Genomic DNA, 57046 nt, shown 5'->3' on the forward strand with positions numbered 1-57046 from the left:
GATGCGAATATATTAAATCATTTATCTCTATACAATAGACTCAACAAGGAAGTAATAGATTTTGTTTTAATATTCGATCATTTACTTTATTGGTTAATAAGAGATCTTCCATCGTTTCCTTTTTTTCTTACAAATTTTTGTGTTCTAAACCAAAAAATTAATGAACTAGAAAAATGCTTACTCCAAATTTTTAACTTCATTAATACTGCTAGTAGTCGAGGAATATTTTTTAACGAGATTTATGAAAATCTACTTTGTTTATGGAATAAAATTCTTATTATTAAAAGCAAATCGATTGCGAGTGAAAAAGATCGGGAAGGTCGTGAAATTATCGATTTATGGAATAATTTGTTTAACGAGCGTAAAAATGAAGGTTTTTTGAATTTATTAAAAAATACTATAGGCAGCCACAGAGACATTCCTCACCACTGGTTACTTGATGACAAACAGAAAGAAGATTTAAGCAGATATTATGAAGCAAATAAGTTATTAGTTGATTGTCTTATTATCGCTGTAAGATTTAACAGTATTAGTAAAGAAATAGGAGATACAATCAAAGAAAGTTTATTGCTCCCGATCGCCGAAATCGAAAAACGCAAACGTGAAAAAGCCGAGTAGGGCGATTCTACTCAAGATATGGAGTGATGGGATATTTTTATCGCTCAAACCATCTATATTCGACACTTCCAAAAACCAATTTTTCAACTAGCCGTTCAACGGAATAGAATTAACTTATTAGTTTACGAACCAAAGCAGGAGGCTATTGTTCAATGGATCGCTCACTAAATTATGCAGATATCCTGAAACAAACGCTACAAGAAGCAACACGATCGCAACCTCGCTTACAATCGATTCAGCTTTATCCTGTCTGCGATACCGATTCAGGCCATTTCCTGATTCTCGCTACAGGCTGGGACAAGCAACGCTGGATGGACACGATTTTGTTTCATGCTCGCTTGGTCGATCGCCATGTCATCATAGAAGAAGATAACTTTGAGGAAGGGTTAACCGCTGCACTGATTGTCGCAGGTATCCAACCAGAGCATATTATGACTGGTCTTGATTATCAAAATAGTGCTAGCCCAGTCGTGTTTCAGGCGGTGTAGCGATCGCCATAACTCGATCGATACAATATACCTGAAAAAAGAACTTAAATATCCAGCGATACATGGTTCATTGAAATAAACCTTGCCTTGAGTATGCTTAAATAAGTTTAGACACATACTAACCAGATTTAAACCAGTGAATTTTCAATCAGTCATTGCCACCTTAAACAAATTCTGGAGCGATCGAGGATGCCTGATCGCCCAATCCTACGATACAGAAAAAGGTGCAGGAACCATGAATCCCCACACTTTTCTCAGAGCAATTGGGCCCGAACCTTGGTCTGTCGCCTACGTCGAACCCTGTCGCCGCCCCACCGACGGACGTTATGGCGAAAATCCGAATCGCTTTCAACATTACTATCAATATCAAGTCCTAATTAAACCATCTCCTCCTAATATCCAAGAAATCTATTTAGACTCGCTGAGAGCATTAGGAATTAGACCGGAAGACCACGACATTCGCTTCGTAGAAGACAACTGGGAATCTCCAACTTTAGGAGCTTGGGGCGTGGGCTGGGAAGTCTGGCTCGACGGCATGGAAATTACCCAATTTACCTACTTTCAACAGTGCGGGAGCATTGATTGTCGCCCGGTTTCGATTGAAATTACCTACGGACTCGAACGCCTCGCAATGTATCTCCAAGAAGTCGATGCCATGACGAAAATTCAGTGGAAAGATGGCATCACTTACGGCGATGTTCACTTGCAAGGAGAAATTGAACAGTGTACTTATAACTTTGAAGCTTCTAATCCTGAATTGCTGTTTACTTTGTTTGGACTCTACGAACAAGAAGCGGAACAATTGACGCAAAAAGGATTGGTTTTGCCTAGTCTTGATTATGTGCTAAAATGTTCGCATACTTTCAATTTGCTCGATGCTAGAGGTGTGATTTCGGTAACGGAAAGAACTCGCTATATTACCAAAATTCGGAATTTGGCGCGGCGCGTCGCTCAGCTTTATTTGGAACAGCGCGAACATTTGGGTTTTCCATTGGATAAAGCTGTAAAAGTCTGAAAATGAAGAGGGGCACAACACGGATACACGGATGAATTTAGTTGCGATCGTCCTGGACTCATACCAATTTTATAGGTGGTTGCATAGAATCTGATCACCCTGGCACCCCCCTTAATAAGGGGGGGACAAGATTCCTATCAAAGTCCCCCTTCTTAAGGGGGATGCGAGGGGGATCGAAATATGTGCAACTTTTTGGGATTTTAAATGAATTCAATGCCTAATTATTCTGAAAATCATCCAGAAACAAATCCTCAACTGCGAATTGATGGTGTAAGTTTTAAAACTCCGATCGCCTCAAGCTACTTATTAGACAATATCTCGTTTCAGGTACACAAGGGAGCTCGCGTGGCGATTGTGGGCCCTTCTGGTGCCGGCAAAACAACACTGTTGCGGTTGCTAAACCGACTCAGCACTCCCACCAGCGGCTCGATTTATCTGGAAAATACAGAATACCGGCAAATAGGGGCGATCGAACTCCGCAGACAAATCACCCTCATCCTGCAAGAATCCAAGCTTTTGGGAATGTCGGTGCGAGAAGCATTGGCTTATCCTTTGAAGCTGCGGGGAATCCATTCATCAGAAATAGGAGATAAAATTAACAGGGTTATTGAACAACTTCATATCCCCCAAGAATGGCTCGATCGCACGGAATTGCAGCTTTCCACGGGCCAAAAGCAGTTAGTGGCGATCGCCCGCGGCATCATCATCCAACCAAAAATCTTGCTTTTAGACGAACCAACATCCGCCCTCGACGCAGGAAAAGCCGCCCACATTTTGCAAGTATTGACACAGCTAACCAACGACAAAACCACAATTTTAATGGTCAATCACCAATTAGAATTAGCCCAGGAATTTAGCACCAGAATTCTGCACTTACAGCGCGGAAAACTCCTCGAAGACTCGCCCTCTCATCAAACAAACTGGGTGCAACTACGGCAAAACTTAATCCAAGCAGAAGCAGAAGCCCAACAAGAATGGTGAATAGAGAACTTGCACTAGGCGACTGTGCGATCGATCCCCCTAAATTCCCCTTAAAAAGGGGGACTTTGAATAGTCTTGTCCCCTGCTTTTTAAGGGGGGTTAGGGGGGATCGAGAGGAATATTGCCCACCCTACTTCTGCTTCCCTGATTTAATGAGCTCCCCCACCACCAGCACCCGCTTTCACCTTTTTAAAACCCAAAATAGCAATCCCGCTTAACAACAAAGCAATTCCCACAAAGTAAAAACAATCATTAAAAGCCATCACATAAGCTTCGCGGCGGACAATATTATCAATTACCTTAATTGCCTGTTCTTTCGCCACACTCAAATCAGCACCGCGACTCACAAAATACTGAGTCATTTGATTGAGTCTTTCCTGCGTTGCCGGATTGTACAAAGAAACAGATTCCCCCAAGCGATTCGAGTGAAATTGCTCGCGCTGCGTCACCAAAGTTGCTAGCGCCGCAATCCCCATCGAACCTCCCATATTTCGCATCATATTAAACAAGCCGGAAGCAGAACCAGCCTCGTGTTTTTCCATGCCAGCAGTGGCAATAGTTGACAGCGGCACCATAATTAATGGCTGTCCCAATGCTCGCACTAATTGCGACCAACGCAACTGATCGATACCCGTATCGTGAGTCATGCTGGCATTCATAAAACAACTCACCGCAAACAAACTCACACCTATGCCAATTAGCAACCGCAAATCCATTCGCTGCATCAATTTCGGCACCATCGGTACGATGAATAACTGCGGTACGCCAGCCCACATAATTACCTCGCCAATTTGCATGGCATTGTACTGCTGGATCTGACCTAAATACAGGGGTAGAATGAACACCGAACCGTACAATCCTACACCTAACGAAACATTGACAATAGTTGCTAAGCCGAAATTGCGGCGAGTTAGCAGTCGTAGATTAATAAACGGGTTTTTTCGAGTTAGTTCAATCCAGAAAAAAGCGCCGAGAAATATAGCAGCAACTATGCTTAAACGCACAATAAAATCAGAACTAAACCAGTCTTTGCGGCTGCCTTCTTCTAACACAACTTGCAGGGAACCTAAGCCGATCGCCATTGAGATAATTCCCCACCAGTCGCCGCCTTTTAGCAGTTCTAGCTGCATCGGCTTAGGATCAACTGCGTACCACACAGCAGCTAGCAGCAGCATCCCTGGAACCAAATTGAGATAAAACACATATTGCCACCCATAATTCTCAGTTAGCCATCCTCCCAATGTTGGTCCGATCGAGGGTGCAAAAGTAGCTGTCAGGGCAAACATCGCCATGCCAATTGGCTGTTTTTTGGGTGGCAAATTGGTTAGCAAAAATCCAAAAGCCATTGGAATTAAAATACCGCCTGTCAACCCCTGCAAAGCTCGAAATACAATCATTGAACTCAAGTTCCATGCCTGAGCGCAGCACATGGAAAAAAACGTGAAAAAGGCAGCATTTACCAATATGTATCGGCGCACTGAAAACACTTGCGACAGCCAACCAGTCATCGGAATTACGACTATTTCTGCGACTAGATAAGCGGTGGAAATCCAAGAACCTTCTTCTAAAGTTGCGCCTAATGCTGCTTGAATATCTCTGAGAGATGCGTTGGTGATTTGGATGTCCAAAACTGCCATGAAAGCGCCGAGAATTGTTCCCATGACGCCGATCCAGGTTTTTAAGGGAACGCGATCGCTCTGCTGCTGGGGAATTGCACTGGTATTTGCCATTGGTTTAACCTCTGGTGTAATTAATTTGGATTTTTTAACCGCAGAGGGCGCAGAGGGCGCTGAGAAAGAGAAGAGAGAAAGAGAAACTTTTATAAAGTGTTTAGGAAATTATGCCCATCTTTTGATATATTGGTGTAACTAAATGTTTTAAGGCTGGAAGCTGTCTGGTAAAAAATATTGAGCCTAAAATACAAATTATACCTCCAAGTATGACTGTATTGGGAGAGCCGATATAATTTGCCAATGCACCTGCTACTAAATTGCCAAATGGTGTAATTCCAAAAAATGCCATCGTGTAGATGCTCATCACTCTGCCGCGTTTGTCGTCTTCAACTATTGTTTGCAAAAATGTGTTTCCTCCGGCAAATTGGATGATGAAACCAAATCCTACAAACAACATCATGATTAATGACAGCCACAAGCTGCGGGACAAACCAAAACCAATCAGTCCAATTCCCATGATTGCTGGTGACATTGCAATCAATTTGCCAATGCCGATGACACTTTTTCGTCCGATCAAATAAATCGCGCCTGCAAATGCTCCAACTCCGGAAGCTGCCATCAAAAATCCGAGGGTTTGCGGGCCGCCGTTCAGAATTTTTGTGGCAAAAATTGGCACTAATACTGTGTGCGACATTCCGGCGAAGCTGACTAATGCTAATAGCAGTAAGATGGCTCGAATCGGGGGGAATCCGAAGGCATAATCGAATCCTTCTTTTAATCTTTGTAAGGGTTTGGTATTGGTTACTGCTATTTTACGGGGTTTGATCTGCATTGCTAATAAGCCTGCAATCACGGCGATGTAGCTGATTCCATCCAGGAGAAAACAATAACTCGCGCCGACTGTACCTATCACCAATCCGGCAATTGCTGGGCCGATGAGTCGCGCTCCGTTGAACATGGAAGCGTTGAGGGCGATCGCATTTGCTAAGTCTTCTTTTTTTTCTACGAGTTCGGGGACAAATGCTTGTCGTGCGGGCGCGTCAAAGGCGTTTATTGCGCCTTGAAAAAAACTCAGTATGAGGATTTGCCAAATGTTGATGACTCCTGTGAATGCTAAAAATGCTAGGGCTAAGGATTGAATCATTGCTAATATTTGAGTGGCAATTATCACTCTGTGCCGATTCCAGCGATCGATTAAAACTCCTGCAAAAGGCAGTAAAATTAATGTGGGTATTTGACTGGTGAATCCCACTACGCCCAGCATCCAAGGTGAGTCGCTCAGATTGTATACCAGCCACACAGTAGCAACTTGGGTCATCCAATTGCCAATCAGGGAGATGCCTTGTCCTGCAAAAAATAGGCGATAATTTTTCGATCGCAGCGCTGGAGGAAGTTTGATTGTTTTGATTTTTACTAGTAGATTCATGGGAGACTAAGTACAAGGGCGTAAATATTTGTAGTTGGGATGAGGCAGTTCGCCTTGAGGGATTCGGGTTTTAGCCTCATTTATCTTTGTTGAGATAGTTGTGTTTTTCCCGCCAACTTACTTATAAGCTAGAGCAATCCTATTTGATTGGTAAACGTTTTGTAGGTAAGCTGTTGGGCCTACCCCTAATTAGCGAGGGGCAACCATCGAGGGACTGCCCTTAAACTTATTATTACGAATGATTGAGAATTGCGATATGAGCCGGAGGTTCTATATTCAAACTCCCGAAAACCCGGATTTGAGTATTGTTAAATTTTTGCCCGCAGCAAAACGATCGCCACATTTAATTTTACTGTGGCGATCGCTTGACGGGGGGGAAATTCCTTCTCCTCATATCTTGCACTGTTCTCGCTCGCACGGGCTGTCGGGCCTGTTCGGCAAAAAGTAGATTTTCTGGCGGGGCACATAGGAGAGCGAGAGAGTGAAAAAATTATTGAGAATGCTGCAATATCTCAGTTCCCCTAACTCAAACCCGAACTATTTTTTCACTCAATGCTCAACAGCCAAGTCCCCAGGTAGCGCATCAATGGTACATCCCCTGGAGTGCGGATGCGGACGTTGAAATGGTACATTCCGCCGGGACTTGGGTTTTGGACGTTGGAGAGGACAACCTCAACGTTGCTACCGGCAGGAATTGGCTCTGTGGGATAAATTTCTATGAATCGATTTTCTTTGTCCCAGATTACTTCTTGCAATTGTATTGTTTTGTCTTTGACGCGCACTTTAATGTCTTTTTGGTCGAATTCGCCTTTGTAATAGTCTGGATAGGATATGTTCAGTTGGGCGATCGCCAAACTTACTTTTTTGGAAGGAATTCGCAGCCGGTATCTGTCGCCGCTCATCCCGGCTTTGCCGTAATCCAAGCGGTAGTTTAACTGATTGGCGCGATCGGGGCCGCCGAAAATTGTGAATCCTGGCATCGACTGGGCTAAACTAATGGCGGGCAAGCCTGTCAGCAAGCAACCTGTCACCGCTAGTGCCGAAAATAATCGTCTCATAATCACTCCTCTAAGCAAATTTACGCAAATTTACAATCGAACCTTAAATATTTACTGCAGGCAATTTGCGATGAATGCCTTTAATATATCGAATGTATCAGCAATTTGATGAGTGCAATCCATCCCCCGAGTTCTGTCAATTATTTTTTGCGTAATTTTGCGTAATACGGACAACTGACATTATAACTACAGAACTAGGCAGCGTTTTATTATATCATGGTCGGTTGCAAATTTAACAGTTTAGCCAAATTGAATCTATAAGACAAGTTAAAGAAGCGAGTGTAAATTTGGCGATCGGCTTTAGTATCAACGTGAGAAGCCAGCAGAAGCGATTTCAACGGCCACCGGGCCCGCGATTGAAATCGCGCCTACACAAACGATGTCCCTCGGACGCCGACTGGGAAATTTGAATTTCAACCTGCTGCCGTCAGGTGAGAGTCTGTGTAGAGGCGGTTTCAACCGCCCTGTCTGTGTAGAGGCCGTTGAAACCGCCCTGTCTATGTTTAGAGTAAAGGAGAGTCCATGAAATTAGCGATCGCCAAAGAAGTCGAAGCAGGGGAACGCCGGGTAGCCTTAGTACCCGATGCTGTAGCCAAATTAGTCAAACAAGGCGTCGAAGTTTGGGTTGAGGCCGGTGCGGGTGCAAAATCCTTTTTCTCGGATCTGGCTTACGAAGAAGCCGGAGCTCGTGTTGTCGCCGATACCGCTACGCTGTGGGGCGAAGCCGATGTTGTCGTCAAAATCGGGGAATTGCAAGAGTCAGAAGTTCATCAACTGCGTGAAGGGGGAGTTTTCATCGGATTTTTGAATCCTTTGGGAAATCCGGCTTTGATACAGCGTTTGGCCGATCGCCAAATAACGGCATTCAGCATGGAAATGATTCCGCGCACCAGCCGAGCTCAAAGCATGGACGCGCTGTCATCTCAGGCTAATGTGGCTGGTTACAAAGCGGTACTGATCGCAGCGGCGGCTTTACCGAAGTATTTTCCGATGCTGACAACGGCGGCGGGTACAATTCGCCCCGCGAAAATATTGGTAATGGGCGTGGGCGTTGCGGGCTTACAGGCGATCGCCACGGCGCGCCGTTTGGGCGCTGTAGTCGAAGCCTTCGACATCCGCCCCGAAACCAAAGAACAAGTGCAAAGCTTGGGCGCTAAATTTATCGATGTCGAACTTAAGGAAGAAACTGTAGCAGCAGGCGGCTATGCTAAAGAATTATCAGAAGCAGCGAAAGAACATACTCGCCAAGTGCTCACCCAGCACGTCGGTGCTTCCGATGCAGTAATTACAACCGCTCAAGTTCCTGGTAGAAAAGCGCCGATTTTAGTTACCAGAGAAATGGTTTCTCAAATGAAACCGGGAGCAATAATTGTTGACCTCGCAGCCGAACAAGGCGGCAATTGCGAGTGCACGGAAGCGGGTAAAGATGTTGAATGGAACGGCGTTAATGTGATTGGTGCGATTAATTTACCATCGTCAATGCCTGTTCATGCTAGCGAAACTTACTCGAAAAATATCTCGGCTTTGCTTCAGTTGATGCTGAAAGATAAGGAACTTAATTTGAATTTTGAAGATGATATCATTGCTGGTGCTTGTGTGGCTCGCGATGGCGAGATTAGTAACCAGCGGGTGCGCGATGCTTTGGCGGCTCAGGCTTCAGTCGTGAGTTAGTTATTAGTCAACAGTCATTAGTCATTAGTCATTAGTAGGAAAATAGGTGGTTTCATTAGTGTCAGCTTAAATCTAAAACCATTGATAAATCTCGTTTGTAGCCAAGGCCAGATCCCCCTAAATCCCCCTTAAGAAGGGGGACTTTGAATGCTTCTTGTCCCCCCCTTCTTAAGGGGGGCTAGGGGGGATCTGGCCTCGGCATTAAACAGCAGTCTGTGAATACGTTTGAACTGGTTTGGAAACGCTAAAGCTTTTACAGTTGATAACTAATGACTAATGACTAATAACCAATTACCAATTACCAATTACCAATTGTCATGGCAGAAGGATTGATTGCAGGTTTAGTTGTGTTTACTCTAGCGTCGTTTGTGGGATTTGAAGTTATTAACAAAGTCCCGCCGACGCTACACACACCTTTGATGTCGGGTTCTAATGCGATTTCTGGAATTGCGGTTTTAGGCGCAATTCTGATTTCAGGTCAAGGTAGTGTGACTGTTACTTCGATTTTGGGGACGATCGCGATCGCCCTTGCCACAATAAACGTTGTTGCGGGTTTCTTAGTCACCGATCGAATGCTGCAAATGTTCAAGAAAAAAGAGGTTAAAGCGTGAGCGATTTTCTGCCAAGTGGCATTCAACTAGGTTATTTAGTTGCCGCATCTTTGTTTATTGTCGGTTTGAAACAGTTGGGATCGCCCGCAACCGCGCGTCAAGGAAATGTGTTAGCTGCGATCGGGATGTTAATTGCGATCGTCGGTACTTTGCTGGAAAAGCAAGTCATCAGCTACGAATTGATTGCTGTCGGCATCATCATCGGTTCCATTTTGGGAACAATTATGGCGAAAACCGTCGCGATGACGGATATGCCACAGATGGTGGGTTTGCTTAACGGTTTTGGGGGCGCTGCTTCTGCACTCGTTGCTGTGGGCGAATTCTGGCGCTATATCAGCATCCAGCAATCGCCGGCACCTGACACGACGATCGCGATCCTTTTGGGCGTGTTGGTAGGCGGAATTACTTTCACTGGTAGCCTTGTGGCGTTTGCGAAGCTGCAAGAATTGCTGCCGGGGGCGCCGATTTCGTTTCCGCTGCAACAGCCGTTTAATGCCCTGCTGGCGATCGCACTTTTAGCCGGCAGCGGTTATATGCTGTTTAACCCGGAGGATGTGCCAGTATTCCTCGGTTTGGTGGCGATTTCCAATATTTTGGGAATCATGTTTGTGTTGCCGATTGGTGGCGGCGATATGCCCGTGGTAGTGTCGCTGCTTAACTCTTATTCCGGGATTGCGGCGAGTGTGGCTGGGTTCATTTTGATGAACAATATGCTGATTATCGCTGGTGCATTGGTGGGCGCGTCGGGGATTATTTTGACGCAAATCATGTGCAAGGCGATGAATCGATCGCTTTCTAGTGTGTTGTTTGGCGCTTTTGGCGGTGGCGGCAGCGGTGCGGCGGCTGGGGCTGTTGCTGGTGGGGCGATCGACAAAACTGTTCGCAGCATTAATCTCGAAGAAAGTGCGATGATGTTGGGCTATGCGCGATCGGTTGTAATTATTCCAGGCTACGGAATGGCTGTAGCGCAAGCACAGCACTCGGTACGCGAGTTAGCCGACGGTTTGGAAAAAATGGGTGTTGACGTAAAATACGCGATTCACCCGGTGGCTGGGCGGATGCCGGGGCACATGAATGTGCTGTTGGCGGAAGCAAACGTGCCTTACCCGCAGTTGTACGATATGGATGACATCAACCCGCAGTTTGAAGAAACGGATGTGGCGTTGGTAATCGGCGCCAATGATGTGGTGAATCCGGCGGCGCGTCACGATACGGCTAGCCCGATTTATGGGATGCCGATTTTGGAGGTTGATAAGGCCAAACATACGATCGTGATCAAGCGCGGGATGAGTGCTGGTTTTTCCGGTGTAGACAATGAGTTGTTTTACAAGGATAAGACGATGATGTTGTTTGGTAGCGCGAAGGATGTGGTTGCGAAATTGGTTGCTGAGGTGAAGCAGTTGTAGGATTTTGCAACCGCACATTCAGGCGGATTAACGCTGATTAACGCTGATGATTAAGCCCGGTTTTTTGGATCAGCCGGGTTTTTATTTTGTTTTTGTTGAAACTAGGCGGTTGAAACCAGGTTTAGACAAACTTTCGTCCGCCTGCGCGAGACTCAAGAAAGGAAATTCAACCCGCTCTCGTCGGGTTTTTTTGAAATAGGTATAAAATAGAAATTGATGCTACTAGCAATGGAGTCATCCCCATGACAGCAACAATTCGCACTCAAAATTTGCCAGAAATCATCTACCCAGACAGCGACGGAAAACCCATGTCTGACAACACTAAACAGTTTCAATTAATCGTAACAATTCAAGGCGGAATAGATGCCTTATTCAAAGATAACGAAAATGTCTTTGTAGCAGGTGACTTGCTGTGGTATCCCGTCGAAGGAGATAACAAAACTCGCCAAGCACCTGATACGATGGTAGTCTTTGGCAGACCAAAAGGTTACAGAGGTTCCTACCAACAGTGGCTTGAAGATAATATTGCGCCGCAAGTTGTCTTTGAAATCCTCTCCCCTGGCAATCGCATGGGACCCATGTTTAAGCTGTTTAAGTTCTACGAAAATTATGGAGTAGAAGAATATTATGTCTACGATCCAGAGGATAATGAGTTAATTGGTTGGGCGCGAAGTGACGGAGAACTAAACTATATTGAATCAATGGAGGGTTGGGTAAGTCCGCGTTTGGAGACACGTTTTGAAACTGCATCGGGAGACTTGGAAATTTATCGTCCCGACGGACTAAAGTTTTTGTCTTATGTGGAGTTGTCAAGACAAATGGAACAAACACAGCAACAAATGGAACAAACACAGCAACAAATGGAACAAACACAGCAACAAATGGAACAAACACAGCAACAAATGGAACAAGAACGACAGCAGAAAGAGTTAGTACAGCAAAAAGCCGATCGCCTTTCGGAAAAACTCCGAGAAATGGGGATAAATCCAAAGGACATTTGAGATTATAATAGTCCTCGAATCACGGGCGATCGGAAAATGGGTTTTTCACCAAATCTGCGGGCTGTAACGCGTCTTATCGTAAAAAACCCAGTTTCTATGCCCCCATATCTTAATTATGCAAAATCCCCGCCAAACAGCCTTTTTCGCACTCCGCGAAGTCCACCGCCGCGGTGCATTTGCAGATGCCGCCCTCGATCGCGCTTTTCGCAATTCTCAACTAAATGACCTCGATCGCCGTTTAGTTACAGAATTAGTGTGCGGTAGTGTCAGAAGAACTCGATCGCTAGATTTTATCATCGACAAACTCGCCACAAAAAAATCCTCCCAACAACCGCCCGAACTTCGTACTATTCTACATTTAGGTTTATATCAACTCGAATATCTCAACCAAATTCCACCCTCCGCTGCCGTCAATACCACAGTTAAACTAGCAAAAGAAAACGGCTTTTCTGGACTCAGCAGTTTTGTCAACGGCTTGCTGCGACAATACATCCGTTTAACAGATAGCAACTTAAACCCCTTAACAGTTACTAACTATAAATCAACCGTCGAACGCCTGGGAATTTCCCACAGTTTTCCTGACTGGATTGTCGAATTTTGGCTAGAAAACATAGGCGAAACTGAAACAGAATTACTCTGTGAATGGTTCAACCAATCCCCCACAATTGACTTGAGAATCAATCCTTTAAAAAGCTCGATCGACAAAATCGAAACAGCCTTCAAAGCCCGCAACATCTCAACTAACAGAATCCCCAACTTGCCCCAAGCTTTAAGGCTAAATAGCAGCACCGGTGCAATCCAAAACCTCCCCGGATACAGCGAAGGCTGGTGGACAGTCCAAGACAGCAGCGCTCAATTAGTCACCCATTTACTAGGCCCGCAGCCAGGGGAAATTATCATCGACGCCTGCGCCGCACCGGGAGGGAAAACCACCCACAGCGCCGAATTGATGCAGGATGAAGGCACAATTTACGCCTGCGACAAAACTGCAAACAGACTCAAAAAACTCACAGAAAATGCAGGCAGACTCCAGATGAAATCTATTAAAATTCATACCGGAGACAGCCGCCACTTCCCAGAATTTATCAACCTAGCAGACAGAGTTTTATTAGACGCACCTTGTTCCGGGCTCGGAACCCTGCACCGCCGCGCCGATGCCCGCTGGCAACACACACCCGAAAACATTCAACAACAATCACAATTGCAATCGGAATTGTTAGCAAATACCGCGACGTTTGTCAAGTCCGGCGGCGTATTAGTTTACGCAACTTGCACGATTCATCCTTTAGAAAACGAACAAGTTGTGCGATCGTTCTTAAACAACAACCCTCACTGGCAAATCGAACCGCCAACCATAGATTTACCCGTCCAACCATCACCCGAAGGATGGGTAAAAATTTGGCCGCACCAACATCAAATGGACGGCTTTTTTATGGTGCGGCTAAAGCGAAATTAAGTTGCAACACGATTGAAATCCGCAATTGCATCGGCGTTAATCTGTGTTAATCTGCTACAATCTGCGGTGAAAAATTCAAAACCCCCTTAATATCCCGGCTGTTGATAAGCAGGCTCTTGATAAGCAGGTTCTTGATAAGCAGGTTCTTGCCACTCGCGGCGCCGGGGCTCGGGATTGGGATTGTAAGGTACGATCGCCCCATCATCATTGACAATCATCCCCCGAATAATCCTCTTAGGCTCCACCGGTTTTGCCTTAATACTGCCTTTGCGGCCCTCCAACTTCGGCAACTTTGGAAACTCCTCAACCGACATTCCCTTCACAGCTTGACTCATAAACTCGCGCCAATTGTAGGCCGCAGTACCGCTAGTTCCCCAGGTGGGATAATTGTCATCATTCCCCAGCCAAACGCCAGTCACCACCTGCGGAATATAACCGATAAACCACAAATCCCGCACATTTTCTGAAGTACCAGTTTTGCCGGCAACAGCGCGATCGGGCAAAGCAGCAGGCCCGCCCGTACCCCCTTGCACTACACCCTCCAACATCCAAGTAGTAATTGCAGCGCTATCCTTGTCCAAAACCCGTTTCGGTTTAAAATCAGCCTGATAAATTACATCTCCCCGCTGATTAATCACCCGAGTAATTCCGTGCGCTTCAATAAAATTACCTTGGGATGCTAAAGTACCGTAAGCATTAGTTAACTCCAGCAAATTCACCTCAGACGAGCCCAAAGCCAGGGAATAAATCGGACTTAATTTAGACTTAATTCCCATATCGTGGGCTAATTTCATTGCAGGTTCAAAGCCGACATCGACCAACACCTTCACCGCCACCACATTCACCGAAGCCCTCAAAGCATCAGACATCGATCGCCAGCCACTAAACCTTTTGCCGTAATTATTCGGTTGATAGCCGTCGAAAATAATTGGCTCATCTTCATAGCTGTCGTAAGGCGAAAAACCGGCTGCGATCCCGGCGGCATAAACCAACCCCTTAAACGTCGATCCGGGTTGTCGCAAAGCCTGCGTAGCTCGATTAAACTGACTTTCCTTAAAACTTCCCCCACCTACCAGCGCCTTAACTTCGCCAGTTTTAGTGTCCATAGAAACTAAAGCAGCCTGTTCAAAACCTTGACGGCGGCCATCAACCTCGATCGCATCTTTAACCACCTGTTCCGCTATTTTCTGCCACTTCAAATCCACCGTCGTCTCGACAGTCAAACCCCCAGATTCCAAAGCATCCTTAGAAACATAGCGTGGCAGTTCCTTCCGAATGTAACTAGCAAAATAAGGCGCGACTACTTTAAATCGCTTCGGCGGACTTTGTTTAACAGTAATCGTTTCTGCCATCGCCTCCTTTGCCTGAGCTTCTGTAATTACCTTTGCTTCCTGCATTTGTTTTAGTACAATATTGCGGCGTTCCTTAGCAATATTCGGATTAACCAAAGGCGAATATTCGCTCGGTGCCGGCGGCAAACCCGCCAAAGTTGCCATCTCTGCCAAAGTTAATTTATCGACTGGTTTGCTAAAGAAAACCCAAGCCGCATCTGCCACTCCGTAGGCATCCGAACCCAAATAAACCAGATTTAAATATCTTTCTAAAACTTGGTCTTTCGTCAACTCCCGCTCTATTTTCTGAGCCAAAAGAGCCTCCCGAACCTTTCGCCTAATACTTCTTTCTTGGTTTAGAAAAACCACCCGAGCCAATTGTTGCGTAATTGTACTGCCGCCCTGCACCAAATCTCTCGCTATCAAATTAGAAGCAATCGATCGCACAATACCTTGATAATCCACCCCGCGATGTTCATAAAAACGGCGGTCTTCAATGGAAATAAAAGCTTTCTTCAACAAATCCGGAATTTCATTAAGTTTTAGCTTATCTCTAGTTGCCGGCCCCGACTGCAACAAAATCGTATTGTCTGCCGCCTTAATTGTCAGCGTGCCGTCGCGGTTAAAGGCCGACAAATCGTTAACATCCGGCAAACCTTTGTCTAAGGCGTGCAAAATCCATAAACCGTATATTAAACTGCCAGCGCCCAGACTAGCAACACCTATTGCTATCCAAAATCTCGGGCGGCGGGACCGGAGTTTTTTTAACTTTTCCTGTAGTTTCCTATTTTTCGGCAGTGCGCTATTTTCCGGTACCTCTGTACTTATTTGCAGTTCGGTGTTTTGCAGTGCGCTATTTTCCGGTACTTCTGTATTTATTTGCAGTTCGGTATTTTGCAGCGCGCTATTTTCCGGTACTTCTGTATTTATTTGCAGTTCGGTGTTTTGCAGCGCGCTATTTTCCCGTAATTTGCTACTGTCGGAACTCTTTAATTTTTTTGATGATCTAGTTCTGGGCCTACTGAAGACCGGCCGCAGCAATTCTCTTCCCTTTGCTTGCAGCATAGTAACTTGAGGTTCAATTTCCAACCAAATGATTAAGCGCTTCAACCCTTGCCAATTGCGCTGGACTCTTGGATATTCATCGTCTTCTTCTTGGTAGGAATATTCTGATGCTAATTCTGACTCTTCTGGAGGTTCAGCTTCTTCTGATACCACATACTCTGACGATCGCTCACCCCTTGCCTGCGGAGACAATGGAGGCAGGGATGGTGACGAGTTTAGCCCCGTGCTATTGGCAGCATTTGGCGATTCTCCATCGGAATTACCGCCTGCTGCCTTAGTGACTTTGCTCAATTCATCTTTTTTGATATTTGAGAAAAATTCTGCCACGTTCAGACCTTCAAACCTCATCAACTTCACTTAAAAATTAAAAATTAAAAAGGCTATCCCTCTTCAATTTTTAATTTTTAACTTGACATTTTTTATTCAATAACACTGCGAACCGTCTTGAGTTAATTATTTTGAGTTAAAAACTCTTTAACTCAAAATTCCCCGCTTTTAATTCTGCTTAACTCGCATGACCTAGTGCCAAAGCTGCTACCAGCATACCCAAAACCAGGAAAGGCTGAGCGCTAGCCTGATATTTAACATCATTTTCTAGGGGATTGCGTAAAAAGTACATATCCTGAAAAGTGATTTGGGGAATTATCAGCAGCAGGAGAATGACAGCGTAAAGGTTTTGGTGGATGCCGATCAGGTAGGCTGCAATCCCTGCTTGAAATATGTCGATCATCAACACGCAAATCCAAGCTGCGGTTGTGATACCAAACATCACTGGCAAAGATTTTAACCCCAATTGCCGATCGCCCTCGACACTTTTGAAATCATTAACGATCGCAATTCCCAGCCCTGCCAAACTGTAAAACAAGGTCAAAATCATAATCGTGGGATCTAGTGTACCAAACAAAGCTTGACCTGCCCACCAAGGCAGAGCAATGTAGCTAGCACCTAGGGCATAATTTCCCAACCAGCCATTCTGCTTGAGTTTCAGCGGTGGCGCGGAGTAGATGTAAGCTAGAAACGCGCCGCCGAGAGTCAAAACAGTCATGATGGGAAATTCATGACCCGCCCACAAGTCTAGAGCATAAGCCACCCCAATGCCTGCGGCTAATAATACCAAAATTTGGGTTACTACTTGGGGAATCGAGATGATACCGGAGGGAATCGGACGGTAGGGCTCGTTAATAGCGTCGATGTCGCGATCGTAAAAATCGTTCAAAGTTTGAGTGTACCCAGCCAGCAACGGCCCGGACATCAACATACAAGCTGCGGCGATCGCGAAATTCTCTAAATTCCAAACATAGTTTCCCGAAGAAGCGGCCCCGCACACCACGCCCCAAATTAAGGGAATCCAGGTAATCGGTTTCATCAGTTGCAAGCGAATCTTCCAGATCGAAGTTTCCCCGCTAGCAGCCCCTTTCATACCCAACATTTGCCGAGTTTTAGCACTGCGATCTGCGGTAGCAGCACTTGGAGGCGAGGGTTCTGGGGTGATTTGGGATGGAGGAGAGTCAGACATAATTTGATGTTAGCGCTACTGCGACTATTGTGTAGTTTTCTGTTTCAATAATAATTCTGTAGGATACCACTGATATTTAAGGAATCCTCTTGAAAACTTACCCCAATTGAAGTTGATGCTAGAGAAAAATAGGGGTTTTACCAAAACATTTTAATATCATTATTTTGTGTGAATGTCAAGAGGATAAATAGTTTTTTTGATAATTTAGCTGAACCGGCCTGCTGTTGGAGATGTTAGCTAGCGGGTTCATTTAAGGTAGATTACTGGGATATGCGCGATCGGGCTTTTTGCCATACTACTCTTCGATCGTCTCATCGGGCAAAAACTCTGGCCAAAACTCAGAATCTAGAACCTCGACAGCAGAATAGATACATGATTGCGGAAACGTTTCTACAGACAATCCAGTTTCAGCACTTGCTTGTTCTACTGCATCCGCATAACATTCAACTAATACTTCTTCAAGATATGATTTGAGACTGGGGGAATCTTTTAGAGTTTGGCGAATACGTCTGCGACGTTCAATAATGCTGCCTTTCCAACTACCACTTCTTCGATCCGGTTGAAATTGCCACTTCAGCAAGTGCAGGATAATTACCACAAGATTACTTTCCAAACTCCTGCGTTCACTTCGGCCCATGTCTTCTATTTCTGCAATCAAGTTTTCCCAATCGATATTTGAGTAGTCGCAAACCCGCAACTTTTCCACAGTGGTTTCAATCCATCTGAGGTAATCGGTATCATACAATTTATGTCGGTCAACTTCTAATTTTGTTGTCATAAGCTGTTCCTAATTCAATAATTTGGACACTTTCATTGGTGACGCATGGGGAGCAAGAAACCCGGTTTCTACGAGTTTTGGGTCGAGTCACCAGAAATCTAGTCAGAAACCGGGTTTCTGAGGTCTGCGTGCATCAAACTATTGTGGGGTGGGCTTTGAGCAGCGTCCTCAAAATAAAAATTAAATCCACAACAGCTTAACAACTACCAATTAACAAATCAACAAATATGGCGGTAGGAATCAAAAGGCAGTCCCGTCCGCCGCTTGACATCAATAACTGATTTGTATGCGCCTTCTATCTGCCTTTCTCTAACTATTGTTTCAGCAACAACCCGATCTAAACCGCTTTGGATCAACTCTTCCGGCGACAGGATATTTAACCGTTTCCAAGTAAACAGGGATTCTTTTTGATAATTGTAGCTGAAGCAAATCATCGGGGCGATGCGTCTGACGTGACTTTCGGGCACTCCGGCTATTTCTGATAACTCTTCGGCGTGGGTAAAAATGTAGCCTTCGTTTTGCAAAGATTCAATATCGTTAGCGTAGACGATCGGCAAACCCAATATTCTGACCAGATCGTCTTTGGTACACTCATTAATATCTATTTTGCCGCGTTCCTTTGCCAGTTCTTGGGCATTTGTCGCAGTTGCAGGAACCAGTAAACCTCTGGGTGCGGTTTTGATGAGATAGCGCTTTTTCAAAGCAAAGGCTATGACTATTTGAGCGATCCAAACCAGCGTTCCAAAATTAGTTGAAGAAGATACTGCTAGTGCGGCTAAAGTAATGCCAACACCCCATCCCATCCAACTGCGAATATTGGTTTTTTGGCCTGCATAGGCGATCGCCAATCCGCCGAAGTAGGGAATAAAAGAATACCACACCCAGTTGGGGGTTTGACGCAGCCAGTATAAATCTTGAGACACTTTAATTTTATCCTCGATCTACTTTAGATTTCAATACTGTTTACTTAAGTTATAAGTTGTTTGTAGGGTGCGTCGCTCGTTTAATTTGGCATTGCGGGGCGAGAGTTGTTTTTGGCGACGCACCCTACGTTGACTTAAGTGAACAACGGTATTGCTTTATATTTGACTTTTGTTTAAATTCCACCTTTTTCATACAGTCACGGACACAAAAAGTGGTTTTATATGGTACTCATAGTGGTGATGACGTTGGAGTGTTGACTAATAAAGTTCGCTCTTCGGGGACAGCACTAATGACCCATGACCAATGACTACTGACTAATGACTTCTTAATTACAATTCTCGCAGCAGTTTTTGGCGTTTTTCTTCATATTCTTCGGCAGTAATTGCACCCATATCGTAAAGTCCTTTCAATTCGGCGATCGCCCCTGTCACATCTTTTGCCGCTCTGAGCATATACCCAGAAGGCAATACTCCGTGATTGTACTGTACCTGAAAAGCTTGTTCCGACATCAGCAGCAAGCCTATAAAATCAAAAAATGCGATCAGTGACGGAATTAATGTCCACGAAAAAAGCAAATAAAATAGTCCTGCTACGTTATTTCCCAAATAAAATTTGTGACCTCCGAAACCTCCAATAAAAAAAGCTAACACAACTGCTACGGTTTTATCTTTTACCATTTTCCATTTCCCCAGTTTTTTTACTTTAACTTTTGCGGTCTAGCTCAGCAATATTACTAATTTTTACTCATTTATTTGGGCTTTTACGAAATTTAGACATCAAAAAATACAGCAGAACTATACCTGCTTGAGCCTGTAGAATGACCGAGTAGCCTCTCAAGAAATAATTTTGTTCGCTGCCTGAGTTGAGAGAAAATATTAAAATGCCTAGGGCTGCGTAGGGTGCCAAACGCATCCAACTCGGCGTTCCCTCTAACTTGCGGCTGTTAAAATTGCTCATTGGCTTGACCCATCCACAAAAACCGGACAAGATATTACTTCTATGTTAAGACAAGTTTTTCCGTTTAGCTTCCAGATTTGGGACTAAATTTAAGATCCGGTGCTTGTGGCGCACTTGCTGAACTAGCAATATCTCAAAGTTGCGAGTTCAGCAAGGCGAATTCACAATTGTTGACAACTGCGCGAATTAACCCGCGCCACTCCCCAACAGAAACAGACTCAGGAGAGTTCCGCTGTTCCAAAGACTGTGGAGAAGCATGGGAGCCAGGAGGTTGCGCGATCGCGTGTACACAAACCCCAACACCGCGCCCAAAGTCGCCAAAGGCAGAATCTCAGAGACACTCAAGTGAGCCACCGCAAACAAAAAAGCCGAAGCTGCGATCGCCCCCCAAACAGGCAAATAGCGAGTCAGAGAAGGCAGTAGAAAGCCCCGAAACACGATTTCCTCAAAAACCGGAGCGGCGATCGCAGCAGTGCCGAAAAACACCGCCAGAGCCACGTTGTCTCTACCTTCAAGGACGATCGGCAAAATCGGATTGCTGCCACCTTGTCCCTGCCAGAATTGCTGATTGATCAGCGACACCACAACTACCAAAGGCAAAGCCACAAAATAGCCGCCCAAGCCCCACAAAAACCAATTTCCCCGCCAATCAATCCGAAACCAACCATCAGGCAAAGGCAAAAAAGACTTAACTGAAAAATACAGTACCGAAAGCCCGCCAGCCGACAGCAACAAATAAGTAGCAAAGATATAAAAAGCCTTTTCGCGCCCGTCAAAAGTAGCAGGATTCAGCTTGAGAACAGCCAGAGAAACTGGCAGCAACAAATAGGGAATCAAGATTTGCCCGACAAAGAAAAAGCCGACTACAAGCACCTGCCAAACAATCTCGCCATCCCAAGGCACATCCCAACTCAAGCTGGCATTTAGCGACAGCAGCGGCCCGGAACCTGACTTATCTAACTGCTGCCGCTGCAACAGCCACTGCAGAGCCAAACCAACCAGCAAAACCGTACCAATACAAAGTGCGATCGCCGGAACGCCAACAATAATTGCCAACTTTTCTACAGCTTGTTCAGCGGTTACTTGCTCTGCTGCTTGCAGCGCCGCCAGATCCTGAGAACGTTCTTGCAGCTGGTAAAGTTGAGCCAGAGCCCTATAGCGAAACCAACCATCCAAAGACTTTTGAATGCGCTGATCCGCATCCGGCAGCAGTTGAGCCGGATTGCTCCAAATCCCAGTTAAAACTCGAGCAGTTGCGATCGAAGAATCGCCATCACCTTGAGTTTTGTACCGATCGATTAAATTATTCCAAGTTTGGATTGCTGCCTCTGTTTTGCCACTGCTTGTCTGCAAAATGCCGAGGCGCAAGTCAAGTTCGTTTTGCAGCGCCGACATTTGCTTGACAGACTCTGACAAAGCATTTTTTTGAGCAAAATTTAGAGTATTGTCATCAGACTTGGAGGCGATAGCAGACTGAATATCTTTAATTTGCGATCGAGTTGTTTCGAGAGTTTTTCGATTTGAATCTCGCGCTTCTCGATACTGCGTCAAAGCCGTATTTAAAGGATCGGCACCGATAATATTGTTGCGTGCCGAAGTAAAATTAGCATCCCGATCGTCTTTTGGTTGCCACTCCGAGGCGTGAAGCAGCAAATTTGTCTGGTAGAGTTCCAGCCGGCTTTGAATTTGCGGCTGGTTCCAACTACCAACTAAAGATAAACCGACCAGGACGATCGCGATCGCCGTTAAAATCCCTAAAATTATCCGCTTCAGTGTCATTCCTGCTGTTTTGTCCCGCGCGAATCCGCAACTAAATCTTGTCCGTCTTCAATCATATGCCGTTGCAGTCGATAGTATCCCCACAACTGGTAAAATTTCACTGGCCGATCTTTTTGACGCGCCTCGCACTCTTCGACTGGGTAAAGCACGCAGCGCACAGGTGTCCACAACCAGTTGCAACCTACTGTCAGCCTACAGTTTGACGGCTAGACCCCGAACAGCAGAGGAGGAGAGAAAAATGCTCGGCCGCCGCCCTTCCAGCAGGGGGATGCGAGATTTTTCAATGAGGTAAGGTGCGCCACAAGCATCCTTCAACTCGGTAACAGGATAAATCGTAAATCTAAAATCTAAAATCTAAAATCGAATGACTCGCATTATCTTAGTCCGTCACGGCAAAAGCACCTACAATCAAGAGCGCCGCATCCAAGGCCGCCTCGACAAATCAGTTTTGACAGAAGCAGGGCGCAGCGGCGCGCTTCAAGTAGGGGACAAACTCAGCAGCATCGCCTTCGATGCTGCGTATACAAGTCCCCTGAAGCGAGCCAAAGAAACAGCCGAAATCATCCTGTCGCGCTTGACAAATCCGCCACAGCTCGAACCAACTGATAAATTGATGGAAATCGATTTACCTCTGTGGGAAGGAATGCTGCGTCAAGAGGCGATCGACCAATTCCCCGAAGCATATCAGCAATGGCAAAAACAGCCAGACAAATTTTCCATGAAACTACCTTCAGCCGAAGGAGAAATCGAACACTTTCCAGTATTGGCAATTTTTGCTAACGCCCGCAATTTTTGGAAAGAGCTTTTATCGCGCCACACAGAAGGGACAATTCTAGTAGTAGGTCACAACGGAATCAACCGCGCGCTCATCGCTACAGCGTCGGAAATTTCGCCGAATTACTATCAATCTATTCAACAGTCAAATTGCGGAATTAGCGTCATCAATTTAGAAACTTCTCCTGTTGGTAGCGATGAAAAAACAGAGCCAAAGACGAAAGTAGCTGTTCAATTAGAATCGCTGAATTTAACATCCCATATGGGAGAAGTTTTCCCGAAACCGAGGGACGGACACCTGGGCCCGCGCTTGTTGCTGGTGCGTCACGGCGAAACAGACTGGAACAAAGCAGGTAAATTTCAAGGACAAATTGACGTACCTCTCAACGACAACGGCCGCGAACAGGCAAAGAAGGCAGCAGAATTTCTCAAAGATGTAAAATTGGATTTTGCAATTAGCAGTTCCATGCTGCGCCCGAAAGAAACTGCGGAAATTATCCTTAAATATCACACCGATTTGCAACTCGAACTCCGCGACGAATTGAGAGAAATCAGTCACGGACTTTGGGAAGGAAAGTTTGAATCAGAAATAGAACAATCCTATCCGGGTTTGCTGGATGAATGGAAAACATCTCCGGCAAACGTACAAATGCCGGAAGGCGAAAATTTGGAGCAAGTTTGGAGTCGGGCGATCGCAGCTTGGCAAGAAATTGTACGATCGGTTTCTGGTACAGGAATTGTAGTTGCTCACGATGCCGTCAACAAAGCCCTTCTTTGCCACCTGTTCAATTTGCAACCCGAACATTTCTGGCAATTCAAACAAGGAAATGGGGCGGTTAGCGTCATCGATTATCCCCACGGCCCCGACGGTTTGCCGGTATTGCAGGCCATGAACATCACAACTCATTTAAGCGGCGGCATTTTTGATAAAACAGCCGCCGGAGCGCTGTAATAGGTTTGTAGTGAGGACTGAAGTCTTCACTACAAACCTGATCAGCTTTATTTTACCCGACATGATATAAGTTTTGAAATGTTTGAATTTTTATGTTTGATATCGTTTCCGGTTGGATCGGAATGATTTAACCGCAGAGAACGCAGAGAACACAGAGGGAGACAAGAGAGATGAATAATTCTGATGAAGAGCTGATTTGATTGTGAATTGTAAGTTATGAGCCGCGAACTGCTACAAAATGTAAGAGTGTTAGATCCAGTTTCAGAGATCGATCGCACCGCCGATATTCTAATTGCTGAAGGTGAGATCAAAGCGATGGAAGAAAAAATTGCTGAGTTTCCCCCCGACACAAAAGTGCGGAATTCTCAGGGACTGATTTTAGGGCCGGGATTAACAGATATCTACAGTCACAGCGGAGAACCTGGTTTTGAGGAACGGGAAACCCTGGAATCCTTGATGCAGGCTGCTGCTGCTGGCGGTTTTACGCGGGTGGCGATTTTGCCGGATACGTCGCCACCTGCGGACAACTTGGCCGGTTTAACTTTGTTGCAGCAACATACCCGCAATTTGTCGCCGGGGCTGCCCCGGTTGTATTTTTGGGGCGCGCTGACAGCGGGCCTTAAAGGGCAGCAGATGGCGGAGCTGGGCGAGCTGGCCTCCCCTGCGATCGTGGGTTTTGCGGACGGTTTGCCGCTGTCTAATCCGGCTCTGGTGAGGCGTTTGCTTGAATATATCCAGCCTTTGAATAAGTCGGTGGCTTTGTGGCCGTGCGATCGAACTTTGGCCGGAAATGGCGCGGCGCGGGAGGGTGCGGTATCGGTGCGCTTGGGTTTGCCGGGAATTCCCGCGAGTGCGGAAACATCGGCTTTGGCGGCAATTCTGGAGTTGGTGGCATCGGCGGGCACTTCGGTTCACATTATGCGCGTTTCTACGGCGCGCAGCGTGGAATTGATTCGAGATGCGAAGGCGCGGGGTTTGCCCGTGACTGCGAGTGTGACTTGGATGCACTTGCTGTTGAATGTTGGGGCAATTTCAGGTAACGCTAAAAATTCTGGAGGCGGAAAAAATGCTCTGACTGCTTCGTTTCCTTACGATCCGAATTTACGTCTAGAACCGCCGCTGGGCAATCTGGACGACCAATTGGCGCTGATTCAAGCTGTTAAAGATGGGGTGATTGATGCGATCGCGATTGACCACAACGCCCATACTTATGAGGAGAAAACTGTGGCTTTTGCTGATAGTCCCCCCGGGGCGATCGGCTTGGAATTAGCCTTGCCTTTGCTCTGGCACGGACTGGTGGAAACAGGCAAATTTTCGGCTTTAGAACTGTGGCGAGCCTTGAGCTCCGGCCCCGCCGTCTGTCTCGGACAAACCCCCGCTACGGTGGCGTTAGATGTCCCTGCTGAGCTGATTTTGTTTGACCCGTTAATGACTTGGACTGTTGAGGCGAAAAGTCTGAAGTCGCGATCGGCAAATACGCCTTGGTTGGGACAACAATTAGCAGGTAAGGTTGTGCAAACTTGGATTAATTGACTCTTGAAAGAGAAATTCATCTGTTGTAGAACAGGCATCTTGCCTGTTTCTGGGAATGCTGCCTGATGTGAATCATCACAAAACATAAATACATGATTGCTGTTCCTGATTCGTGGAACTCCCCACCGCTCGACTTGACATTAGACATCAATGAAATTCATGTTTGGCGCGTCTCCCTAGCTCAAACAGAAACTTGCTTGCAGAGTTTACAACAGACTCTCTCTACCGACGAACAGACAAAAGCCGAGCGTTTTTACTTTCCCAAAGATCGAAATCAATTTATTGTGAGTCGTGGCGCACTGAGAGCGATTTTGAGTCGATACCTGCACATAAATCCCTGCCTTCTACGCTTTGAATACAATCCCTACGGCAAACCCTCTCTCACCGTCGCTCAAGGTGGAGATACCCTGCGTTTCAATTTATCTCACTCTCACGGAATAACTCTAATTGCTATGACCAAAAACCGAGATGTTGGTGTCGATATTGAAGGCATAAATCCCAATATTTCTTATCTACAAATTGCGGAAAGTGTTTTTTCGCCTTACGAAAACACTTTGTTGCGTTCGCTGCCAAAGCATCTCCAACTCACAGCTTTCTTTACCTGCTGGACTCGCAAAGAAGCATACATTAAAGCAGTCGGAAAAGGACTTTCTATTCCCCTGAATCAGTTTGATGTCACCCTCGCCCCAGGAGAACCACCAGCGTTGTTAAATGTTGAAAACAAACCCGCAGAAGCATCGAAATGGTCTTTAATTGAATTAATTTCTAGTACCGACATGGTGGCTGCTGTTGCGGTTGCAGGAGATTCTCAGAAACTTCATTGTTGGCAGTGGACAGGGGAGTTTTGATTTATGGTTTGTATCATTTGTCAAGACAATTTTGGCTTCTACTCAACAGAGAACACTTCCAGAAAAAATTCAACTTTAGGCAAAATCTCAACCCATACACAATATAAAATACAAAATTTAAGCAAAATGTTCTATTTTTTAGGATGCCGGATATTCGCTGCTCGGAAACTGAGTTTATGAGTGTATTTATAGTTACTAAAACTATGATTTTTACGCAAACTGCGTTTCTCAAAAATAGCATAAATAAACCTGATTTTGACTTAATATCGTTAACTCAAAAAAAATATTGGGCTGATTATACCAATTACATAAAATGCCGCTACAAATAGGAGTTATGCTTGATAAATTTTGATATTTTAAACAAACATACTAACTGTAAAACTATTTTAGGAAATTGGTATTACAGGTTATACTTCACATTTTTCCCGGCAGTCATTACAGAAAGTGCGATCGACTTTGGGGCAATCTTACCTGCATTTCCTGACAGCGTTGTCGGTAATTTTGCGCCACCCTATCCAAAGGATTTTTTCGCACGCAATCAGCAAACAGTTCCGCCGCTTCTTGATGTCTAGCAGCAGCGTAGTTGTACAGTGCTTCTAAAAATACGGGCAAAGTTGCTAACTTACCCTCTTTCACTTCTGGTGCATCGGTATCAAACACTTCATAAATCGTCACCAAATCCGATTTACCTTTAACTCGAACACTGCCGATATTTCTGATTGCGTAACTTGCCGGATCGAGCAACTCTAAAAATGTATTTTGAGTAATCAACATCGACACGCCGTAACTTTTTGTCAAGCTTTCCACCCGCGAAGCTAAATTCACCGCGTCGCCAATCACCGTACTGTCCATTCTGTTAGTTGACCCCACTGTTCCTAACATCAATGAACCCGTATTGATGCCAATCCCAATTTTAATCGGTGCGTAGCTGGAATTAATGCGATGTTGATTGTATTCGTCGAGACTGTGCAGCATAGAAATTCCTGCCTTGACTGCATCGCCTGCACTGTGACCGAACAAAGCCATGATTGCATCGCCAATATATTTATCAATAAAGCCGTGATTTTTAATAATGCTTGGCTCCATTCGACTCAAATAAGAATTAATAAACTTGAAATTTTCCTGCGGTGTCATGCTCTCGGAAAGAGCGGTAAAATCCCGAATATCCGAAAATAATATTGACATTTTCTTTTCCACACTGTCGCCTAGTCGAATGTCGCTCAAGCTATTGTGGCTTAGCAGCGATACAAATTCATTCGGCACAAAACGCTTAGCAGCTTCTGTTAATTTTAATTGCTCTGATAATGCAAATTCTAACTCCTGATTGATTTTCAGAAGTTCGGCATTTTGTTCTGCTAGTTTTTTATCCTGACTGTAGCTGTGGACGGCTTCTGTCACAGTCAATTTCAAGTCTTGAGTTTGCCAAGGTTTGCCGATATAGCGGTAGAGTTTTGCGTGTTTGATGGCATTTGCTACCGCTTCAACAGTCGCCTGACCTGTTAGCATTACTTTGAGAGTTTTGGGAGAAATTTCGTGAACTCGCCGCAGCAATTCATCTCCTTTCATGTCAGGCATTACGTAATCCGAGATAATTAAAGGGATTTCATAACCGTCTTCGATCAATTCATCAATTAACTCTAGGGCATCTTTACCTCCTTCGGCAATTTCAATCTGATAAGAATTGCCTAAAGCTTCTTTTAATTCAGTTTTAAGACTTTTCAGAATAGTTTTTTCATCGTCAACGCAAATAATGACTTGTTTGGTCATATCGATAAGGCCGTTTTAATGGTTTCGATCAGCTCTGATTCCGACCAAGGTTTCTGCAAACACCGATGGAGGTTTGCTTCGCTAAAAGCCCTCTTCACTGCCTCTTCATCGGCTTGCCCGGTCAGCATAATCTTTACTATTTTTGGAAAGTTTTGATGGACGCGAATTAAAAATTCATCTCCTTTCATTCCTGGCATCAACCAATCCGATACAATCAAAATAATCGAAATCTTTTCCTCATTAAATTCATCAATTAATTCTAAAGCCTCGGCGGGATTTTCCGCTATTTCATAAATGTAAGTATTTCCAAAGGCTGCTTTTAGTTGGGTTTTGAGGCTTTTCAAAACTACTTTTTCGTCGTCAACACACAGAATGATTGGTTTAGACATTTTTAGTGGTTTAACTAATTGTTTCCGAGAGATTGACAGGCAGAAAAACCGTAAATGTAGTTTTGCCTGACACCGATGCGACTTCTATTTTACCTCGATGTTTGTCAAGAATTTTTTTTACTATATCGAGACCGAGACCGCTGCCTTCTCCGGGGGGTTTTGTTGTGAAGAAGGGAGCGAATATTTTGGGCATGACTTCGGTCGGAATTCCTGTGCCGCTATCCGTAACGCTGACTTTGATATAGTTGCCTTCCTCAAGGATGTCCAGATTTAATGTGCCTTGATTGTCCATTGCTTGCAGGGCGTTGTGAATCAGATTTGTCCATACCTGATTCAGTTGGTCTACATAGCACATTATGGGCGGTATTTTTGCGAAATTGCGGATGACTTCGACGCCGTGTTTGAGGTTGTTTTGATACAGGGTGAGTACGGTTTCTATGCCTTCAGTTATATTTGATTGAACCATCGTTTCGGATGAGTCGTAGCGGGCATAGGTTTTGAGGGCAAATACGACTTTAGAAGCGCGATCGGCTGCGGTATTAATTGTTTGGGTTCCTCGCTGGATTTCTGAGAGTTTGTAGGCCATCTCTAAGATGCGATCGCGATCGACATGAAGCAGCAGAGACAGAAAGTCGTCGGCCTCGTAAATCCCCATATCCACCAAGGTGTCGGCGATATCATCCGCTTCGTCCATGTCTTCGCTTTCTAGTTGCCTAATCAAAGCCCGCTTTAACTTCCTTTCTTCTTTAGCTGTTAAAGTCATATCTTTTTGTAGCGAGCAATACAGTAATTCGCTAAAAGTTTCAGTTTCTGCGGGGGAAAGCGACTGAAAAAGTGAGGGCAAATTGGTGATAGTTTGACCTAAAAATTTAATCATATTTCCCGCGCTCGATCGGATCGCACCCAGCGGAGTATTCAATTCGTGAGCAACTCCGGCGACTAATTGACCTAAAGCTGCCATTTTTTCTGATTGAATCAACTCTTCCTGAGTGGTTTGCAGGTTTTCTAATGCTATTTTGAGTTCTTGGGTTCTTTCGGCGACTTGAATTTCGAGAGTGTGGTTGTATTCCGCTATCAATTTTTCGGCTTGTTTCCGTTGAGTGATGTCGGCAAAAGCTGCGATCGCATAACTCACCTTTCCTTTGTCATCATAGATGGGCGTTCCCCAAACCTCGATCGGAATAATCCTGTCAGGCTGGCGAATTTCCATATCGTCAACGTTAACGCTTTGCCCTTTAAAAGCATTAGTAATTGGCTCTTTTTCTGCCGGATAAAGTTCGTTGCTACCTGCTTTGTAAGCTTGATAAATTTCTCTAAGTTCTGACCCATTAATATCAACGATACCTTTACCTAATAAATCCTGGGCACGAGAATTAACATAGTAAGGTTTGCCGCTAGAATCAGCGACAAATATCCCCACCGGAACAGCTTCTAAAATTTGGTTTAACCGACTTTCATTCTCAGACAATTCGGCATTCAAAACTTGCATTTTTGTGAAAGATACTTGCAGTTGTTCCGCCATGCTATTAAATGAATTGGCAAGTTCCCCGACTTCATCGTCGCGGTTAATTTTTACACTTTTTCCCCATTCACCTTTAGCAATATTTTTAGCCGCATGGTTCAAAGAGAAAATTGGTTTAGTCACCCATCTCGCCGTCACAATCCCGACAATTATTGCCGCCAGCGAAGCAGCAGCACACAACAAAATAGTTGCCTTATTGTTGGCATTAATTTGTGACATGAAATCCGCTTCGGGAACAACCACGACAATCAACCAATCCAATCCTTTGTCATCTTTCCAAGGCAGAACTTGTAAAAATTGTTTTTTTCCTTGAATATTGAATTCTAGTGACTGCGAAGTTTTCAGAGATTTGAAATTGTTAAAATTAGCTGCTAAATATTCAGCAGTGGTTTTGGTGAAAGTATTTTTACTGTCAATTGCTTTAACTCGTTCGGCTCCGTAGTCTTTTTTTACGGTGCGGAAGGGTGTTTCTCCTGTAGAAGTTGCGACTAACATTCCCGACCGCTCAATAATAAAAACTTGTCCGGTTTTGCCGATATTCAAGCTTTCTAGAAAGTTGCCGATTGTCGATAAATTGATATTAGTTAAGACTACACCTTGCAATTTACCTTGTTTGTTGTAGAAAGGCATTGATGCGCCGAGATAAGCAGTCAGGCCTGCCGTATTGGGATAAATTTTACTCCAGGTGGGTTTGCCAGAACTTACCGCAGCTTTGTACCACGGGCGAGTGCGCGGGTCGAAATTAGTTTTGTTGTTTAAAAATTGGGCGATTTCGCCGGATTTATTGGTACTGTACGTGCGAAAATCATAGTTACTTGCTGCTGTAGATATTCTCAAAGTTAGGGAGCCGTCGTCGAGCCTTTCTGCGCCCAAGTTGTCTTTTTGTTCTAATCCTAAACCCGTAAAAGTGAGGGTATCAAATATCTGAAGCTGTCGCCAGAAATGACGCTCTAATATAGGTATATTTTTCAGGTTCAGGGTACCGAGTTCGATCGCCACAGCATTGATCTGGTTGACCTGATGCGGTACACTCAGGTAAGTACCCAGGTTTTGTTCGACGCGGCTGCCTACTTCTGCCATAAGTCGATCGGCAATTTCGTTGACTGCCTTTTGTCCGTTTTTAAACGAGAGATATCCTACCAATCCCACCGCCACGAAAATTTGTAAAACGAAGGGAACTATCAAAACTGTTCGCAGGGTTCGGTAGCGAGCAGTTTTTGCTGCTAAGGTGTCAGTAGATTTGGTGTGGTTCACAACTTTGTATTGATGCTTGTTTTTCGTATAAACTGGGTTGACGATCGTCAGTTTTCTCCCTGTTATTGATTGTTGTCAAAGTCTGCTGATTTTGTAGATGCTACCTGTGAACTGCTAGCGCACCGCCAAACTATACAGTATTTGTATTGTCGAATTAATAAAATAAAATCGCCTGCTTTTGATTGTACAGCAAGATAGACTTACTATCCAGACAATTAGCGCATTTGTTGCATAATAAAAATCGGACAGAGCATCTCTGTCGCCACAAGCCTCGCCCACGCGCCGTAATTCGATTGCTTGCAGAAGTTAATCTGGTATTTGCGATCGGACGCATCAGCCATATGTCCTAAATTGTCTGAGCCAATTGGCTAATTTGTGAAAGGCGGATAGCGTGTCTTGCAAGAGGATCTGGCGCGAGATCCTCTTACATTAAAACTTAAAACTAAGTCAGCCGCTGCGAAGTTGCCCGCTGAATTGCCACTACCGCAGGTTTAGGCGGATTGTTAACTTTTTTTCCGGGCCAATTAGAACCTACAGGCACTTTTCGAGTCTGCACGAAGTCTTTTCCATCAATAGTTTTCATGGCAAACTTGCGGTTGTCTGCCGCCATATCCTTTCGCATTCCGTTGACTTCTCCCGGATGCTGAATCGCCAAAAACAAAGTCTTTTCATCTTCCGTAAAAAACGGCCCAGTAGTTTCGCACTCCATCGGCCCAATTCCAAACAAGAAAGCCTCCCCAGCATTCGGCCCAGAAGCCGGCAAAAACCAAAGGGCATTGTTGCCGTACAAACCGCGCAAATTAGACTGGCTAATCGGTTTTCCATCATTATCAAGTCTGCCGGCAGAAACAGCAGCATTGAGTTTGTCAGAAGACATATCATTAACCATCCAAACATTGCCGCCCTTGTCAATTACCAAATTATCTGGATTAGCAAAACCCAACCCGCCCGAAGCCGGTTCGCCGCCCGTGGCAAACATTTTCCACTGGAAAGTCATCGCAGCCGGCTCGTTACCATCTTCAATTAAGTGCATAATCCAGCCGTATTCGTATGGTTTCCCGTCCTTGCCTTGAAAAATTCGCAAATCCGGCCCGCCGTCGCTGTCGCTTGCAGAACCGGAAGTAAAGGTAATGTACAGAGAACCGTCAGGAGCAATTTCAGTATCTTCAGGGCGAGCAGTGCAAGTAGCTCCTGCCGCACTGGCGGCATAATGAGCGTCTATTAAAATTGCGCCTTGTTTTTCATTGGCCGTGCCTTCGTAGAGCTTGTCTAAAGTCTTAAACTTTTGTTTGAAAGCAACTGCTTCTGCATCTTTTTCGACTTTGAAAAAACCGCCTTCTGGCCTCTGCGGCAAATTAATTATTCCGCCTGCATGAACGCTAGGCAAATCTGGATTGACAGGCGTGTCAGCTTTTAATGCAATCCACCTACCGGTACCGTCAGCATTAAATTTAGCAGCATAAAGCATTCCCTCTGTCAACAGTTTAGAATTAGCTCGATCTTTGGGGTTCTTAACTGCGTTTGTGCTGACGAACTTGTAAATATGTCCGCTGCGCCGATCGCACCCCGAGTAAAATGCTAAAGGTTTACCAGCCACCACTCGAATGCCCACGGCTTCGTGGCGGTAGCGTCCCAGCCATGTGTGTTTAGTGCCGTAGTCGCTCTGCTTAGCCGGATCTACTTCTACCATCCACCCGTATTTATTCCCAGCCAGGCCGAACACATTGCCCAAACCGCCAATTTCTTCAGCATCGATGTAGAAATTTTTCTCGCCTGGATCGAAAGATGTACCGTCTGCAAATACAGGTTCCGGCACGAAATTTTGGATGTTTTCTTCAGCACTAAAAACCGTGCCCCAAGGTGTAGTTCCGCCCGCACAGTTATTAAAAGTGCCGATGATTTTGTCGCCCAATTTGTCGAGGTAGCCTTTACCTTTTTTGTTGAACACGGCTACTGCTGGTCCGGTGGATTTCAGGTAGTGCCCGTCTTCTAGACCGGAAATGCCCGTAATTCGGCGATCGGCTGGAGAATTCGTTCTCACCCATTTTCCGTCATTATTTCTTAAAACAGAAATTACTCCGATTCCCACATCAATTAACGCTGCTTTGGCTACTTCCCGAACCATTTTTTTTGTCGGGTCTCCATCGGGCACAGCAAAGACATTAATTCCGGCTTTTCCTGCGGGTGCAACGGCTTCTTCTAGTTTAGCAAAAGGCAGAGATTTTCCAATGACTTTTTGATAAGTTTGAATCCAAGGCTTGGCGCTGATGTACTCAAAATTAACGGTCAACAATCCCTCATCTTTACCTGTTTCAACAAAAGAGATATAGTCATTGTTGTAGCCGAAATGAGAATCGCCTACTTTGTCTCCCCAAGCAGCTACGATCTCGTAGGTAAAGCCTTCGGGAAGTATGAGGTCGTCTGCTACTTCATAAGCAGTGTAAGCTTTTGCTTGCTGCTGAGCGGACGCGGTGCTAATTTCGATTAGTTGTCCGGTTTCTGCGACGGCGCTGCTGGTTGGCAAAGGTATCGGCCCTTTGACGGGTTGGAAGTTGATGCCTTGTGGAATATTCGCAGTATCCTTCGTAAAATTAACACCATCTGAGAAGGGCATGACAACTTTTTGTTCGCAAGAATTGAGTGCAACACTACCTGCTGTTGCACCTAAGAAAAGTAGGAATTCTCGACGCTTGATAGTCATAAATAAAAAATGGTTGACGACTGAGTATCTGCTGAGCATCCGCAGGATATAAACTAAATTGATAGTATAGCGATCCGTCAGAAATTGTGTAATTGTTGTAGGGGCTCTCACCCCCCGCGCGTGCGTGCGTTGCGTGCGTGCGTTCCCGTTCCCCGCAGGGGTTCGGTGAAGTGTAGCGTAGCTATTGAGAGCATGAAGATCCCTCCACGGGGGTAGGCATTCTTGGCACTATCCCTACATCTTTGTACAGATGATGCGAGGATTGCTATAGTTTGTATTGAATCTTGGGGCGCAAAATGTTTCTTTTTTTTCCCTCCGGGGTCAACCCACCCGTTAGCGAAGTCAACGAATAGGAGATCGCACTCGAACCTCAATCTCTGACTTTTTCTAACACAAGCCGCTGGAGTTAAGTATATATCCCGATCGTGGGAAAGTCGATCGCACATCACGGGAAAGTCGATCGCAGGTAACATCTTGGGCGGGGGCGGGTTTACAAGATTTGTCATTTTTATTACACATCGAACGCGAAGCGGCCGCTACGGGAATAACGATCGATCGAACCGACATAATATCACACAAAATTTGCGTACCGTACACATACAAAACACATACAAATAAGGACACAACATTGTTGTGTCCCTAAATCTTATTGACTGCAACTTGCAATCGTACAACAGATTTAACAATTTAACCAAATCGATAGCCGAATCCCCGTACCGTAATGATGTATTCCGGTTGACCCGGATCGATTTCCAACTTTTCGCGCAGCCAGCGGATGTGAACATCAACTGTTTTGCTGTCTCCAATAAAATCGTGACCCCAAATTTTTTCCAGCAACTTATCGCGAGACCACACTCGCCGGGGATTACTCATAAATAGTTCTAGTAAGCGAAACTGTTTAGGAGAAAATTTTACTTCAATGCCCCGAACCAATACGCGGCACTCTTCAGGATACAGAATTATGCTTTTATATTCCAGTATCACCGGTTGCGACAACTGACCGACGAGGCGCTGGCGACGCATCAGCGCCCGACAGCGAGCGATAAATTCCCGCATTCCAAAAGGCTTGGTTAGATAATCATCCGATCCGGCTTCTAAATAAAAAGCGCAATTGTTGGCACTTCCTCTAGCACCGACAATCAAAATAGGGACGGGATTTCCTTGATGCCGTAACATTCGACACAGATCCAAACCGTTAATTGAATCCATAATTAACAGGTTGAATCCAAATTCACCGTGGTATGACGAGGAAGCCTGTACCGAAGGCAGAGCGTTGCGCCCGTCGCTAGTAACCACCACCTCATAGCCCTGTTCTTTCAGGGCTAAAGCTAGCATTTCCCGCAACAGGTCTTCACCTTCTAATAACAAGATGCGGCCGGCTTGTCCAACAGCCAACCTTGAAGGACTTTCGCTTAATTCAGCAGAAGACATAAATATCAGTGGGAGTTATGTTTGTATGTAGCTAGCGGGAGGTGCCTTCTTCAGTAGCTGAGGCACTCTCGCGCTGCGATCGCCTGTACGACCGCCATTGATTCTATCGATTTTAATCCTTAACCAGCCCATCCCACAGACACGCGACCGACTATTTCTACTTGCTCGTGCAAAAAGTACAACTGTAAAGCAGTTGCGATTGCGCTATCTGCCTGCGTCCAGGCGTCAGAAGCCCGGTCATTTTTAGGGGTTGGTGTTAATTTCATAAAACATTGCCCGCCGTTAATTGACCAGGTAACACCCCATCTATACGGAGATAGTTGTTATCATACTCTTAAAAAGTTATTAAAAGGTAAATTTTTTGTTAACAATTGGTTAAATTATTAAATTTAAGTAATATAACTGTAAAGTTGCGATCGCACTGTAGATCGCACTGTATAGCTTTGTTTAAGAATAAAATGATAATTTTGCCCAAGATCCTTTTTCTTGGCTTGCCGGCTAGGATCGAGTTTGTAAGTAAAAATCTGTAAACTGCCTATAATGTTGCTGCATTTGAGTACCTGGCCCGAAGTAGAAGCTTATTTAGAAAGTTCCCGCGGCATAATTATCCCGATCGGCTCCACCGAACAACACGGGCCCACCGGTTTAATCGGAACTGACGCCATTACTGCGTCTGCGATCGCCCGAGGTGTCGGCGAAGCAGCCAATGCCTTAATCGGCCCGACAATTAATGTGGGGATGGCCTTGCACCACACCAGCTTTCCCGGCAGCATCAGCCTCCGACCGCAGACCCTGATTCTCGTGATTAGGGATTGTATCACATCTTTAGCAAAAGCGGGATTTGAGAAATATTTCTTCATCAACGGTCACGGCGGCAACATTGCCACGATGAAAGCAGCATTTGCCGAGACTTACGCGCATTTGTCGGACTTGAATCTACCAAATGCCGATCGAATCCAGTGTCAAATCGGCAACTGGTTCATGTGCGGTTCAGTCTACAAACTCGCCAAAGAATTGTACGGAAACCAAGAAGGTTCCCACGCCACCCCCAGCGAAATCGCCTTAACCCAGTACCTTTATCCCGAAGCAATCAAGCAAGCCCCACTTTCGGAAGAAGTTGCATCCGGGTACAAAATTTACAGTGCTGCTGACTTCCGCCGCCGATTTCCCGACGGCAGAATGGGTTCAAATCCAGCCTTAGCAACTCCCGAACACGGCCAGCAGTTTTATGAATTAGCAGTCAAAGAACTGACTAATAATTATTTGGAGTTTTTGAACTCAGATTAACGTTTTGCCTGAAAATCTTGATCGCTCGGGTTTTGCTCCGAGGCCAGATCCCCCTCGCATCTCCCTTAAAAAGGGGGACTTTGAGATGAATCCTGTCCCCCTCCTTCTTAAGAGGGGCTAGGGGGGATCGGCCTCGGAGCAAAACCGTATTGCTTGATAAATCGCGTTTTGCTCCGAGGCGAGATCCCCCTCGCATCCCCCTTAAGAAGGGGGACTTTGAACACTTCCTGTCCCCCCCTTTTTAAGGGGGGCTAGGGGGATCTGGCCTAATTATCAAACAGTAGACCGGTAGTACATTTGACGTGTTTGTTGACACGAATGCTAAGCAGCAGCTTCCTCTTCCGCTTCCGGTTCAGGTGCATCTGGCACATCTTGCTTGATCGTCAAATAGCGGATCACTTCCTCGCTCAGACGCATCGCGCGTTCCATCGGAAAAATTGCAGCGCCCGGAGCTGTATAGTTCATTTGAACGTATACTCCGTCGCGGTGCTTGCCGATTTCGTAAGCCAAACGGCGCTTGCCGCGGTGCTGAGTTTCGATATTTTCAGCACCTCGATCGCGCAAAATAGTTTGATATTTGGCGATCGCCTGGTCAGTCATTTCCTCGCCCAAATCTGGGCGCAGAATGTACATTGTTTCGTAAATAAACGGTTTCATGGCAATAATCTCCTTATGGACAAACAAGGCTTCTCGCGAAGCAAGGACTTATTATCATATCCCAACAATGAACAATTTCAAAACTAAAAAATCAAATTCCCCCAACAACGCTCCCTCGCGGTGGAGCGCGCTGTGGACGTACACTTTCATGGGGGCGATCGCACTTTTAATGCTGTTTCCCTTGCTGTGGCTGCTCAGTACCTCCCTCAAATCCCCGCAAGAAAACATCTTTCAATATCCCCCGCAACTGTGGCCGCAACAGCCAACCCTCGAAAACTTCATCAAAGTCTGGCAAACCAACCCCTTCGGCCGCTACCTGTTCAACAGCACTTTGATTGCAGTCCTCACCGTCAGCATCAACGTTTTGTTTTGCGCCCTCGCCGCTTACCCCTTAGCCCGACTCAACTTTCGCGGCCGCGAAGCCATCTTAATTGCGATCGTTTCCACAATCATGATACCCTTCCAAATCGTGATGATTCCCCTGTACATACTGACAGTACAACTCGGATTAAAAAATAGCTATTTAGGCGTAATCTTTCCCGGACTCGCCTCAGCCTTCGGCATATTTTTACTGCGGCAAGCATTCCTCGCAGTTCCCAAAGAATTAGAAGAAGCAGCCCGCATCGACGGCTGCACCGAATTAGGCATTTGGTGGCACGTCATGATTCCAGCAATTAAGCCAGCTTTAGTCACTTTAGGAATTTTTGTATTTATCGGTTCTTGGAGCGACTTTTTGTGGCCGTTGCTAGTGTTAGACCGGCCGGAATATTACACGTTACCTTTAGGTGTCGCCAATTTAGCCGGAACATTTTCTTTAGATTGGCGTTTGGTGGCGGCGGGTTCGATTATTTCTATTGTTCCAGTTTTAGCACTGTTTTTGGTCTTGCAAAAATACATTGTACCCACAGAAACCGCCGCCGGAGTCAAAGGATAGAATTAGGGAATGGGGGATGGGCCAAACAGGGCATTGGTAATTGGGCATTGTTAGTCAAAAATTCTTGCTTCTTCATGATGACTAATGACTAGCCTTCGGCTTCGCTCTTCGGCTAAAATAACTAATAACTAATGACTAATGACGTAAGGATTCAGGTCTGTGATTGAGGAATAAGAGAAGGCATGAAAAAGTTACTCATATTGGGCAGATATAGCATCACGGAAAAAAGCCATTGCGCTTCTACCCTGAAACCGACAAGTTTGAATTACAGATAACAAATCAGCAGTTTGTTCAAACCGAGACATTGACCGGGAACCCCCAGATACCTTACGTTTAGTCACGGCTAATCGCAGAGAACGTTCTGCCAAATTATTATCAGGAGGAATGGATGGATGGTCTAAAAAGTACCACTTTCCCCGCACCAAACCAACCGGATCGACATCTAACAGCAAAGCCGCCGTACACTTTTCTGCATTCGCCTCTGGATAAAACACGCTGGCTTGTCCGAAAGTCATTGGAAAACATTGATGGCGATCGGGATGTTTGTGCAATAAATATCCCAAATCCGTAGCAGGAACGCGAGTTGTAGAAATGGTTAATAACATAATATTTGGAATTGGGCATCGGGAATTGGGAATTGGGCATTGGGCCTAAAAGCATCGGGCATCGGGCCTAAAAGCATCGGCTATTGGCAATTTGTAATTCCTCCTAATGACTAATGACTACTGACTACTGACTACTGACTACTGACTACTGACTAAGATTGCTGTTTTTCCACACTTCTCAAATCTAACTTAGCCCGCAATTCATCCTTAATCCGATTTAAAATAGAATCCTCATCCAAAGAAGATAAAATCTTGCTGACAACAGCCTTCGGCCCCTCATCTCCCCAAGAAGCACCGTTAGCCAAATAAGCCTTAGTAACTTGACCGATTCCATAGGAAGACACCCCAGCAATTGCAGCTTGAGTCACAGCTACAGACAAATAAGGCCCTAAAGCTAAACCCCCCGTTGCCGGTGTCGCCAAACCCAACAATCCTTTCAAAGAACTCAAACCAAAATTTGCAACCAATTCGCCAGCAGTAATTCCCCCCATACTCAATGCAATTTTTTGCAGCAATTCTACCGCGCCCGCTTCTGTCATCGCAATGCCGTAAACTTTAGATAAAGTTAATATCATCACCACATCAATTACCGCACCGCTAAGAATATCAACTACAGTAATTGGATTCAGGGCGATCGCCACCGCTTTAGTCATTACCCCATTCCAGATAATCCGGTTAGCCGCGTCATCTCGAATCTCCATTTTTCGCTGCACCAACTGCTCGTTAATATCCCCCGCACAAAGCATTGTATTCAGCGCCACCAAAGATTTTCCTTCCCGGTCTAAAATCTCCAAAATTTTTAATTTTAAATCCTCAACTTGTGGTAATGTGCGAGTCATTTGTACGCTCATACTTCCGTCGGGACGGCGCACCGCCCGCGCGGTCAAAGGCGACGCTGCCGCCATCACAATTTCATCGGGAGATAGCAATTCTCGCACGCGATCGTCCCGAATTTTGTGGTAAATTGCTAGCCTATCTGCATCCGGATACTGGTCAATTTTATTAAACACTAATAACATCGGTTTTCCGGCTTCCCGCAATTGCGAAAGTGCTTGATATTCCACTTTCGTAATGTCGCCGGCAACTACAAACAATATTAAATCTGCTTGTTGGGCGACGCGGCGGGCTAAGAGTTCGCGAGTTTCGCCGTCAACTTCATCGATTCCGGGAGTATCGATTAATTCTACTTGCGACAAACGGTAAATAACTGGCGAAAATCGGTCGGGAAAATCCCCATCAACACCATCTCCGACATCCCACTGGCCAATAGTTGTGGTACGAGTCACCCCGTGAGTTGGGCCTGTTTCAAACACATTTTGACCTAGCAGCGCGTTCAAAACCGAAGATTTTCCCCTTCCCACCATCCCAAACACAGCAATTTGGACGCAAGCGCGCTCTAGCTTGTCGAGCATTGTCTCCAACCCGCCAATTTCCGGCTCCAGTCCAGTTCGCTCTTGTGCGGTCAAATCGAGATTTTCTACTATATCTCGCAGAGCATCTTTGGCGCGCCGCAAGTTGAGTTCTGCTTGAATGTCTGCGAAGCTTAAAATTGTGTCGTCTAATTCGCGATCGACATTTGAAAAATCCGATACTTCAGTCATTGTTACCTGATGTTATAGCTTTGCTTAAAGTTTCTACCGATATGATGCTATTCTAGCTTTTTCTGTTGGCTTTGTAAATTGGGGACAGGATAATGCTCGTGTTTATAATAATCTGCGTAGAAAAGACGCTCGCGGTTGAAACCGCATCTACACAAACACTCACGCCCGCGGGTTGAAGATAACTGGGCTGTTGAAATTACGTTATTTTCTTTAGTTCGCGAAGGCGGACATCGTTTGTGTAGATGCGGTTTCAACCGCCGATCTGTATCCCGACAAATGTCATATAAAATCCATTAAATTTACAACCAATGATTAACCCGATAAAAATCGCCAGTTATCCATTTCCCTTACGTGTAATAATTTTCCTATTAATCTTGGCAGCAATCTGGCTACCGCTAGCCGCACCAATTTATCTGTTAGTTAAAGATAGCAACCTCGCAACCATTCTGACAATGGGATTGTTGTTTGCAGAGTTTTTGTTTCTACTTCCGCGCTGGGGAAAACAGGTTTACGGACAAACGCAATTGCTCAAAAGTTACGGTTTAGTGAATACGCGACAAAACGGTTTTGAGTTTTTAATCGGATTGGCGATCGGCATTTCGATTACATTCACCCTATTTTTAGTGCAAGGACTGTTCGGCTTTGTCGCATGGCAAAATTCTGATAATTTGCCTCGAATCATCGCAGAAGGGCTTTTGAGCGCCCTAGGAGTGGGTTTTGCCGAGGAGTTGGTATTCCGTGGTTGGTTGCTGGACGAATTGCAGCGGGATTACAATTATCAAATATCTCTGCGGGCGAATAGCCTGATATTTGCCCTATCTCATTTTATCAAATCGGTGGAGGGAATGCTGCGGAGTTGGCCGCAGTTTCCGGGGCTGTTGTTGCTGGGTTTGATCCTGGTTTGGGCAAAGCGAAGCCGTCAAAATCGATTGGGTTTGTCGATCGGGCTTCATGCAGGTTTAGTCTGGGGATACTATATAATTAACGTCGGAGAGTTAGTGCGATATTCTGGTTCTGTCCCGGATTGGGTGACTGGAATTAACGGCAATCCGTTGGCTGGGGCAGTGGGGCTATTATTTTTGAGCGTCTTGGCTGTAGGAATGCGAAAAATGTCCCAATAGTCCAAAGGTTTGTAATATATCCATCAGGTGCGTCGCTATCAGATTGTTGGTATTTAGTTAGGAATTTATCGCAGGATCCACACCCTACAACTACTGCTTTTTTAGCAAAGGCATTATCAGATTAAATTGATATTTAGAGACTACTTAGGTTAGAAATTATTTCTTGAGAACGCTTAATCGCAATACTAGCAATCGCAGATAATAAGGGAAAATTATCGTCATAGTCTGCTTGATTTCGATATCGGCGCAGCACTGCTAAATTATCGGCGATTAATTGATATTTTGAGTCAGGATTAATATCAAATTCTTGCCAAACATAGCGGTGAATATCGCTAGTTTTGGGCAGGGAATGGCCTTGTTTATCTCGCAAATAGTTCCGCGATAAGATAAAAGCAGCATAATAGGAACGACTGATAGCATCCCTCAATCGCGCCTCCTGTTCAGCAGGAATAGTTGCTTGACTAGCAAGTTCTTTTGCTAAATTTAGGTATTGCGACCAATCAAAACTCATCAGTATATTCCAAAATCGTATAAAAATGCTCCCGAATTTCATGGGATAATCCCCTAGACCAATTTTTACGCAATTCATCTTCTCTATCCATTGCTTCATCGGGAGCGAGGTCTGTTAAGATGATTGATAGAACCAGATGAACATAGTTAGGAATTTCCGGGTCATTGATGACTTGAAGTAATAGTTTTTGTTCGGAAAAATAATTGCTAATTTGAACGGGTGCTTCTAGCACAACGGGAAGTAAAAACGGATATTTGTTAATAAAGTCAATAACTTCTGTCTTGTCTCGGAAAATGTATGATTTTTCTAGGGTTTCGATGTCTGATTGGGAAATGAGGAAAGGCGCGACTCTTGGTGCTGATATCTTGTCTAAAATTAAGGATGCTATGGCATTTTGTTCTGCTTCGGGTAGTTGAGAGACGGTGGCAAAAGTTTCTTCTAATAGGTTATTCATTTTGTAAATCTCCTATGCGACTATTTGTGAGAAAAATCAATATTTCTAATTATAATCTGTTCGGCGGTGAATCTGAAAAAAAAAGTTTACTACACTGGAACCCATCCTAAATCAGCATCAACTCCTCCGTAAATAAACCAGACTATTTCAGCAGACTTGTCTCTACAGAAAGCATTGACAAAGTGACAGCGATTTTCCCAAACAGAACTTACGCACAGGTGGCCAGAAACCGGGTTTTTTGCGATATCCTTCGCTGTACTCCACAGATTAAGTAAAAAACCCGGTTTCTTTGTCGGGAGTGCATCCACGAGTGCAAAAAAAAATCGAGTCGCCAGAGACGACGAAAAAAGTGAAAAAGAAAAAAGAGTAAAGAGTAAAAGGGCAAAAGAGCAAAAAAGAGTCCTCGCGGGGAAAACTAGGACGACGAAGAAACCGAAGCAACCGCTACACGAAAACCCCCGCACCAGCCCAAGAGGCCCGCAGAGACGTAGTAGCGGAAGGCAGCACGGCAATAGACCGCATCGTCGTACCACGAACACCCACGCATCACTCGGCTTTTACTATTTCCACCAGTTTCCCAAGCACTACCATCAGTAGGCGCACCATTATAATTATCGTGCGAAACATCTTGACACCATTCCCAAACATTCCCGTGCATATCGTAAAGTCCAAAGCTATTAGGCGGAAAACTACCCACAACAGTTGTTTTTTCACGATAGATTCCCTTCGGTGCAGAACCGTAGGGAAAATTGCCACGATAATTGGCTAAATCCGGGGTAACTGTGTCCCCAAAATGAAATGGAGTAGTTGTCCCAGCCCGACAAGCATATTCCCATTCCGCCTCGCTAGGAAGGCGATAGCTTCTACCCGTCTTCCGAGACAATCTGGCACAAAATTCAACAGCATGATACCAAGAAACCTTTTCTACAGGAAGGTTTTTACCCTTGAAGCTAGAAGGGTCAGGATTAAGGTCATACTGAATTTTAGGCAGATTAGCTACTACTTCCCACTGTGCTTGAGTAATCGGGTATTTCCCCAGCAGAAACGGTTTGATTGTCACCTGATGTTGAGGTCTTTCCTCGTCATCGGTTCCTCGTTGCGTTGCAGGTGCACCCATTTTGAAGCTGCCTTTGGGGATAGAAACCATTTCTAAAGTAACGCCATTGGCGATAGTTTCTGTAAAAACCTGTGCTTGACTTTGGCTGCGCTTGGTGATTTGCCCCTTTGAATTCACTGTCACCGTTTCAAATTGAACTGTTTTTAGGGAATTTGACAATACTTTTACAGGTTGAGGCGATTTGTTCCCCAAACTTTGATACACAGTTGGTGTTGGTGGCGGTGGCGGTGTTGGTGGCCGTGTTGGTGGCGGTGTTGGTGGCGGTGGTGTTGGCGGTGGTGTTGGTGTTGGTGTCGGTGGTGTTGGTGTCGGTGTCGGAGGCGGCGACAAAGATAAAATTGCTGGCAATGCTTGCTCTGCATTTTGATAGCGCTGACTGAAATGGTCGCGCACCATTTTATCTAACACATTTGCTAAATTATTGCTAACTTGCGCTTGATTTCGCCAAATAACTTCTCCTGTCTGCGGATCTTCTGGTAAGGTATGAGGAGGTTGACCAGTCAATGCTTGAATCCCAATCATCCCCACTGCATAAATATCGCTACACAGTTTAGGTTTGCCCTTCGCTTGTTCGCTGGGCATATAACCCGAAGTACCAATACCAACGGTGAAGCTAGTTTGTCCTTGAGCATTAACAACCATTGTGCTAATTTCCTTGACCGCCCCGAAATCAATTAAGATAATTTTACCATCTTGGCGGCGCATTAAATTAGCAGGTTTCAAGTCGCGATGAATCACATTTTGCTGATGAACAATGGCTAAAACTTCTAAGATATCGTGCAATAATTTAATAGTATGGGATTCGCTTGATTTTTTACCTGGAATCAGTTCTTTGGTAAGGTCATGTCCTTCGATAAAATCTTGCACCAAATAAAATTCGCCATTTTCCTCAAAGTGGGCGGAAAGGCTGGGGATTTGGTCGTGTAGCTTACCCAATTTATACAGCGTTTGGGCTTCTTTGTCGAATAAGCCTTTGGCAATTAGTAAAATGGCGGGATTGGGGTCTTTCGGTTTAAAATGTTTGACAACGCAGTGGGGATGTCCGGGTAAGTCTAAATCTTTGGCGAGGTATGTGTCGCCAAAACCGCCTTCTCCCAAGTCTTTGATAATTTGATAGCGATTGCGGAGGGTACGACCCAGCATAGTTTTCAGGGAATGCAGTGGAAGTTAGGATATATTGTCGCACAAAAAGTAATGAGATGCTTAAACTCAGAATCGTTGCCGCATTTATACTGCTAGTTAGTGCCTGTTGTTCATCTCCCGCACAAGCACAAAATCCTGCACAAATAAAGCAAAATAATTCTTTAGTTCAAGTGCAGCCAACGCGAGAACAAATTCTGAATGCTTGCGTGCAGAATCGCGCGGAAACTCTGCCAAATCCTTTTAGCGATGTGCCATCAAATCACTGGGCTTACAAAGCAGTTTTGACGATGTATTATTGCGGCGCTTACCGTGAAGCAACCCCGCCTGCTTTAATTCAAGAATTGCTGGAATCAACACAAACAAATTGACTATCCCGCATTTCATCAGGGGCCAGAAACCGGGTTTTTTACGACAATAGTTGCTGACAACCATAAATCTCGGAAAAACCCGGTTTCTTAGTAGCCGTAGGGTGTGTCGCTCTAGAAAATTTCTCAAGAAAAACCAACAATTTCATAGCGACGCACCTGACAAAATAGTTAATCAAACAAACCTAACATTTTTTCGTAGCAATAGTTTTCATAAATTATCTAAGGTGCGTCGCTATGAGATTGTCGATAGACAAGTCGGGGATTTTCGAGGTATCCACACCCTACGAATACTGAATATTGTCAGGTGCGTCGCTCGCTTGATTGTCGATCGAATTTGGGGACTTTCGAGGTATCCACACCCTACGACTATCATAACTGACTATCACAAAAGGTGCGTCGCTCGCTCGATTGTCGATCGAATTTGGGGATTTTCGATCGATCCACACCCTACAACTAATTTTACTCAAAACTGAGCCCGAACTGTAAACGAATAATCGCCGCCCGGTTCAAGCTGATAATCCCATTTCTCCAGAAAGCGGTGCAGCGGTTCCTGAATCAATGCCCTACCTTGAGAAGGCTCAAGTATCAGTGTTTTTTCTGCCGTGAAACGCCACTGAAACTGCCATTCAAAATTGCCGGCACTCACTTCACCCTCAATCGTGCCTTTTAGCCAAGATTGGCCAGTAACCCGGACATATGCAGTTGTTTCGGGCAAACGTCTCGAACTCACCTTTTTGTTTCCGCGTTTGTTTCTGCAATGGTACGATTGTTGTAAAGGCTCATGGCTTTTTCTATTCCCCGATCGAGGCTCAGTTCCACAGCTTCTACAACTAATTTAAGCACTTTCTCTACTAATTGACTTTCCTCTGAGGAAAATTTTCCTAATACGAAGGAAATCGTATCTTTGTCATTTTTAGCAGCATCGCTTTGAGGTTTGCCGATGCCAATCCGCAATCGGGGAAATTTGTCTGTACCTAAATGAGAAATTGTTGATTTCATGCCGTTGTGTCCGCCTGCTGAACCGGCAAGCCGCATTCTGAGTTTGCCGATCGGCAAATCCATATCATCGTATACTACTAATACGGACTCGGGAGGTATTTTGTACCAATCCGCCGCTGCCCGAATCGATTGGCCCGACAGATTCATGTAAGTCAGCGGTTTCAGCAAGCGGATTTTCTGTCCCCGCGGCCGATTTACCTCGCCAAAGATGCCTTGAAATTTGCGATTTTCCGACAGCGAAATTTGCCAAGATTTAGCCAAGGTATCCACTGCATTAAAGCCGATGTTGTGTCGGGTGCGATCGTACTTTGGTTCTGGATTCCCCAAACCCACAATTAGCTGGGGAATTACTAACTCCGCTGGTGTTTCCGACTTCTGAGAGTTATTCATTTAACTGTCTGCGTTATCTTCCTTAGCCGCCGCGAGTTTTTCTAGTTCCGGCTTTTTGCTGGCGACTGCTTCTTCTAACTGCTTGGCTTCCCGCTTGAACTCCGACTCAAAATCCCGCGAAGCGTCTTGAAATCCCCGAAGTGCTTTACCGAAACTCCGACCAATTTCTGGTAACTTTTTCGGGCCGAATACCAACAGGGCAATGGTAAAAATTACTGCCATTTCCGGCAAACCTATGCCAAAAATATTCATGTTTTTTCTCCGGTAATTTGTTTAATTAGTTAGCATTTAATTACGATCCACTAACGGTAAAGGGCAAGGGAAAACGGTAAAACTTAGCTTTTACCCTTTCTCCTCTACCCTCAGCTTTTACTGTTAGCCTTACTGTTTCGCGCTCAATTTTTAGCTGCCGAGACTCGACCAATCGACATCCACATTCTCCAGAATCAGTGAAGAGTTGTAGATTTGCAAAATAATCAACAAGAACACGAAAAACAGTCCGATGAAAACGCTCATCAACAGCGTGGTACCCCAACCAGGAGCTACCTTGCCGTATTCTGAGTTAAGGGGTTTGAGTATATCTCCCAACCAAGTCCGCTGTGCCATAAGTCACCTACAATGAATCTCTACAGAAAAGTTTGACATATTTCCACCGCTAATTGCGATCGCAATTTTTTAACTCCCCTACTGCCCGACTCTACCGCAGTCCCCGACTCTCGCCTGAACCGATTCTCCCTGTCGGGTTCGGGCGCGACCATGCCCTACGCCGACCTAAAATCACTAGACTTTTACACGGATTGTTATTTTTTGTAATATTATAGAGTGGATAACTCATAATCGCTCCCCAATATGGAACCAGCAGCAGTTCTCGGCATTTCTCTGGGTATGTGTCTGGTGGCAATCACCGGCTTCTCAATCTACACCGCTTTCGGCCCTCCCGCCAAGGAATTGAGAGATCCTTTTGAAGAACACGAAGACTAAAGAAGAAGGAAGAAGGAAGAAGGAAGAAGCAAGGTTAGCCCAAATTTCGCCCTCTCTCCCTCTCCCAGTCTCCCCTTCTCCGAAGCGATCGAACTTCTGCAGTGCCCGATCGACCTTTCGCCTCCACAGTCAATGCTATATTCTGCAAAAATACAGTAAATCTATATTGATTGGAAAAATCTATCTTCCAGTTAAAGTAAAAAATATCAGGTTTCAGGCGAAAGCATCATGGGCAATACATTTGGACATTTATTTCGCATATCGACATTTGGGGAATCTCACGGCGGCGGTGTTGGAGTCGTAATAGACGGTTGTCCGCCCCTGGTGCCGATCGACGCATCGTTGATTCAAGCCGAACTCGATCGCCGCCGCCCCGGCCAAAGCAAAATTACTACACCCCGCAAAGAAGCAGATACCTGCGAAATTCTGTCGGGGGTGTTTGAAGGCAAAACTCTGGGAACTCCGATCGCAATTTTAGTCCGCAATCAAGACACTCGCCCCCAAGATTATGGCGAAATGGCCACAACTTACCGCCCTTCCCACGCCGACGCTACCTACGATGCTAAGTACGGAATTCGTAACTGGCAAGGCGGAGGTCGAAGTTCGGCGAGAGAAACTATTGGTAGAGTAGCAGCAGGGGCGATCGCCAAAAAAATTCTCCAACAAGCAGCAGGAGTCGAAATAGTCGGCTACGTCAAACGCATTTCTGACTTAGAATGTGTCGCCGACCCGGACACTGTTACCTTAGAACAAGTAGAAAGCAACATCGTCCGCTGTCCAGATGCCGAATGCGCCGAAAGAATGATTGAACTAATTGAAAAAGTGCGCGACAGTGGAGATTCGATCGGCGGTGTAGTCGAATGCGTAGCCCGCAACGTACCCAAAGGCCTGGGAATGCCGGTATTCGACAAACTCGAAGCCGACTTGGCTAAAGCTATCATGTCCTTACCCGCCAGCAAAGGCTTTGAAATTGGTTCGGGGTTTGCCGGGACTCTGCTTAAGGGCAGCGAACATAATGATGAATACTATACTGATGACAAGGGTGCAATTCGTACATTAACGAATCGCTCCGGCGGAATTCAGGGTGGCATTGCTAACGGTGAAAATATCATTCTGCGGGCGGCATTCAAACCAACTGCGACAATTCGCCAGCAGCAGCGCACAGTTACCCGAGAGGGTGAAGCAACGCTGCTAGCGGCAAAAGGACGGCACGACCCTTGCGTTTTGCCAAGAGCTGTGCCAATGGTGGAAGCGATGGTAGCTTTAGTTTTGTGCGACCATTTACTGCGCCATCACGGACAATGTGGAACCTTAAAGTCTGAATTTTAAAATGGAAATCAGCTTGTCCTCAGTAGCGGCAAATCCCGTTGATTGCCCTCAACCCTCCGAAGCAATAAAAGGTATAGATGATTTTGTAGTAGAGTTCTGGGGCGTGCGGGGAAGTGTTCCGACACCGGGACAGGAAACTGTTCGCTACGGCGGCAATACTTCATGTTTGGAAATGCGCGTCGGTGGAAAACGCTTGATTTTTGACGGCGGAACAGGCTTGCGGATGCTGGGAGACCAGTTGCTGCAAGAAATGCCGGTGCAAGCTTATATGTTTTTTACTCACTATCACTGGGATCACATTCAAGGTTTCCCGCTGTTCGCCCCTGCTTTTATCCGCGGCAATAGCTTTGATATTTATGGGGCGATTCCGCCGGATGGAGATTGTCTCAAAAGACACTTCGTGGAACGGGTTCTGCACTCGAATTCGCCGGTGCCGCTGATGGGCTTGCCTGCGGATTTGAATTTCTACGAACTCAATCACAACCAGACGATGATGCTGGACGATATTGAGATTAGGACTGGTTCTCTCAATCACCCGAATACTGCTATGGGATATCGGGTGAGTTGGCAGGGACGTTCTGTGGTTTACTGTTCTGATACGGAACATTTTCCCGATCGGCTAGATGAAAATGTCTATAATTTGGCCCTCGACGCTGACGTGCTGATCTACGACGCGATGTACACCGACGAGGAATATCACAACCCCAAGTCTCCGAAGGTGGGTTGGGGACACTCGACTTGGCAGGAAGCGGTGAGAATGGCTAAGGAGGCTAGGGTGAAACGGGTGGTGATTTTTCACCACGATCCGGCTCACACTGACGATTTTCTTGATCGCATCGCCGAAGATGTCCAAATCGCTTTTCCCAAGGCTGTTATGGCCCGCGAGGGTCTGATTTTGCCGATCGGCTTCTGAACTTTCGTCGGTAGGGTCGATCGCTCATAACTCGATCCAACCATCATTATGATGTGGAGCAGGTCTCGCGGCCTGCTCCACAAGTTTTTTATTTTTAGCAAACACTCTGAGTGCGTGGTATAATCCTTGGCTAGTAACTTTTTAGGAAGAATATTTAAGGTTTTTTTGATTGTTTTACCCGCTCTTATTTGAGAAGATAGACAAAATTAGCAGTTTGTTAATCGCGAGCGGGAGTTGAGCTGCTAGAGTCTGCAGGCCTAATGGCTTGGCTCTGTGTAACTGCGATGGGTTGGAATGTGCCGTTAGAAAAAGTATCGAGTTTGACAGCATTTCAGACTTTGGCGAAGTGCAGTACAACTAACGTCACCGCTAAACCCAAGTAAAAATTTACTGGCGACAAGCTGCGACGATCGCAAGATCGAACAACAGCGCACCTGCCCGATCGCTTCCGCAAAACGCACAGCAAGAAGTAAAATAATTGGAGGATTGCAGCAGGCGAAAAAGTGAAAGTTTTAAGTGTCAACAAACACGGCGAGGCTCCGCAAGATTTCACTCTCCCACGAGGCTCCCCAGGTGACAGCAGAGTTGCTAAATCATTGTCAGACCTGCAATTTCTTGAGTAATTCCTAAACATAAAAGCTGAGGTTATAGTTACGAAAAAACACAAGTACGAGGCTTTTTATGGAACATGAATATTGGCAACTATGAAAAGCAGATGTGAAAGCTTTTCACTACAATCTGAGTGATTTTTAGGCAGTCAATTTCACTCAAAAGAAAGAGACCATCGCTCTTTGGTTTGAGACTAGCTGCAACAGCAAAGTGAATGTTATGACTTGACTATCAAAATGGGAAATTTACGTTTTAGATCTTCACCAAATCATTACAGATGGATTGCCCTAGGCAGTTTTGCTGTAATTATGGGTATTTCAGGGGCATTAGCCTACCGCCTAGCTCCGCCACCCGGATTCGTGGCTCAAGGCACTCTGGGTTCTAACAGTCCGCCAGTAAAATTTTCGAGTACGGGCGCGACAATTCTCAAGCAGGGAGAACAACTGACTCCAGATGTTCTGCTGGCAGATAATGTTGTCAAAGCAGTGGCAGATGCAGTTAAGCTGTCGCCGCAGCAAGTTCGACAAAATGCTAGCGTCAAAATTTCTAAGCCGGAAGCACCCCTAGAGATTGCTGTTGGGTATCGATCGCTCGATCGGGAACAAGCAGTGCAAACGGCGGATATGTTGATGAAAGGCATGGTTGAAAAAAGCCGCCTGATTAACAGATATCGGTGGCAATCAGTCAATCAGTCGCTCAACCAACGCTTAGCACAAGTCACTCAAGACCTGAAACAAGCTCAGCAAAAACTCGACCAATACGAAAGAGAGCGCGCTCGCCTGTTGCAGCAAATGAAGCTTCAACAAGATTTTTACAACAAAACTCAGCTAGCAATGGCGGATACCCAAGCGTCGGAAAAAGAAATGGTGAGCAGTTTGGCTGCTGCTGGGGCACCACAAATTGTGGCGACGCCCACGAGCGATCCGACAGTGCCTCTGATTTTGGGAGTTGGCCTGCTGTTGGCGATTTTAGTCAGCCGCGGTTTGATTCCTTCGCTGGCAAATTGGCAGCACAAAACAGCTTTTGAGCGAGAAGAGAGCGAAAGGCTCCAAAGTGCTTTGTACCGACTGATCAAAGAAGGTCACGGTGAAATCACTTTGGTGCGGTTTGCGATGGAAACGCGGCTGTCGCCGGATGTCGCCCAGCGTTTTTTGAACGAGCAAGCTGAAGTTTTTAATGCCAATTGCGAAATTAAAGACGACGGCAGTATCTTGTATCACTTCCACATTTAAAAAGCTTCAGGCGCGATCGCCCCACAGTAACCAGCCAGCCGATCGGGCACTCACAGCTCGATCGGCTGGCTTTTTGGGTAATTTGTTAAAAAATATTTGATTTTTGTGTTCCCCTCGCTGCCATATCTGTATAATTAAAAAATACGTAAATATACGGTTGCTTGTTACCGAGTTACTGGATCAAAGGCTAGTTTATCGTTAAGTATTTCTGAGGGAGTATGTCAGCTCAGTATAAATGCTGTAACCTATAGCGATAAGTTGTTCCCTGATGTTACATAGTTTCACAGAAGAAACTCGATCTGCCCAGAGCCGGGAATCAAACTCCCAGCCACAAAGCCTGCGTTTTCACATTTAACTTTTGCAATAATCACCATTTGAGGCTACACCCATGATATTTGGCATAATTGGTTCTTCTTTCGTAGTTTACTTTTTGTTGATGTCGATCGCCAATTACGGCGACACTGGAATGTAAACTATATGCAGCCGACAAAAAAGCAGTTTGACAACTTCGGTGAAGTCTTTGACGCTGCCTTGTCTGTCGTCGTGCGCGCAACTTGCAGAAAAATAAATGGATGAAGGAGTCGTTAAGTACCGCTGTGACTGGAAAGAGGCAGACCCTGTAGCAGCAGGCGACATAGCAGATTTGATGGAGTGGCGCGAAAGGCTACACTCTTGGGGACTAATTGCCGTCTACGAAAATGGCATAGGGTTTGGGAACGTCAGCGTCAGGATTGGCAATTCTTGCCAGTTCGTGATTTCCGGTACCCAGACGGCACACTTGCCAGATATCGGACCAGAATCCTACTGTACTGTCACCGAATTTAACTTAGAACAAAATTTCCTCGGCTGCCGGGGCCCCGTACCAGCTTCGTCGGAGTCCCTGACTCACGCAGCACTGTATCTTCACAGAGACGATGTGGGGGGGATAATTCACGTCCACAACCCTCAACTCTGGCACAAACTGCTGTTTGAGATTCCTACTACTAGAAAAGAAATACCTTACGGCACTCCTCAAATGGCCTTAGAAATGTTTAGACTTTTTGATGAGGAGAATTTGGCAGAGCGCAAAATTCTGGCGATGGCCGGTCACGAGGACGGAATTATCTGTTTTGGCACTAGCTTGGACGAAGCTGGAAAAGTGCTCTCGGCGGCGATCGGTTAGACAAGATATCTGCGACAATACTCATAAAAATCGTACAAACCGCGTTTGATGACAAAAAAACCGAGGATTTTGGGTCACTTTGTGGCAAGAAGCTAAGGTGGTGGCCTTGGTGTCGCCGGAGTGAGTTAAAATTGGCTCGAACCTTCACCGTTAGACCGATCGCTCGCTCGGAATCAACGGGTGCAAAACTTTTCAAGTGACTCTTGCCTCTGCGGTAAGGGAAAGATATTTTTAAAGAGAAACACAATTTATATAGCAAAAGCTGAGAGTCATCGTGAATCAAACTAAACTTGTAAGCTCGAAAGAATTGCAATCAGAGGTATCTCGTCTCACCGAAGAACTGCAAATGCGCGACCAATTGGTGCAGCAGTTGTCTCAAGAACTGTTCAGACTGGTGAAAGGAAATTCGAGTTTTGTGCCGGCACCGGAAGTTTCCGATCGCCACCAAGCTCAAATGCAGGCAATGCGCGAACAACTGCAAGCTGTTGAAGAACAGGTGGGTTTCTATCAAGAACAAATTACCGAGCGGGATACAGAGGTGTACCAACTGCGGCAGTCAGTGCAAGAATTGACCGATCGCTCTCGGATGCTCGAACAAGTGGTTCAGGAATTGCCTGGGGTTTACCGCCAGAAGTTTGCTGAGCGGATCGAGCCGATTAAGGAAAAGTTGGATCAGTTGCAAAAGGAAAACCGCCAGTTGCACACAGAGTTACAAAGCGTGACTTACCGTCTGGCGGTGCGAAATCGCAAGGCTAAGGGCCTGGATCTGCCGAGTGTCGATCCTGATGACGATCGCGGAATTCAAATGCCGAGCCTTGGTAATGTCTAAGGTTTTGATTGTGGCCGGTGACGCGCAAGGGGCAGCAAGTATCGAGGCGGCGATCGCTCAATCTCATCCTTTAACTGAAGTCAATATCTGTGGAGTTTCTCAACTCAATTCAGGGGCGATCGCTCCGGGTGGAGCGATAATTTGTCCTTTGACGCTGGATCTGCCCCCCGATCTGGTTTTTCCAGGTCAAGATGTGTTTCGATTTTGTCGCAATGTTTCGGCAGCGCGCGATCGAGTCGCCGAGACACTGCAAGTACCCGTCGGGGAGGGCAGTTTTTGGCTGCCTGTGGTGTACACAGCAAAGGGGCCGCTGTATGCTGAGGCGATCGGTGCGGCACCTGACAAATTGTCGGGCGAGTTGAGTTACCGTCAACCGCTGCATTTGTCCGATGTTTGGCGACAGCAGTTATACGAGTTGGCTTTCGGCTTGTTGAATCTTTTAAATGCGCCGCCGGCGACTTATTTGATGCAGTTCGGTTTCCTAGGGGAGAGAATTTTTTTCGATCGACTTTGGCCTTTTCCGGCTGCACCTGCGATCGCTTCTGTCGGGGTTCAAGTGCCGGATTTATTTGTCTGTCACTGGTATTGCTTGACAAATACGCCTATTTACGATTTACAAATTATCTCAAGTTCGGGTGTTGACTTATAAGCTGTTCTGGACGTAAATTATACAGCATATTCCAGGTTTATGAAGTATAGTATCGGCGCCAGTTGTGTGACGTTAATCCTCCGGGTGCGGAGCTGCTATATTTTGGATAGAACTCGGCGAAGCTTGACGGCGCGCACCTTACACGGCTATCGCCCGCGATTGTGTGTACATATAGAACCCATTTGACATCTTTGAGTTTTTGGGTTGGGTGACGAGAAATATAGAGAGAAACTGGTTTCTGAGATTTACGCAAGGGGCGAGAAATCGGGTATTCTTGGATTTTTTGGTTGGGTGAGGAGAAATATAGAGAAAAACCCGGTTTCTGAGATTTACGCAGAATAGATATCAAATGGGTTTTATACATGGAATATGCTGTATGCCGCGACAGATTACAACCCTAATTATCGGCAATTAATCGGAAATGATCTAATTTTTATCTAGCAACTAAAGCGGGAGTTTCTGTTGAGACAATTTGCTCGAAACTGTCAAAAATTTCAAATAGTTGGTCGAGTTGAGTAATTTCAAATATTAGCTTGACAGTGGCTGAAAGGTTGCAAATCACGAGGCGGCATCCCCGGTGGCGGGCGGCGTTGAGCCCGCCGACTAGGGCACAAATGCCAGAACTGTCGATAAAATCTACCAAGGCCATGTCTATTACCCAGAGTTTGTGCCCCTCGGGCAAAATCTCTGTTAGCTGTTGTTGCAGGAGGATGCCAGCTTGCGAGTCGAGGCAGTTTTGAGGTTGGAGGACGATGTGTTGGTTGAAATTGGAAACTTGCATAGCAGTTATCCTAACGATTGTCAAGTATGAATAAGTGAGTTCGGTTGCCGATTCGGTGGAGAGACTCGGGGGATTTTAGCTAAGGTTTGAGGATGGGGCGATCGCCCGACTGTGATAAATTTAACTGTGATAAATTTAAGTAGAAAAACGGGCTGGCTATAGGCCGGAGGCAACCGCAACAATTCCTGATTAATCTATAATCCCCTGAAAGCTGGTTTTTTGTTTGGTGGGCGATCGCGAGCTTTGTGTGTTCTTCATCACACCGAAGGATTGCACTATTGGTTGAATCAAGCCAATATATAAATGTATAGAGCTTTGCAAAAGTTTACGAAGGCAGTATCGAATGTCTTTTGAGTTTTTATCGCTAGAGACTATTCAGGAATTTGCCCGCAATTACGGTTACTGGGCAGTATTTCTGGGAATTTTGCTGGAAAATCTGGGAGTTCCTCTCCCTGGTGAGACTATTACGATTGTTGGCGGGTTTTTAGCCGGCAGCGGGGAACTGAATTACTGGTACGTACTCGGTAGCGCGATCGCGGGTGCGACTTTGGGAGGAAATTTCGGTTATGCGATCGGCAGATACGGCGGCTGGCCCCTGCTACTAAAGCTGGGAAAATTTTTCCGGTTTCGGGAAGAACAACTGTTTGATTTAAAAGAACAGTTTAGCAAAAATGCAGCTAAAGCTGTATTTTTGGGCCGATTCATCGCAGTGCTGCGAATTTTTGCCAGCCCGCTAGCCGGAATTGCCGAAATGCCTTTTTGGAAATTTTCGCTGTTCAACATTCTGGGTGCAGCAAGCTGGGCATCGGTAATGGTAAGTTTGTCATACTTCTTAGGACAGGTTGTGTCTTTGGAGAAGTTGGTAGCTTGGGCGGCTAAATTCGCTGTATTTGCTTTGCTTTTGGCAGTTGCTTGGATTGTAATTCCTATTTGGTTAGAGTCGCGGACTTTAGACAAAACCAAATAAGATTGGTAGTTAGACTTTTTGCAAAACTTCTGTATTTTGTGTTTTTCACCGCAGATCGTAAATGCAGGCGAACTCAAATAAAATATCTTTTTGCAAAATGTCTAATCATTCGTAGGTTGGGTTTCTCTAGAGAAACCCATCTTTCTGGGGACTCCAAGTTGGGTTTCGTTCCAAGCTCCCCGCCATTTGTGACAAGTTAAGCTAGAAAAGCATTTGTCAATCAGCTTATGGCAATAGGGTTCAGTTAAGGTTGACAGCTTGATTGATGATGCGAATTTTTGGACTTTAACAGAACCTTATTGAGTCTTAACTCAAACGTATTGCACTACAACCAATTTTCGAGAAATCAGAGAAAGAGAAAGTTAGCTGTTGAAATTTTATTTAGTATGAAAATAATTTGGGGTTTTTGTCTGGTTTTGATCGTGCTACTGTGGTGCGGTAGTGCCAAAGCAGGGGTTTTGGGCGATCGCATTTCCACTTTTCCCAATTGGAATAGCAAACCTCCTATCCCAGTAGCCAAGGGAGATTTGGTGTATCCCGATTGGATGGCGGGCGATTGGAACGTTGCTAGCACTTTGGTGGATTTAGCCACTCCTTTAGCCCCAAATATTGTCACGCCCGGGTTTGAACAAAACCGCCAATATTTGCAGCAGCCGATATTATTTAAAGTGCGCTTTCAACCCGAAAAAAATAGAAATCTTGTTTCTCATTATCAACTAAATCTAGCTAGGAAGATTGTAGCCGATCGCACTTTCAATGGTTTCAATATCGCTAAGGCTTATTTGGGCGATCGCGCTGTACTTTCTGTGAAAGTCGATCCGACCAATCCCAACCGCCAAATTACTCTTTTGAAAGGGGAAAAGCAGCTCATTTCAATTGTGACAGGCCGGCGAACTGAGACACCAAATCTCGATCGATTTGTGTCTACAGAGATTTCTCAGCAGGTGTTTCGGGGAGAGTCGGATATTTATTTAAATGAAGTCGAAACAACTACGGCTTATCGACTTGTCGCGGGCGACGACAATAGCGATTCTGCAACTAGAAAAATTGCAGCCGATCAGGTGACAGCGATTTATTTATCGCCACAAGACCCGGATTATTTTGCTGCTAAGGGGCATCCTGTCGCTTTGTACCGATATCGCTTGGAGTTGGCGCCAGCATAACAAACAGCAAACAATCCTCTACATAAGCCCAGCTTATTACCCCCATCAGTTTAACTGTCGTCAAACCCCTTTACAAACATTAACGATACCGTTAATAATAGAGACATCATCCGAACATTGACAACCAAATAACGCAATCATAAACAAATGACAACCACATTACAGCAGCGCGAAAGCGCCAACCTGTGGGACCAGTTTTGTAACTGGGTCACCAGCACAGACAACCGCCTCTATGTAGGCTGGTTCGGAGTCCTGATGATTCCCACACTACTGAGTGCCACAATCTGCTACATCATCGCCTTCATCGCAGCACCTCCAG

General features: G+C 45.4%; 56 protein-coding genes and 3 pseudogenes. 29 read left to right on the forward strand and 30 right to left on the reverse strand.

Annotated elements, in window-relative coordinates; all coding sequences use genetic code 11:
* The 5 genes from IQ270_RS03115 to IQ270_RS03135 all read left to right on the forward strand — a co-directional run.
* Positions 1-618 (forward strand): hypothetical protein (locus IQ270_RS03115; RefSeq protein ID WP_228056036.1); only part of this gene is annotated, 618 nt, incomplete at its 5' end.
* 51 nt (positions 619-669) lie between these two features.
* Positions 670-786, forward strand: a complete 117-nt coding sequence (locus tag IQ270_RS03120; protein ID WP_339384252.1) for a hypothetical protein — start codon at positions 670-672, stop codon at positions 784-786.
* Positions 771-1106: an element excision factor XisI family protein gene (locus IQ270_RS03125; RefSeq protein WP_193971805.1), complete on the forward strand. Its 336-nt coding sequence runs from the start codon at positions 771-773 to the stop codon at positions 1104-1106. Before IQ270_RS03120 ends, IQ270_RS03125 begins: the two co-directional genes overlap by 16 nt.
* 136 nt (positions 1107-1242) lie before the next feature.
* Positions 1243-2121, forward strand: coding sequence for a glycine--tRNA ligase subunit alpha (gene glyQ / locus IQ270_RS03130; RefSeq protein WP_193971806.1), 879 nt, complete (start codon positions 1243-1245; stop codon positions 2119-2121).
* Positions 2122-2334: 213 nt separating this feature from the next.
* Entirely contained in the window at positions 2335-3102 is a 768-nt protein-coding gene (locus tag IQ270_RS03135; protein WP_193971807.1) for an ATP-binding cassette domain-containing protein, read from the forward strand.
* A 149-nt stretch (positions 3103-3251) separates the two neighbouring features.
* Here the strand turns inward: IQ270_RS03135 and IQ270_RS03140 are convergent, their stop codons facing one another.
* Together IQ270_RS03140 and IQ270_RS03145 are read right to left on the reverse strand one after the other, a co-directional pair.
* On the reverse strand, positions 3252-4832 hold the full coding sequence (locus IQ270_RS03140) for a DHA2 family efflux MFS transporter permease subunit (RefSeq protein ID WP_193971808.1): 1581 nt from the start codon (positions 4830-4832) through the stop codon (positions 3252-3254).
* A gap of 100 nt (positions 4833-4932) precedes the next feature.
* Entirely contained in the window at positions 4933-6201 is a 1269-nt protein-coding gene (locus IQ270_RS03145) for an MFS transporter (protein WP_193971809.1), read from the reverse strand.
* Between the two features lie 238 nt (positions 6202-6439).
* On the opposite strand from IQ270_RS03145, the gene IQ270_RS03150 reads away from it, so the two are divergent.
* Positions 6440-6649: a hypothetical protein gene (locus IQ270_RS03150; RefSeq protein ID WP_228056037.1), complete on the forward strand. Its 210-nt coding sequence runs from the start codon at positions 6440-6442 to the stop codon at positions 6647-6649.
* A gap of 97 nt (positions 6650-6746) precedes the next feature.
* Here the strand turns inward: IQ270_RS03150 and IQ270_RS03155 are convergent, their stop codons facing one another.
* A complete protein-coding gene (locus IQ270_RS03155) occupies positions 6747-7259 on the reverse strand; it encodes a DUF2808 domain-containing protein (protein ID WP_193971811.1) in 513 nt (170 codons plus the stop codon).
* Between the two features lie 522 nt (positions 7260-7781).
* Between IQ270_RS03155 and IQ270_RS03160 the strand changes: the two genes are divergently transcribed.
* The 5 genes from IQ270_RS03160 to IQ270_RS03180 all read left to right on the forward strand — a co-directional run bounded on the left by IQ270_RS03160 (position 7782) and on the right by IQ270_RS03180 (position 13404).
* Positions 7782-8930, forward strand: coding sequence for a Re/Si-specific NAD(P)(+) transhydrogenase subunit alpha (locus IQ270_RS03160; RefSeq protein ID WP_193971812.1), 1149 nt, complete (start codon positions 7782-7784; stop codon positions 8928-8930).
* Positions 8931-9247: 317 nt separating this feature from the next.
* Complete coding sequence (locus IQ270_RS03165; protein WP_193971813.1) at positions 9248-9541, forward strand: NAD(P) transhydrogenase subunit alpha; 294 nt, start codon at positions 9248-9250, stop codon at positions 9539-9541.
* The gene (locus IQ270_RS03170; RefSeq protein ID WP_193971814.1) at positions 9538-10947 is read left to right on the forward strand and encodes an NAD(P)(+) transhydrogenase (Re/Si-specific) subunit beta; all 1410 of its coding nucleotides are present in this window, start codon (positions 9538-9540) and stop codon (positions 10945-10947) included. Before IQ270_RS03165 ends, IQ270_RS03170 begins: the two co-directional genes overlap by 4 nt.
* A gap of 242 nt (positions 10948-11189) precedes the next feature.
* On the forward strand, positions 11190-11948 hold the full coding sequence (locus IQ270_RS03175) for a Uma2 family endonuclease (RefSeq protein WP_193971815.1): 759 nt from the start codon (positions 11190-11192) through the stop codon (positions 11946-11948).
* Positions 11949-12063: 115 nt separating this feature from the next.
* Positions 12064-13404, forward strand: a complete 1341-nt coding sequence (locus tag IQ270_RS03180) for a 16S rRNA (cytosine(967)-C(5))-methyltransferase (RefSeq protein WP_193971816.1) — start codon at positions 12064-12066, stop codon at positions 13402-13404.
* An 86-nt stretch (positions 13405-13490) separates the two neighbouring features.
* On the opposite strand, the gene IQ270_RS03185 is transcribed toward IQ270_RS03180, so the two are convergent.
* The 8 genes from IQ270_RS03185 to IQ270_RS03220 form a co-directional block, all read right to left on the reverse strand.
* Entirely contained in the window at positions 13491-16148 is a 2658-nt protein-coding gene (locus tag IQ270_RS03185; RefSeq protein ID WP_193971817.1) for a transglycosylase domain-containing protein, read from the reverse strand.
* A 157-nt stretch (positions 16149-16305) separates the two neighbouring features.
* The gene (gene chlG, locus IQ270_RS03190) at positions 16306-17316 is read right to left on the reverse strand and encodes a chlorophyll synthase ChlG (RefSeq protein ID WP_193971818.1); all 1011 of its coding nucleotides are present in this window, start codon (positions 17314-17316) and stop codon (positions 16306-16308) included.
* Positions 17317-17611: 295 nt separating this feature from the next.
* Positions 17612-18094 (reverse strand): DUF29 domain-containing protein, encoded by a 483-nt coding sequence (locus IQ270_RS03195; RefSeq protein WP_193971819.1) that lies wholly within the window; start codon positions 18092-18094, stop codon positions 17612-17614.
* A gap of 218 nt (positions 18095-18312) precedes the next feature.
* Positions 18313-19017 (reverse strand): helix-hairpin-helix domain-containing protein, encoded by a 705-nt coding sequence (locus tag IQ270_RS03200; protein ID WP_193971820.1) that lies wholly within the window; start codon positions 19015-19017, stop codon positions 18313-18315.
* 330 nt (positions 19018-19347) lie between these two features.
* Positions 19348-19695, reverse strand: a complete 348-nt coding sequence (locus tag IQ270_RS03205; protein ID WP_193971821.1) for an NINE protein — start codon at positions 19693-19695, stop codon at positions 19348-19350.
* A 67-nt stretch (positions 19696-19762) separates the two neighbouring features.
* On the reverse strand, positions 19763-19975 hold the full coding sequence (locus tag IQ270_RS03210) for a hypothetical protein (RefSeq protein ID WP_193971822.1): 213 nt from the start codon (positions 19973-19975) through the stop codon (positions 19763-19765).
* A gap of 186 nt (positions 19976-20161) precedes the next feature.
* Positions 20162-21754: a CPBP family intramembrane glutamic endopeptidase gene (locus IQ270_RS03215; RefSeq protein ID WP_193971823.1), complete on the reverse strand. Its 1593-nt coding sequence runs from the start codon at positions 21752-21754 to the stop codon at positions 20162-20164.
* On the reverse strand, positions 21751-21903 hold the full coding sequence (locus IQ270_RS03220) for a hypothetical protein (RefSeq protein WP_193971824.1): 153 nt from the start codon (positions 21901-21903) through the stop codon (positions 21751-21753). Before IQ270_RS03220 ends, IQ270_RS03215 begins: the two co-directional genes overlap by 4 nt.
* Positions 21904-22118: 215 nt before the next feature.
* Between IQ270_RS03220 and IQ270_RS03225 the strand changes: the two genes are divergently transcribed.
* From IQ270_RS03225 to IQ270_RS03235, 3 genes are all read left to right on the forward strand, one after another.
* Positions 22119-23480 carry a histidine phosphatase family protein gene (locus IQ270_RS03225; protein WP_193971825.1) on the forward strand — a complete coding sequence of 454 codons (1362 nt, stop codon included), beginning with the start codon at positions 22119-22121 and terminating at the stop codon, positions 23478-23480.
* Between the two features lie 216 nt (positions 23481-23696).
* Entirely contained in the window at positions 23697-25013 is a 1317-nt protein-coding gene (locus tag IQ270_RS03230; RefSeq protein ID WP_193971826.1) for a dihydroorotase, read from the forward strand.
* A 92-nt stretch (positions 25014-25105) separates the two neighbouring features.
* The gene (locus IQ270_RS03235; RefSeq protein ID WP_193971827.1) at positions 25106-25861 is read left to right on the forward strand and encodes a 4'-phosphopantetheinyl transferase superfamily protein; all 756 of its coding nucleotides are present in this window, start codon (positions 25106-25108) and stop codon (positions 25859-25861) included.
* Between the two features lie 435 nt (positions 25862-26296).
* Here the strand turns inward: IQ270_RS03235 and IQ270_RS03240 are convergent, their stop codons facing one another.
* From IQ270_RS03240 to IQ270_RS03270, 7 genes are all read right to left on the reverse strand, one after another.
* Complete coding sequence (locus IQ270_RS03240; protein ID WP_193971828.1) at positions 26297-27628, reverse strand: adenylate/guanylate cyclase domain-containing protein; 1332 nt, start codon at positions 27626-27628, stop codon at positions 26297-26299.
* Positions 27625-28017: a response regulator gene (locus tag IQ270_RS03245; RefSeq protein WP_193971829.1), complete on the reverse strand. Its 393-nt coding sequence runs from the start codon at positions 28015-28017 to the stop codon at positions 27625-27627. Before IQ270_RS03245 ends, IQ270_RS03240 begins: the two co-directional genes overlap by 4 nt.
* Before the next feature lie 10 nt (positions 28018-28027).
* Positions 28028-30793, reverse strand: coding sequence for an ATP-binding protein (locus IQ270_RS30665; RefSeq protein ID WP_339384250.1), 2766 nt, complete (start codon positions 30791-30793; stop codon positions 28028-28030).
* Between the two features lie 442 nt (positions 30794-31235).
* On the reverse strand, positions 31236-33494 hold the full coding sequence (locus IQ270_RS03255) for a PhoX family phosphatase (RefSeq protein ID WP_193971830.1): 2259 nt from the start codon (positions 33492-33494) through the stop codon (positions 31236-31238).
* A gap of 387 nt (positions 33495-33881) precedes the next feature.
* Positions 33882-34118 (reverse strand): hypothetical protein, encoded by a 237-nt coding sequence (locus tag IQ270_RS03260; RefSeq protein ID WP_193971831.1) that lies wholly within the window; start codon positions 34116-34118, stop codon positions 33882-33884.
* Positions 34119-34181: 63 nt separating this feature from the next.
* A complete protein-coding gene (locus IQ270_RS03265) occupies positions 34182-34925 on the reverse strand; it encodes a winged helix-turn-helix domain-containing protein (RefSeq protein ID WP_193971832.1) in 744 nt (247 codons plus the stop codon).
* 119 nt (positions 34926-35044) lie between these two features.
* Positions 35045-35191, reverse strand: coding sequence for a hypothetical protein (locus IQ270_RS03270; RefSeq protein WP_193971833.1), 147 nt, complete (start codon positions 35189-35191; stop codon positions 35045-35047).
* A 274-nt stretch (positions 35192-35465) separates the two neighbouring features.
* On the opposite strand from IQ270_RS03270, the gene IQ270_RS03275 reads away from it, so the two are divergent.
* Positions 35466-36212 (forward strand): creatininase family protein, encoded by a 747-nt coding sequence (locus IQ270_RS03275; RefSeq protein ID WP_193971834.1) that lies wholly within the window; start codon positions 35466-35468, stop codon positions 36210-36212.
* A gap of 321 nt (positions 36213-36533) precedes the next feature.
* Here the strand turns inward: IQ270_RS03275 and rpsF are convergent, their stop codons facing one another.
* Positions 36534-36869 carry a 30S ribosomal protein S6 gene (rpsF, locus tag IQ270_RS03280; RefSeq protein ID WP_193971835.1) on the reverse strand — a complete coding sequence of 112 codons (336 nt, stop codon included), beginning with the start codon at positions 36867-36869 and terminating at the stop codon, positions 36534-36536.
* Between the two features lie 67 nt (positions 36870-36936).
* On the opposite strand from rpsF, the gene IQ270_RS03285 reads away from it, so the two are divergent.
* Positions 36937-37803: a carbohydrate ABC transporter permease gene (locus IQ270_RS03285; protein ID WP_193971836.1), complete on the forward strand. Its 867-nt coding sequence runs from the start codon at positions 36937-36939 to the stop codon at positions 37801-37803.
* A 191-nt stretch (positions 37804-37994) separates the two neighbouring features.
* On the opposite strand, the pseudogene IQ270_RS03290 reads toward IQ270_RS03285, so the two are convergent.
* The 3 genes and pseudogenes from IQ270_RS03290 to IQ270_RS03300 all read right to left on the reverse strand — a co-directional run.
* Positions 37995-38213: pseudogene (locus IQ270_RS03290) on the reverse strand (transposase); the annotation flags it as partial.
* A gap of 12 nt (positions 38214-38225) precedes the next feature.
* Positions 38226-38408, reverse strand: a pseudogene (locus IQ270_RS03295) (3' terminal RNA ribose 2'-O-methyltransferase Hen1); the annotation flags it as partial.
* Between the two features lie 152 nt (positions 38409-38560).
* Positions 38561-40009, reverse strand: coding sequence for a GTP-binding protein (locus tag IQ270_RS03300; protein WP_193971837.1), 1449 nt, complete (start codon positions 40007-40009; stop codon positions 38561-38563).
* Between the two features lie 308 nt (positions 40010-40317).
* Here IQ270_RS03300 and IQ270_RS03305 point away from each other — a divergent pair, with 308 nt between their 5' ends.
* Positions 40318-41130 (forward strand): CPBP family intramembrane glutamic endopeptidase, encoded by an 813-nt coding sequence (locus tag IQ270_RS03305; RefSeq protein ID WP_193971838.1) that lies wholly within the window; start codon positions 40318-40320, stop codon positions 41128-41130.
* A gap of 133 nt (positions 41131-41263) precedes the next feature.
* Here IQ270_RS03305 and IQ270_RS03310 read toward each other — a convergent pair whose 3' ends face one another.
* The 3 genes from IQ270_RS03310 to IQ270_RS03320 form a co-directional block, all read right to left on the reverse strand.
* Positions 41264-41641 carry a HEPN domain-containing protein gene (locus tag IQ270_RS03310; RefSeq protein ID WP_193971839.1) on the reverse strand — a complete coding sequence of 126 codons (378 nt, stop codon included), beginning with the start codon at positions 41639-41641 and terminating at the stop codon, positions 41264-41266.
* Positions 41631-42095: a hypothetical protein gene (locus tag IQ270_RS03315; RefSeq protein WP_193971840.1), complete on the reverse strand. Its 465-nt coding sequence runs from the start codon at positions 42093-42095 to the stop codon at positions 41631-41633. Before IQ270_RS03315 ends, IQ270_RS03310 begins: the two co-directional genes overlap by 11 nt.
* 415 nt (positions 42096-42510) lie before the next feature.
* Positions 42511-44355 carry a bifunctional serine/threonine-protein kinase/formylglycine-generating enzyme family protein gene (locus IQ270_RS03320; RefSeq protein ID WP_193971841.1) on the reverse strand — a complete coding sequence of 615 codons (1845 nt, stop codon included), beginning with the start codon at positions 44353-44355 and terminating at the stop codon, positions 42511-42513.
* A gap of 56 nt (positions 44356-44411) precedes the next feature.
* On the opposite strand from IQ270_RS03320, the gene IQ270_RS03325 reads away from it, so the two are divergent.
* A complete protein-coding gene (locus tag IQ270_RS03325) occupies positions 44412-44723 on the forward strand; it encodes an S-layer protein (protein WP_193971842.1) in 312 nt (103 codons plus the stop codon).
* 463 nt (positions 44724-45186) lie between these two features.
* Here IQ270_RS03325 and IQ270_RS03330 read toward each other — a convergent pair whose 3' ends face one another.
* The 4 genes from IQ270_RS03330 to psbH form a co-directional block, all read right to left on the reverse strand.
* Positions 45187-45453 carry a DUF3146 family protein gene (locus IQ270_RS03330; protein ID WP_193971843.1) on the reverse strand — a complete coding sequence of 89 codons (267 nt, stop codon included), beginning with the start codon at positions 45451-45453 and terminating at the stop codon, positions 45187-45189.
* Positions 45450-46112, reverse strand: a complete 663-nt coding sequence (gene pth / locus IQ270_RS03335) for an aminoacyl-tRNA hydrolase (protein ID WP_193971844.1) — start codon at positions 46110-46112, stop codon at positions 45450-45452. The genes IQ270_RS03330 and pth overlap by 4 nt, the downstream gene beginning before the upstream one ends.
* Positions 46113-46364 (reverse strand): TatA/E family twin arginine-targeting protein translocase, encoded by a 252-nt coding sequence (locus IQ270_RS03340; RefSeq protein ID WP_193971845.1) that lies wholly within the window; start codon positions 46362-46364, stop codon positions 46113-46115.
* A gap of 150 nt (positions 46365-46514) precedes the next feature.
* Positions 46515-46718: a photosystem II reaction center phosphoprotein PsbH gene (psbH, locus tag IQ270_RS03345; protein WP_193971846.1), complete on the reverse strand. Its 204-nt coding sequence runs from the start codon at positions 46716-46718 to the stop codon at positions 46515-46517.
* 243 nt (positions 46719-46961) lie between these two features.
* Between psbH and psbN the strand changes: the two genes are divergently transcribed.
* The 8 genes from psbN to IQ270_RS03380 all read left to right on the forward strand — a co-directional run bounded on the left by psbN (position 46962) and on the right by IQ270_RS03380 (position 53816).
* Positions 46962-47093, forward strand: coding sequence for a photosystem II reaction center protein PsbN (psbN, locus tag IQ270_RS03350; protein ID WP_193971847.1), 132 nt, complete (start codon positions 46962-46964; stop codon positions 47091-47093).
* Between the two features lie 228 nt (positions 47094-47321).
* On the forward strand, positions 47322-48422 hold the full coding sequence (gene aroC, locus IQ270_RS03355; protein ID WP_193971848.1) for a chorismate synthase: 1101 nt from the start codon (positions 47322-47324) through the stop codon (positions 48420-48422).
* Position 48423: 1 nt separating this feature from the next.
* The gene (locus tag IQ270_RS03360; RefSeq protein ID WP_193971849.1) at positions 48424-49335 is read left to right on the forward strand and encodes an MBL fold metallo-hydrolase; all 912 of its coding nucleotides are present in this window, start codon (positions 48424-48426) and stop codon (positions 49333-49335) included.
* Positions 49336-49595: 260 nt separating this feature from the next.
* The gene (locus IQ270_RS31780; RefSeq protein WP_255532360.1) at positions 49596-49718 is read left to right on the forward strand and encodes a hypothetical protein; all 123 of its coding nucleotides are present in this window, start codon (positions 49596-49598) and stop codon (positions 49716-49718) included.
* 534 nt (positions 49719-50252) lie between these two features.
* On the forward strand, positions 50253-51176 hold the full coding sequence (locus IQ270_RS03365; RefSeq protein ID WP_228056038.1) for a hypothetical protein: 924 nt from the start codon (positions 50253-50255) through the stop codon (positions 51174-51176).
* Positions 51177-51744: 568 nt separating this feature from the next.
* The gene (locus IQ270_RS03370) at positions 51745-52338 is read left to right on the forward strand and encodes a class II aldolase/adducin family protein (protein WP_193971851.1); all 594 of its coding nucleotides are present in this window, start codon (positions 51745-51747) and stop codon (positions 52336-52338) included.
* A 274-nt stretch (positions 52339-52612) separates the two neighbouring features.
* On the forward strand, positions 52613-53167 hold the full coding sequence (locus tag IQ270_RS03375) for an Npun_F5560 family protein (protein WP_193971852.1): 555 nt from the start codon (positions 52613-52615) through the stop codon (positions 53165-53167).
* Entirely contained in the window at positions 53160-53816 is a 657-nt protein-coding gene (locus tag IQ270_RS03380) for a hypothetical protein (RefSeq protein ID WP_193971853.1), read from the forward strand. Before IQ270_RS03375 ends, IQ270_RS03380 begins: the two co-directional genes overlap by 8 nt.
* Before the next feature lie 433 nt (positions 53817-54249).
* On the opposite strand, the gene IQ270_RS03385 is transcribed toward IQ270_RS03380, so the two are convergent.
* Positions 54250-54597, reverse strand: coding sequence for an STAS domain-containing protein (locus tag IQ270_RS03385; protein WP_193971854.1), 348 nt, complete (start codon positions 54595-54597; stop codon positions 54250-54252).
* Between the two features lie 343 nt (positions 54598-54940).
* Here IQ270_RS03385 and IQ270_RS03390 point away from each other — a divergent pair, with 343 nt between their 5' ends.
* From IQ270_RS03390 to IQ270_RS03400, 3 genes and pseudogenes are all read left to right on the forward strand, one after another.
* Positions 54941-55564 carry a DedA family protein gene (locus IQ270_RS03390; protein WP_193971855.1) on the forward strand — a complete coding sequence of 208 codons (624 nt, stop codon included), beginning with the start codon at positions 54941-54943 and terminating at the stop codon, positions 55562-55564.
* A 386-nt stretch (positions 55565-55950) separates the two neighbouring features.
* On the forward strand, positions 55951-56727 hold the full coding sequence (locus IQ270_RS03395; protein WP_193971856.1) for a DUF6816 family protein: 777 nt from the start codon (positions 55951-55953) through the stop codon (positions 56725-56727).
* Between the two features lie 147 nt (positions 56728-56874).
* Positions 56875-57046 (forward strand): annotated as a pseudogene (locus IQ270_RS03400) (photosystem II q(b) protein); the annotation flags it as partial.

Origin of the sequence: Microcoleus sp. LEGE 07076 (assembly GCF_015207455.1) — a bacterium.
In the GTDB taxonomy this organism is placed as follows: domain Bacteria; phylum Cyanobacteriota; class Cyanobacteriia; order Cyanobacteriales; family Microcoleaceae; genus Microcoleus.

Excerpts from the sequence above, each read along its gene's own strand:
- IQ270_RS03230 (WP_193971826.1), top strand. The coding sequence starts at position 23,697 with ATGAGCCGCGAACTGCTACAAAATGTAAGAGTGTTAGATCCAGTTTCA.
- IQ270_RS03285 (WP_193971836.1), top strand. The coding sequence starts at position 36,937 with ATGAACAATTTCAAAACTAAAAAATCAAATTCCCCCAACAACGCTCCC.
- IQ270_RS03180 (WP_193971816.1), top strand. The coding sequence starts at position 12,064 with ATGCAAAATCCCCGCCAAACAGCCTTTTTCGCACTCCGCGAAGTCCAC.
- IQ270_RS03140 (WP_193971808.1), bottom strand. The coding sequence starts at position 4,832 with ATGGCAAATACCAGTGCAATTCCCCAGCAGCAGAGCGATCGCGTTCCC.
- IQ270_RS03235 (WP_193971827.1), top strand. The coding sequence starts at position 25,106 with ATGATTGCTGTTCCTGATTCGTGGAACTCCCCACCGCTCGACTTGACA.
- aroC (WP_193971848.1), top strand. The coding sequence starts at position 47,322 with ATGGGCAATACATTTGGACATTTATTTCGCATATCGACATTTGGGGAA.
- IQ270_RS03395 (WP_193971856.1), top strand. The coding sequence starts at position 55,951 with ATGAAAATAATTTGGGGTTTTTGTCTGGTTTTGATCGTGCTACTGTGG.
- rpsF (WP_193971835.1), bottom strand. The coding sequence starts at position 36,869 with ATGAAACCGTTTATTTACGAAACAATGTACATTCTGCGCCCAGATTTG.
- IQ270_RS03215 (WP_193971823.1), bottom strand. The coding sequence starts at position 21,754 with ATGACACTGAAGCGGATAATTTTAGGGATTTTAACGGCGATCGCGATC.
- IQ270_RS03225 (WP_193971825.1), top strand. The coding sequence starts at position 22,119 with ATGACTCGCATTATCTTAGTCCGTCACGGCAAAAGCACCTACAATCAA.
- IQ270_RS03275 (WP_193971834.1), top strand. The coding sequence starts at position 35,466 with ATGTTGCTGCATTTGAGTACCTGGCCCGAAGTAGAAGCTTATTTAGAA.
- IQ270_RS31780 (WP_255532360.1), top strand. The coding sequence starts at position 49,596 with ATGGCTTGGCTCTGTGTAACTGCGATGGGTTGGAATGTGCCGTTAGAA.
- IQ270_RS03185 (WP_193971817.1), bottom strand. The coding sequence starts at position 16,148 with ATGAGGTTTGAAGGTCTGAACGTGGCAGAATTTTTCTCAAATATCAAA.
- IQ270_RS03245 (WP_193971829.1), bottom strand. The coding sequence starts at position 28,017 with ATGTCTAAACCAATCATTCTGTGTGTTGACGACGAAAAAGTAGTTTTG.
- IQ270_RS03195 (WP_193971819.1), bottom strand. The coding sequence starts at position 18,094 with ATGACAACAAAATTAGAAGTTGACCGACATAAATTGTATGATACCGAT.
- IQ270_RS03175 (WP_193971815.1), top strand. The coding sequence starts at position 11,190 with ATGACAGCAACAATTCGCACTCAAAATTTGCCAGAAATCATCTACCCA.
- IQ270_RS03205 (WP_193971821.1), bottom strand. The coding sequence starts at position 19,695 with ATGGTAAAAGATAAAACCGTAGCAGTTGTGTTAGCTTTTTTTATTGGA.
- IQ270_RS03240 (WP_193971828.1), bottom strand. The coding sequence starts at position 27,628 with ATGACCAAACAAGTCATTATTTGCGTTGACGATGAAAAAACTATTCTG.
- pth (WP_193971844.1), bottom strand. The coding sequence starts at position 46,112 with ATGAATAACTCTCAGAAGTCGGAAACACCAGCGGAGTTAGTAATTCCC.
- IQ270_RS03360 (WP_193971849.1), top strand. The coding sequence starts at position 48,424 with ATGGAAATCAGCTTGTCCTCAGTAGCGGCAAATCCCGTTGATTGCCCT.
- IQ270_RS03385 (WP_193971854.1), bottom strand. The coding sequence starts at position 54,597 with ATGCAAGTTTCCAATTTCAACCAACACATCGTCCTCCAACCTCAAAAC.
- IQ270_RS03160 (WP_193971812.1), top strand. The coding sequence starts at position 7,782 with ATGAAATTAGCGATCGCCAAAGAAGTCGAAGCAGGGGAACGCCGGGTA.
- IQ270_RS03305 (WP_193971838.1), top strand. The coding sequence starts at position 40,318 with ATGATTAACCCGATAAAAATCGCCAGTTATCCATTTCCCTTACGTGTA.
- chlG (WP_193971818.1), bottom strand. The coding sequence starts at position 17,316 with ATGTCTGACTCTCCTCCATCCCAAATCACCCCAGAACCCTCGCCTCCA.
- IQ270_RS03270 (WP_193971833.1), bottom strand. The coding sequence starts at position 35,191 with ATGAAATTAACACCAACCCCTAAAAATGACCGGGCTTCTGACGCCTGG.
- IQ270_RS03315 (WP_193971840.1), bottom strand. The coding sequence starts at position 42,095 with ATGAATAACCTATTAGAAGAAACTTTTGCCACCGTCTCTCAACTACCC.
- IQ270_RS03380 (WP_193971853.1), top strand. The coding sequence starts at position 53,160 with ATGTCTAAGGTTTTGATTGTGGCCGGTGACGCGCAAGGGGCAGCAAGT.
- IQ270_RS03390 (WP_193971855.1), top strand. The coding sequence starts at position 54,941 with ATGTCTTTTGAGTTTTTATCGCTAGAGACTATTCAGGAATTTGCCCGC.
- IQ270_RS03210 (WP_193971822.1), bottom strand. The coding sequence starts at position 19,975 with ATGAGCAATTTTAACAGCCGCAAGTTAGAGGGAACGCCGAGTTGGATG.
- psbH (WP_193971846.1), bottom strand. The coding sequence starts at position 46,718 with ATGGCACAGCGGACTTGGTTGGGAGATATACTCAAACCCCTTAACTCA.
- IQ270_RS03255 (WP_193971830.1), bottom strand. The coding sequence starts at position 33,494 with ATGACTATCAAGCGTCGAGAATTCCTACTTTTCTTAGGTGCAACAGCA.
- IQ270_RS03365 (WP_228056038.1), top strand. The coding sequence starts at position 50,253 with ATGGGTATTTCAGGGGCATTAGCCTACCGCCTAGCTCCGCCACCCGGA.
- IQ270_RS03155 (WP_193971811.1), bottom strand. The coding sequence starts at position 7,259 with ATGAGACGATTATTTTCGGCACTAGCGGTGACAGGTTGCTTGCTGACA.
- IQ270_RS03310 (WP_193971839.1), bottom strand. The coding sequence starts at position 41,641 with ATGAGTTTTGATTGGTCGCAATACCTAAATTTAGCAAAAGAACTTGCT.
- IQ270_RS03300 (WP_193971837.1), bottom strand. The coding sequence starts at position 40,009 with ATGACTGAAGTATCGGATTTTTCAAATGTCGATCGCGAATTAGACGAC.
- IQ270_RS03150 (WP_228056037.1), top strand. The coding sequence starts at position 6,440 with ATGATTGAGAATTGCGATATGAGCCGGAGGTTCTATATTCAAACTCCC.
- psbN (WP_193971847.1), top strand. The coding sequence starts at position 46,962 with ATGGAACCAGCAGCAGTTCTCGGCATTTCTCTGGGTATGTGTCTGGTG.
- IQ270_RS03340 (WP_193971845.1), bottom strand. The coding sequence starts at position 46,364 with ATGAATATTTTTGGCATAGGTTTGCCGGAAATGGCAGTAATTTTTACC.
- IQ270_RS03325 (WP_193971842.1), top strand. The coding sequence starts at position 44,412 with ATGCTTAAACTCAGAATCGTTGCCGCATTTATACTGCTAGTTAGTGCC.
- IQ270_RS03135 (WP_193971807.1), top strand. The coding sequence starts at position 2,335 with ATGCCTAATTATTCTGAAAATCATCCAGAAACAAATCCTCAACTGCGA.
- IQ270_RS03125 (WP_193971805.1), top strand. The coding sequence starts at position 771 with ATGGATCGCTCACTAAATTATGCAGATATCCTGAAACAAACGCTACAA.
- IQ270_RS03320 (WP_193971841.1), bottom strand. The coding sequence starts at position 44,355 with ATGCTGGGTCGTACCCTCCGCAATCGCTATCAAATTATCAAAGACTTG.
- IQ270_RS03370 (WP_193971851.1), top strand. The coding sequence starts at position 51,745 with ATGGATGAAGGAGTCGTTAAGTACCGCTGTGACTGGAAAGAGGCAGAC.
- IQ270_RS03265 (WP_193971832.1), bottom strand. The coding sequence starts at position 34,925 with ATGTCTTCTGCTGAATTAAGCGAAAGTCCTTCAAGGTTGGCTGTTGGA.
- IQ270_RS03145 (WP_193971809.1), bottom strand. The coding sequence starts at position 6,201 with ATGAATCTACTAGTAAAAATCAAAACAATCAAACTTCCTCCAGCGCTG.
- IQ270_RS03165 (WP_193971813.1), top strand. The coding sequence starts at position 9,248 with ATGGCAGAAGGATTGATTGCAGGTTTAGTTGTGTTTACTCTAGCGTCG.